This window comes from Streptomyces sp. NPDC008001, from assembly GCF_042958085.1.
Lineage (GTDB): Bacteria > Actinomycetota > Actinomycetes > Streptomycetales > Streptomycetaceae > Streptomyces.
On record NZ_JBIBIZ010000001.1, the window covers coordinates 614,063 to 671,733 of the forward strand.

Sequence of the window (57,671 nt, forward strand, 5' to 3'; positions counted from 1 at the left end):
TTTCCGCACGTTTCCCGCACGCGCTTCCCGCACATTCCCGCTCAACTGCGGCGGGGGGGGGGGGGGGGGGGGGGCCCGCCCCCCCCCCCCCGGGGGCGGGGGGGGGGGGGGGGGGGGGGGCCCCCCCCGGGGGGGGGGGGCCGCCCCCCCCCACGTCCGTTCCCCGAGGTCACGACGGGGCTGGTGCTGCGGTGGGCGAGGAAAAGGACGTGGTTTTTTACGTGCGTGTGACAGCCGGGTAATCCACGGTTCATGGAGGATAAAAAGACCCCTCGAAGGTGGCGTGAACGCGAGGGCGCACTGGCGCGACTTCGACCGTACCGAACCCCCGAAGGGGCCGGCGGGCGGCTACCGAACCTTTGCCGCGGAGCCGCAGTGTTAGGCCGCCCCGCCCGGCCTTCGTTGACCGGCGGACCGGAATCTCACTAGCCTCCCCATTAAATTCACCCTCCATGAAGTTTCCTGAAGGGGAACCCTCCCTTGATGAATGCAGCACCTGCAGCACCGGGCCTGTGCATGGCGAGTCTCGATAGAGCCCTGACGATCCAGCAGGCGAACCAGGAGTTCTTCCGGCAGTTCAACGGATCGTCCGAGGAAATATGCGGCCGCAATTTCCGTGATGTGGTGCACCCGAGCGTCCAGCAGCCGCTGATGCGGCAGTTCTCCCATTTGCTCGAAGGGAAGCACCAGCGATTCGTCACCCCCGTCATCGCCGTGGGGCCCGGTGAGGAGTCCGCCTTCACCGTCCCCCTCACCGCGGTCGCGGTGCGCGGCGGCGCCCTGCCCGACACCTCCGCGATCCTGGTCATGATGCCCTCGGCCCGGGACGCCGAAGGGACGCGCGTCGTCACCAACCGCAAGAAGATCCTCTCCGAGATGGACGCCCGCATCCTCGAGGGCATCGCGGCCGGCGTCTCCACCGTCCCCCTGGCCTCGCGCCTCTACCTGAGCCGGCAGGGCGTCGAGTACCACGTGACCTGCCTGCTGCGGAAGCTGAAGGTGCCCAACCGCGCCGCGCTGGTCTCCCGCGCCTACTCCATGGGCGTGCTCAAGGTCGGCACCTGGCCGCCCGAGGTCGTCGAGGACTTCGTGAAGTGAGCGGGCGCGGGCCCCTCGTGGGCGGCCCGCCCGCCGGCCCCCTTGGTGACAATTCGGCCATAAGGTCCGCGTTCTGACTCAAAGATAGATGGAAATGTTCACTTCCGTTTCTTACTGTCATGTCGACTGGATCTTGCAAGCCGGCTCCCTCCCCAGGGCCGGCCGCCGGCGCGCCGATCGTCCCCCGAGGTCGCGCCAGGCTTCATGAAAGGAACACTGTGGCGGTCATCCCCGAGACACGTCATGAGTCTTCCCGGACCCTGGTCGGCCGCTCCGCCGAACTGAACAGCGTGCTGCGGCAGGCCGGACTGGCCCGCGCCGGGGCCGCGCAGGCCGTGCTGGTCCGGGGCCCGGCCGGAATCGGCAGGAGCAGCCTGCTGACCGCCGTCGCCGACCGGCTGCGCACCGACGGCTTCACCGTCCGCACCGCCGGCGGAGGCACCGCACCCGGCCGGCTCTTCGACGCGCTGGGCCTGCCCGCCGCCCCCGTGCCCGCAGACCCCTCCGGGCCGCCGGCCGACGCGTACGCCGACCGCCGTCGGCTCCACGCCCACCTCCTCCGCCTGCTGGCCGAGGGCCCCCTGGCCATCGTCCTCGACGACGCCCAGCAGTACGACGAAACGTCCCTGCGCTGCCTCGACTTCGCCCTGCGCCGGGTCACCGCACAACCCCTCTTCGTGCTCTTCGCCCAGCGCACGGAGAGCGACGGCCCCGGCACGGCCGTCCTCGCCGAACTCCTGGCCCAGGACCGCTGCACGCTCCTGGAGCCGCAGCCGCTGGGCGAGACCGGCACCGGCCGGCTGATCGACGGCGCGCTGGGCGGACCCGTCGACCCGCTCTTCGCCCGGCGCTGCGCGGAGATCTGCGGAGGCAACCCGCTCCTCCTCGGACGGCTGCTCGCCGGGCTGCGCACGGCCGGGATCCGGCCCGACCGCGGCGGCCTGCGCCGGCTGCGCACCGTCTACGGCGGCATCCTCGCCTCCCTGATACCGGACTTCCTGGCCGTCCAGCCCGGCCCCGTACGGCAAGTGGCCACGGCCCTGGCCGTCCTCGGCCGTGCCGAGCCCGACCTGCTGGGCGCGCTGGCGGGCGTCCCGGGCCGGCGCGTGGAGGCCGCCCTGGCCGTGCTGCGCCGGTTCGAGGCCGTCGCCCCCGGCGGGAGCGGGGCGGTGATGCGCGAGCCCCTCCGCCGGGCCGTCCTGGCCGGCCTGCCGGCCGGTGCCGTGCGCGAGCTGCGCGCCCGGGCCGCCAGGCTGCTCAACGACGCCGGACGGCCGGCGGCCGACGTCGTCGGCCAGCTCCTCTTCCTGGAGCGCATCGACGAACCCTGGATGCTCGCCGTGCTCCGCGACGCCATCGCCGCATCACCCGGCCGGGCCGCCCCCGCCGAGGTGGTCGGCTGCCTGCGACGCGGCCTGACGGCACGTCTGACGCCCGCCGCCCGCAAGGACATCCACCGGGAACTCGCCCGGGCCTGCGCCGCCACGGCACCGGCCGCCGCCCTGTGGCACCTGCACAAGGCCCTCGCCGCCGCCACGGACGTCCGGGAGAAGGCCGCCATCGCCGCGGACTACGGGCTCTCCGCCGTCGGCACGCGCCAGGCCGCCGACGCCGTGCGCACCCTGGGCCGCGTCCTGGACGACCTCGACGCCGGCCTGGGCGCCGCCCCCGGACCCACCGACCGTGAACTGCGCACCACCATCGCCTCGGCCCTCCTCGTCACCGCCGTCAACGACACGGCGGCCATGTCGGTGGCCCGCGAACGGGCCCGCACCTGGACGCTGCCCCGCGGCGACAGCCCCGCCGAACGCCAGCTGCTGGCCGCCACCAGCGTCATGGCGTGCCTGGAGGGCCGGCCGGCCGTGGAAGCGGCCGCGCTCGCCCGCCGGGCGCTCCGCGTCGAAGAGGCGGCGCCCGCCGGCTGGTGGGTCCTCGGACCCACCACCGTCCTCAGCCAGGCCGACGCCCTCGACGAGGCACTGACCGGCCTGGAGCGCTCCTGCGCCGGCGGACCGGCCCGCCAGGACGCGAGGGTACGGGTCCCGGCGCTGGCCGGCCGCTCCCTCATCCTCCACAACGCCGGCGACATCACCGGCGCCCTGCAGCAGGCACGGGCCGCCCTCGCGCTCGCCGAGCGGTCCGCGCCGGGCCGCCCCGCGCCCCTGGCCCACATCGCCCTGGGCAGCGCCCTGCTCTCCGCGGGCCGCACCGCCGAGGCCTGCCTCGTGCTGGACCGCCTCGTGCGCACCGACACCGCCCTCGAACGCCGCCTCTTCGAGTGGCACCACTACCTCTACGTCCGCGGCCGGGCACTGCGCGAACAAGGCGACATGGAAGGCGCTCTGGACGTGTGGCGCAGGTGCGGCCGCAGCCTGGCGGCGGCCGGGGTCGCCAACCCCCTCCTGGCCCCCTGGTGGCTGCCCGCCACCACCAGCCTCGCCCACCTCGGCCGGACCGCCGAGGCCGCCGCCGTCGTCGAGCAGGCCCTGCCGAGCCTGCGGCGCTGGGGCACTCCCCGGGCCCTCGGACTGGGCCTCCTCGCCGCCTCCCGCGTCGCCGAGGGCCGGGCCCGGCTGCGGCTGCTCGGTGACTCGGTGGACGCCCTGGCAGACTCCCCGGCACGGCTGGAGCTGGCCAAGGCCGAATACATGCTCGGCTACGAACTGCTGCGCCACGGCGACGCCGACAGCGCCCGCCGCCACCTGCGGCGCGTCATCGAAAGGGCCACGCACCGCGGGTACCACCTGCTCGCCGCCACCGCCCGCAGGCTGCTGGTCACCGCCGGCGGGCGCATGCCGCAGCTCGCCGCCAGCCCCCTCGACTCCCTCACCGGCAGCGAACGCCGCGTGGCCGCCCTGGCCCACGACGGAGTGAGCAACAAGAAGATCGCCGAGACGCTGTTCATCACGACCCGCACGGTGGAGATGCACCTGACCAACGTCTACCGCAAGCTCGACGTACGGGGCCGCGCCGAGCTCCCCGGCGGCCTCCGCACCTCCGGACTGCTGGCGACGGGCCGGTGACCCGGAGAACGACCGTGCCACCGCTCGACGCCCTCCCCGCACCCGGCGACGGCCCCACCGGACCCTCACCGCTCGCCGGGCGGGAACCCGAAGAGGCCCTGCTCTCCGCCGCGCTGCAGGACCTGCACCGCGGCCGGGCCGCCCTCGCCGGCGTGCACGGCCCGCCCGGCATCGGCCGCAGCGCGCTGCTGGACCGTGTGGCCGTCCTCGCCGGACGGGCCGGCGTCCGCGTCGCCGCCGCCCAGGCATGCCCGGACGAGACCGGCCGCCCCTACCGCCTCGCCGCCCAGCTGCACAGCGCCCTGGCGCACAGCGGCCACGCCGCGGCCCCGCCGCCCTCCGGGACGGCGCCGGACCTCGAACGGGCCGCCCTGTGCCGGGTCTTCCTCTCTGCCGCCCGCACCGAACCGCTGCTCCTCGTCGTCGATGACGTCCAGTGGGCCGACCGGGCGTCCCTGCGCTGGCTGCAGGCCCTCGCCCGCCGCCTCGCAGGCACCTCCCTGATGCTGCTCACCGCCCGCAGCGACGCCGCCCCCGCCGGCCCGGACGACCGCATCGAACCCTGCCCCCTGGACGCCGGGCACGCCGTCGCCGTGCACACCATCGCCCTCGGCCCGTTGCCGGACCCGGCCGTCGGCCGGCTCCTCGCCGAGCCCTGGCACACCCCGGCCGACCCCGTGTTCCACGAGGCGGCGGCACGGGCCGCCGACGGGAATCCCGCTCTGCTGCGCGCGGTGCTCAGCCAGTTCGCCCGCCACGGCCGGCGCCCCACCGGCGAGGACCTGCCCCGGCTGGCCGACTGCGCCGCCGAAGCCGTACGGCAGCGCACCCGGCACACCCTCACCGTGCTGCCGGAGGAGCTCCACGGCGTCCTGCGCGTCATCGCGGCCGCCGGGCCCGACTGCACCCCCACCATGATCACCGCGCTCGCCGGGGTGCACGCTCCGCGCGCCCTCGCCCTGCTCTCCGGAACCGGCCTGCTCGCCCCCGGTGACCGGCCCGCGTTCCGGCACCCGGCGGCGGCCGAGGCCGTCCTCGCCGGCCTGAGCGTCCAGAGCCGCGAGGAACTCCACGCCCGCGCCGCCGCCTTGGCCCACCGGATGGCCGCCCCCGACAGCGCGGTGGCCCGCATGATGCTCAGCGCACGCCCCGCCGGCGCCGCCTGGGCCGTCGGCCTCCTGCGCGGCGAGGCCGCCCGCCACCGCACCGCCGGACGGCCCGCCGACGCCGCCCGGCTGCTCCGGCGCGCCCTGCGCGAACCGGTGCCGCCCGCACAGCGCGTCCAGCTGCTGACCGAACTCGCGGCCGCCGTCCTGCCCTCCGACCCGGAGACGGCCGACCGGCACCTGCGCCAGGCCCTGCTGGCCCCCGCCGGCACCACTGCCGGCCCCGCCTGGGTGCGCGCCGCCGAACTCCTCGTCGCCCGCGGCGACATGGCCGCCGCCCAGCCGCTGATCGCCCGCGCCGCCGGGCGCGCCGCACCGGGAAGCGACGAGGCGAGTGCTCTGTGGGCCCTGTACCGGCTCGCCGAGCAGAGCGAGCCGGAAGCCGCCCACGAACTGGAGGGCCCGCCGGTCCCGCCGCTGCCCCCGCAGCCCTCCGGGGCGGCGGAAGCCGCCGCCGCGGCCTGGCGCACCGCCCTGCACGGCCGCGACATCGGCCTCGCCCGCCGCCTGGCCCGCACCGCACTCGCCCCGGCCGCCCGCCGCACCGTGCCCCTGCTCCTCCAAGCGGCCGCCTGCCACGTGCTCGTGCTCAGCGGCGACTACGAAGAGGCCCGCACCGCCCTCGACGCCGTGCTGCTGCGTGCCCGTCACGAGGACGTCCGCCCGGTGGCGGCGGTGGCCCTGCTCGTCACCGGCCTCGCCGAACTGGGCCGCGGACGCCCCGACGCCGCCTCGGACGCCCTCGACCGGGCCCAGGAGCTCATGCCCGGCCACCACCCCGCCCCGTACCTCACCCCCGGACTCATCGCCCTCGCGGCCCTGGTCCGGCTGGAACAGGGCCACCCGGACGCGGCGGAGCGGCTCCTCACCCCGGCCCACCCGTACGGCACCGCGGCCGGACTGGCCGGGGCCGTCCTGCTCTACGCCCGCGGCCGGGCCCACCTGGTGCGCGGCGACCGGGAGCAGGCCCTGACCGACCTGCTGGAGTGCGGGCGCAGGCTGCTGGCCCGGCAGGTGACCAACCCCGCCTTCCTGCCCTGGCGCCGGGCCGCCGCCTCCGCCTGCGGCACACCCGCCGACGCTCCCGCGGCCGCCGCACTCCTCGCCGAGGAGCAGCGCCTCGTACGCGCCTGGGGTTCCCCCGCCGCCCCGGCCTGTGCCACGGAGGACGGGGGAGGGCCGACCTCGCCCGCCACCCCTGCAGCACCTGCCGGACGGCGCACGGCGGATTCCTCCGCGCGCGACGCCGCCCCTGCCGGTTCCCGTCCCGCCCGACCGCAAGTCCGTGGTGACACACCGTCCGACGCCCGGGCGGCGGACCGGCGGCTCCCTCCCCGTACCGCTGCTGCCCCGGCGCCCCGGCGGGAACTGACCGGAGCCGAACTGCGGGTGGCCGTGCTGGCCGCCGGCGGCCTGCCCAACCGGGCCATCGCGGCCCGGCTGTCCATCACCCCGCGCACCGTCGAACTCCACCTGACCAAGACCTACCGCAAGCTGGGCATCCAGGGCCGGCCCCAACTGGCCGCCGCGCTGGAGCACCGACCGAAAGCGACACCATGACACCTCTTCGCGGCCGGGAACGCGAACTCGACCTGCTCACCGCGGCGATGGAGTCCGCCCGCCGGGGCGACGGCCGCCTGCTGGCGGTGACCGGCGGCCTGGGCAGCGGCAAGACCGCCCTGCTGCGGCAGCTGCCTCCGCTCGCCGAACGCCGCGGCCTGCGCGTCCTCACCGCCGGATGCGCCCCGCAGGAGCAGGACCTCCCCTTCGGCGTGGTCAGCCGGCTCCTCGACCCGCTCCCGGACAGCCGGCCCCTCGACCTCGTCCCCGGCCCCGACCGGTTCACCGAACTCCTCACCTTCGTCACCGAATCCGGCGCGGACCGGCCCCTCTTGATGCTCGTCGACGACCTTCAGTGGGCCGATCCCGCCTCACTGCGCTGGCTCGGCGAGCTGGCCCGGCGCCTGCCGGGCCGGCACGCCACCGTGGTCGTCAGCGTCCGGGAGGGCGAGCCGGGCGCGGACGCACCACCGGTGCAGGCGCTCGTCGAACGCGCCGCCCTCGTCCACCTCGCCCCGCTGCCCCTGGAGACCGCCGCGGCCCTCGCCGCCGACCACCTGGGACACCCCGGCGACCCCGAGCGGATCGCCGCCTGCCACGAGGCCTCGGCGGGCAACCCCCTCTTCCTCACCGCGGCCCTGACCGGCCTCGCCCGGGAGGAGCCGCCGACCGGACACCTCCCTTCCGTACCCGGGCCCCGGATCGTCGCGCTGCACGAGCGCCTCGCCGTCGCCCTGCGCTCCCAGCCGGCACCGGTACGCCGCCTCGCCAGGGCGCTGGCGGTCCTCGACGAGGGAGCGGACCTCGAACTGGCCGGCCGGCTCGCGGAGCTCGACGCCGCGGGCAGCGAGGAAGCCGCCCGTGCCCTGCGCCGCCTCGGCCTGCTGACCGGCGGCCCCGCACCGCGCTTCGCCCATCCGGCCGTGCGCGCGGCCGCCGAGGAGTCGATGACCTCCGCGGAGCACCAGGACATCCACCTGCGCGCCGCGCACCTCCTCCACCACGCCGGCCACCCGGCCGAACGGGCCGCCGCCCAGCTCCTCGCCGTGACCTCGTGCCACGACGGCTGGACCGTCGAGGTGCTGCGGTCCGCCGCCACCGCCGCACGCCGCCGCGGAGCCCTCCGGGAAGCGGCCCGCTACCTGCGCCACGCCCTGCTCGGCAGCTCCTCCTCCGGCGCCGACCGCGCCGCCCTGCTGCTCGACCTGGCCGCCTCGGAGCGCGACGCCGACCCGCAGGCCGCCCTGCGCCACCTCTCCCAGGCACTCCTCCTGCTCCCCACCCCCGCCGGGCGCGCCCTCGCCGCCGCCCGTACCCCGCCCTTCCTCCTCGGCAGCTGCCCCCCGCCGGTCATCGACACCGTCGCCAAGCTGGCCGCCGAACTGGGCGACCCGGACGACCTCACCGGCATCGAACGCCAGGCGGCCCTGCGGCTCGAGGCCCGGCTGCGCCACGTCGCCGTGGCGGGACCGGGCGAACTCGCCGGGTGCACCGAGCGGCTGCGGGCCCTCGGCGACACGCCCCCGATGAGCACCGCCGCCGAACGCGAACTCGTCACCGTGCTGCTGCACGGCGCCACCGTCACCCAGCAGATGACCGCCGCGGAGGTCGCCTCCCACGCCGGCCGCGTCCTCCAGCACGAACCGGCCGCCCCCGGCCACGTCCACACCGCACTCCCTCACCTGTGCGGAGTCCTGGTGGCCGCCGAATCGCTGGAAGCCATCGGCCCCTGGCTGACCATCGCCCGCGAACGCGCCCGCCGGGACGGCGCCCCCGTCCCCCAGGCGGTCATCGCCACCGAACTCGCCCACATCACGCTGGCCCGGGGACGGCTGCAGGAGGCGCGCGCCCACGCCGAGGAGGCCCTCGCCCTCGGCATCACCGAGTGGGCCACGCTGCCCTCCATGGCCGCCCTCGTCATGGTCGCCGTGCACAGCCGGGACGCCAAGCTGGCGCGGCGGCTGCTCGGCCACCGCCGCGAGGCCGCCGACCACGACTACCGCCCCTCGCCGCTCCAGTTGCTGAGGGGCTCCGTCGCCGCGGCCGAGGGCGACCCGGCCACGGCCCTGGAATACGTCCTCGACTGGGGTCGCTCGGCCGAGCGCGCCGAATGGCGCAACCCCGCCCTCGTGCCCTGGCGCACCTGGGCGGCCGCGATGAACCACCGCCTCGGCCGGACCCGGCAGGCCCACGACCTCGCCGACGAGGAGTACGAACGGGCCGTCGCCTGGGGCAGCCCCGTCACCATCGGCCGCACCCTGCGCGTCAGGGGCGCGATCACGGCGGGGGAGCGGGGCATCGAGCTGCTGCGCGAGTCCGCCGAGCTCCTGGGACGGTCCGTGAACACCATGGAAGCGGCACGGACCGAGCTCCTCCTCGGCCGGCGGCTGCTGGCCGCCGGCCGGAACGCCGAGGCCGGGACCCGGCTGCTCCGGGCCCGCGACCAGGCCCTCGCCTGCGGCGTGCCGTGGATCGCCGACCGGGCGTGCCGGGACCTCGCCGACCCGGCCGGGACCCGCAACCCGGTGGCCGTGGCGGCGCTCACCCGGGCCGAACGCAGGGTCGCCGGGCTCGCCGCCCACGGCCTGCCCAACAAGGACATCGCCGAACGGCTCCAGGTGAGCTCACGCGCCGTGGAGAAGCACCTCACCAGCGCCTACCGCAAGCTCCAGGTGTCGGGACGCTCCGAACTGACCGCGTACGCCCCTCTGCTGCCCGGCCCGGCGGACGGCTGAGCGGCACCCGCGACCCGGAACGGCCCGTACCGTACCGAAGCCCCTTCGGTACCCCGGGCAACCGAACCCCCGGCCCGGCATCCACAGGGTTAGTGCCTCCCGCCCGGATCGCGTTGACAGCCTTCACACGGTCTCCATACCGTCCATTCCGCGGTGATCGCGGAGAACCCACCACTCGGCACCCGGGCGCTGCGTGACCGGCCTCGATCACCCGGATGCGCATGCGCTTCCCCTCCCCGATCCCCTCTCCCCGAAGTTCAGGAGAATCAGCGTGGTAGCACACCAGCCCCTGTCGCGCCGTCGCATGCTCGGCCTGGCGGCCTTGGGCGCCGCGGCACTCGCCGGCCAGACCACGATCACCGCCGCTCCCCGGGCGGCGGCCGCCCCCCGCGCCGGCGGCGACAGCGGCACGTTCGTCCCCGCCGTCGTGATCGGCACCGGCTACGGCGCGGCCGTCTCCGCGCTGCGCCTCGGCGAGGCGGGGGTGCCCACGCTGATGCTGGAGATGGGCCAGCTGTGGAACCAGCCCGGCCCGGACGGCAACGTCTTCAGCGGGATGCTCAAGCCCGACAAGCGCTCCAGCTGGTTCAAGACCCGCACCGAGGCCCCGCTCGGCTCCTTCCTCTGGCTCGACCTCGCCAACCGCGACATCGACCCGTACGCGGGCGTCCTGGACCGCGTGAACTTCGACCAGATGTCGGTGTACGTGGGACGCGGTGTCGGCGGCGGCTCGCTCGTCAACGGCGGCATGGCGGTCACGCCCCGGCGCTCGTACTTCGAGGAGGTGCTGCCGCAGGTCGACGCCGCCGAGATGTACGCGAAGTACTTCCCGCGCGCCAACTCCACGCTCCGCGTCAACAACATCGACAAGGGCTGGTTCGAGCAGACCGACTGGTACAAGTTCGCCCGCGTCTCGCGCGAGCAGGCGTCGAACGCCGGCCTGAGCACCACCTTCGTGCCCAACGTCTACGACTGGGACTACATGCGGCGCGAGGCGGACGGCACCGTGCCCAAGTCCGCGCTGGCCGCCGAGGTCATCTACGGCAACAACCACGGCAAGGTCTCCCTCGACAAGAGCTACCTGGCGGCCGCCCTCGGCACCGGCAAGGTCACCATCGAGACCCTCCACCAGGTCAAGACGATCCGTCAGCAGAAGGACGGCACCTACCTGCTGACCGTCGAGCAGAAGAACGCCGACGGAAAGCTGCTGGCGACCAAGGAGATCTCCTGCCGCCACCTCTTCCTCGGCGCCGGCAGCCTCGGGTCCACCGAACTGCTGCTGCGGGCCCGGGAGACGGGCGCCCTGCCGAACCTCAGCTCCGAGATCGGCGGCGGCTGGGGCCCCAACGGCAACATCATGACCGCCCGCGCCAACCACGTGTGGAACCCCACGGGCTCCAAGCAGTCCTCCATCCCCGCGCTCGGCATCGACGACTGGGACAACAAGGACGCCCCCGTCTTCGCCGAGATAGCCCCCATGCCGGCCGGCCTCGAGACCTGGGTCAGCCTCTACCTGGCCATCACCAAGAACCCCGAGCGCGGCACCTTCGTCTACGACGCGGCCAAGGACCGGGCGGACCTGCGCTGGACCCGCGAGCAGAACGCGCCCGCCGTCGCCGCCGCGAAGTCGCTGTTCGACCGCATCAACAAGGCCAACACCACGATCTACCGGTACGACCTCTTCGGCAAGCAGCTCAAGGCCTTCGCCGACGACTTCTGCTACCACCCGCTCGGCGGCTGCGTGCTCGGCAAGGCCACCGACAACTACGGCCGGGTCGCCGGCTACAAGAACCTCTACGTGACGGACGGCTCCCTCATCCCCGGCAGCATCGGCGTCAACCCCTTCGTGACCATCACGGCGCTGGCCGAGCGGAACGTCGAGCGCATCATCCGGCAGGACATCGCCGGGTCATGACGAACTCACCGCCCACCGACGACAACGGCCTCTGGATCCGCAGGTTCCACCCGCGTCCCGGCAGCCGCGTCCGGCTGGTCTGCCTGCCCCACGCGGGCGGCTCCGCCAGCTTCTACTTCCCCCTGTCCCGGGCCATGCCCGAGACCGTGGACGTGCTGTGCGTGCAGTACCCCGGCCGCCAGGACCGCCGCACCGAGCCGCTCGTCGACTCCGTACCGGCCCTCGCGGACAAGGTGTTCGACGCCCTGCTGCCCTGGACCGACCAGCCGCTCGCCCTGTTCGGCCACAGCATGGGCGCGTCCCTCGCCTTCGAGGTCGCCCGGCGCCTGGAGCGGGAGCGGGACATCGTGCCCGCCGCCCTTTTCGCCTCAGGCCGCCGCGCCCCGTCCATGCACCGCGACGAGACCGTCCACCTGCGCGACGACGACGGCCTCGTCGCCGAGATGCGCAGCCTCAGCGGCACCGACGCCCAGCTGCTGGGCGACGAGGACGTGCTGCGCATGATCCTCCCGGCCATCCGGGCCGACTACCGCGCCGCCGAGACCTACGCGTGGGAGCCCGGGCCGCCGCTGCGCTGCCCCGTGACCTCCCTGACCGGCGACGACGACCCGAAGGTGACCGTGGAGGAGGCCGCCGCCTGGGCCGGGCACACCGACGGCCCCTTCACCCTGAAGGTCTTCCCCGGCGGTCACTTCTTCCTGGCCCGCCACCAGGCGGAGATCGTCCGGCTCATGGCCGGACAGCTGGAGGCGCCCGCGCGGGCGTAGGACACCACACGAACATCCCTGCCACAGCCCAGGAGCGCACCGCGCTCCTGGGCTTCGTGGCGTGCGCCGCCGGCCTCGTGCGCCGCCCGCGCCGGGAACCCTTGCGCGGAAGCGGCCGGTCCTGAGGAATTCCCCAGGCGGCAAACCCGTGAATTCCGGGTGTCCGCCGGGCCCGCGCCTTCGGTACAACGTTCTTCAAGCCGCTCCGGGTGCGCTCCGGAGCGCGCAACGGGGGAAGACGACGGCGCATGCCCGGGCAGCGTCCCGGCCCCCGTGCAACGAAGCACAGCGCAAAGGGGAGGTGATTCCGGGAATGAAGCTGGAAACAGTGGCATTCGTCGAGCACCGCAGCATGTCCGCGCAACCCGCTCTGGCAGCCTTCGGGCAGAGCGCGAGCGTGGCCATGGCCGTGCCGGGGGGCTGTTGCTCGTGCGCGGGCTGCTCCTCGTGCTCCTGCGGATCTGTGGTCCGCCCTGCCTGACGCGTAGTCCTGCGTCAGGCCCCATGTGATGCGAAGCCGCGGCCGCCGGGCGGGGGTCATCCCCCGCCCGGTGCGGGCCGCCCGCTCACGACCGACTCGTCGCGCAGCCGCAGGAGCCCCGCATGAAGCTGTTCAAACCGTCGATCATCAACGTGCCCGTGGACGACGTGGCGGCCGGGATCACCTTCTACCAGAAGATGCTCGGCATTCCGCTGGCCCGCAACCTCTCGTACGCGATCGCCTATCACGCACCGGTCTCCAGCGACGGTGTCCTGCTGGTCATCACGAAAAAGCGGTTCGAGGGCGAGCCGGTCACGGTCTATTTCGCCGTCGAGAGCCTCAAGGACGCCCTCGGTGAACTCGCCGCCGAGGGCGGCGAGGTGATCGCCGGACCGTACGACCTGCCGATCCCCAAGAAGATCCGCCCGGAGTTCCGCGAGGAGTTCAAGCACAGCCCGTTCGCGCACGAGGACGCCGGCGACTCCCTCGGCACCGGCGCCTCCGTCCGTGACCCGCAGGGCAACCGGTTCGGGCTGCTGGAGTTCAACGAGTGGGCGCACGCCACCTTCAAGCTCGGCGACTACGCCCGGCCGGTGACCGAGGAGCAGATGAAGGACCAGATGATCGCGCTGGACCGGGAGGTCCCGGAACCGGCGGAGATCTTCGAGGAGTGAGAAGACCTCCGAGGAGCGAGCAGGACGACCGGGACCCGGACAGACGCCGGCAGCACCAGCGGAACGAAAGGAAACCGTCCCATGCCCGAAGTGCCCGCGGGAGAACTGGGCCACGCGGCCATGGCCATCACCTCCTACCGTACGGTCAGCCCCTCCGTCGCCGCCTCCGGGCTGCGCACCCACCAGCTCCGCTACGAGAACCTGGGCGACCCGCGCGTGCCCCGGCCCGCCGAGGAGTTCCTCGCGGCGAGCCGGCTGCGCCGCTGGAACCGCGAGGACGGCCTGTCGGCCTCGGCGTACTTCGCCGACCCGACGGTCACCGCCCTCGCAGAACTGGACCGGGAAGCGGACCCCGGCGACGCCGTCGCACTGCCCGCGAGCGTGCCCGTGGTCATGGAACTGGGCGAGGCCGTGCACCGCCGCCGCAGCGTCCGCACCTTCAGCGGGGACGCCGTCGGACTGCCGGAGCTCGCCACCGTGCTCCGCCACGCCGGAGGCATCACCGCCGAGGGCGACGTCGAGCTGATGCGGGGCGGTACGGCGGTCTACCGCTTCCGCACCGCCCCCAGCGGCGGCGGCCTCTACCCCGTCGAGATCTGGTGCGCGGCGCTGGACGTCGACGGCCTGGAACGCGGCCTGTACCGCTACCGGCCCACCGCCGACGCGCTCGCACCCGCCGGCGGTCCCAACGCCGTCACCCGCGTGCTCGACGCGATGGCCGTCCCCGAGGACCTCATCACCCTCGGCGCCGCCTCCGCCCTCCTGCTGCTCGTCGGCCGCCCGTGGCGCTCCATGCGCAAGTACGGAGCCCGCGGGATGCGCTTCGTCCTGCAGGAAGCCGGCGGCATCGCGCAGAACACCCACCTCACGGCCACCGCCCTGGGCCTGGGCAGCGTCGACTGCGCCAGCTTCTACGACGAGGAGATCAACGCCGCCATCGGCGCCGACGGGACCGCCGCGGCCGTGCTGCACACCATCGTCGTCGGGTGGCAGGGCTGAGCCATGGGCACCGACGCGGTCAAGCCGCTGCTGGTCTACGTGCACATGCCCTTCTGCAGCTCGAAGTGCCACTTCTGCGACTGGGTCACCGAAATCCCCACCTCCGAGCTGCTGCTGAAGGAACACGACACGGCGCGGGAACGGTACGTCGACGCGCTGTGCCGGCAGATCCGGCGGACCGGCAGCGAACTGACGGCCGCCGGCTACCGGCCCGCGATCCACTACTGGGGAGGGGGAACGGCCAGCATCCTGAGCGAGACGGAGATCCTCCGCATCGGCGAGGCGCTGCACTCCGTACTCGACCTCTCGGACCTCCGCGAGGCCACCATCGAGTGCAGCCCGGAGACCGTGACCCCGGCCAAGCTCAGGGCCTTCCGCGAGACCGGCTTCTTCCGCATGAGCAGCGGCGTGCAGTCGTTCGACGACGACCGGCTGCGCCGGCTGGGGCGCGCCCACCGGGCCGACGGCGCCCGGCGCGTCTTCCACCTCGCCGCCGAGGCGGGATTCCGCGACCTCAACATCGACCTGATGTGCGGCTTCCCGGAAGAGGAACTGGGCGAGGTCGAGCGCACCGTACGGGCCGCGCTGGAACTCCCCGTCACCCACGTCTCCTACTACCCCTTCCGTCCCGCCTACGGCACGGTGATGCGCAAGCAACTGCGCCGCGGCGACCACGTCATCCTGCGCGACGAACAGAAGCAGGCCTACCGGCTGGGGGCACGGCTGCTGGAGGAGCACGGCCACCCCGAATACGCCTTCAGCCACTTCGGGCGGCGGCGCTGCCACAGCGACCTGGCGTACTTCCGGCTGGAGATGGACTGGGTGGGGTTCGGGGCGGGCGCCGCCTCGCTCCTCGGGGGCGAGTACGCCGCCTCGCCCCGGGGACGGCTGGCCGCCTTCAACCGCGACCCCTTCGCGAACGCCGAACGCGACCCCGTCGCCTCGGCCTCGGTGGCGCCCCGGCTGATGTACCAGTCGCTCACCACCTTCGAAGGCGCACTCGTGCGCAACTGGGAGGAGCGCGCCCGGCGCCCCTTCGACGAGATCACCGCCATCCCGGCCGTCCGCTCGCTCCTGCGCTTCCTGGAGACGGCCGGCGGCCTGCGCCGGGACGCCGACGGGCTGCGCATGCCCCGGGAACGCATCGCGGACGCCTTCATCGACCTGCAGTTCGCCTCGGCGCCGCAGGAGGGCAAGCGGGCCCGCGGCGCCGCCGCGGTCTACGGCTGAACCGGCACCACCACTCCGGCGCCGTCACCCGCACGACGAACACCAGTCACCCACAACCGTCACGTACCAACGCCACGCACAGGGGGAAGACCACGTGCGCACCTCCAGGAACATGAGGATCAAACGGTCCGTGACCGTCGTCGGGCACAGCCCCGACGTGGTCGAGCTCCGCACCGGCGTGTGGAACGCCCAGTCCTTCGTCATCACCGACCACTCCCGCTCCGGAAAGCTGTTCAGCGTGGTCAAGGGCCTGGACGGGGCGCTCTCCCGCGGCGAGCTGGCCAAGCGGGAGGACATGCCGCGCACCGAGGTCGAGGCCGTCGTCGACCACCTGGACCAGCTCGGTCTCGTCGAGCAGGAGCCCACGACGGCGCTCGACGCCTACCTCGACCACGTCGAGGCGCTCGCCGCCCCCCAGGACCCGCCGCCCGCCGACGGCCCCGTCCACCTGCTCGGCGACTCCGAACCGGCCCGCGCCGTCGCCTCCCACCTCGCCGGCCTCGTCCCCTCCGGGGTGCACCGGGTGCCCGCCGGCGACCCCGCACGTCAGGCGCTGGACCGGCTGGCCGAGGAGGGCGCCGCGGACTCCCTGCGCGTCACGGCGCTGTGCGAGGCCGCCGAGGCGTGGCGCGACGGGCTCGTGGTGTCCGTGGCGGACCAGGTGGACCCGCCCCACTTCCAGGCCCTCAACCGCATGGCCCTGGAAGTGGGCTTCCCCTGGGTGCACGGCGTCGTCGACGGACCCTTCCTGTTCGTCGGCCCCACGTTCGTACCGGGCCGCTCGGCCTGCTATTCCTGCTTCGAGCGGCGCGTCACCATGAACCTGCGGGAGAGCGCCGGCTACCTCGCCTACAAGGACGCCCTCGCCCGCGGCGCCGTCCGGCAGGGCAGGCCCGCCGTCCTGGGCGCCGTCGCCGCCCTGCTCGCCTCCCACACGGCCCTGGAAGTCGTCAACTTCCTGCACACCGGCTCGACGTTCACCATCGAGAAGACCCTGGGCATCTACCTGCCGTCGATGGAGATCGGCTACAGCGAGGTGCTGCCCCTGCCCGGCTGCCCCGAGTGCGGGTCCCTGCCCGAACGCGACGACAGCACCCTGTACTTCGACCCCCGGACGTGGCTCCATGACTGACACGGGCGCCATCCGCACCACCGTCCCGCCCGCCACCCGGGCCGAACGGCTCCGCCGCCGCATGCACAGCCCCCTGTGCGGGCTCCTGCAGTCCATGGGCTACGTGCACGGCGGCCGCACCGACCCCCGCATCCTGTGCGCGGGCGGCGAGATGACCGGCGTGCACGTACCGCGCCACCAGCCGGCCCCGCCCCCCTCCAGCTACCACATCGGCGGCTACGGCCTCCTGCGCTACGAGAGCGAGATCCGCACCCTCGGCGAGACGGCCGAACGGTACGCCGGGTACATGGCGGCCGTCAGCGGCCGCCACCCGGTGGACTTCCGCTCCTACGAGCAGCTCACCGCCGACGGCCGCACCGTCCTGGGGCCGGAGGCCTACCGGTTCTTCACGCCGGAGCAGCTCGCCGCGCCGTCCTTCCCGTTCCGGGCCTTCGACCCGGCCGCGCCCGTCGGCTGGATCAGGACGGCCTCCCTCACCGACGGCAGCGACACCTGGCTCCCGGCCCAGCTGTTCCTGGTGGGCTACGTCGTCCGGGACACCGAAGGCGAGCCCTGGCTCAACGCCGCCGTCACCACCGGCACCGCGGCACACACCACCCACAGCAGGGCACTGCTCGGCGCGCTGCACGAGGCCCTCCAGCTCGACGCCGCGATCGGGCACTGGCACGGCGGCCTGCCCAGCACCAGGATCCGCCCCGACGCCCGCACCCGCCGGCTCGAGAAGATCACCGACCGCTGCCTGCCGGACGGCTTCGGCCGCCCCGAGTACCACTGGCTGCCGGTCCCCGGACTGCCCGTGCCCGGCGTCCACACCGTGGTGTGCCTGCTGCGCGAACCGGGAGGCGGCTTCCCCGCCATCGCCGCCGGGCAGGGCGTGGACGGATCCCTGGAAGCCGCCATGTACAAGGCCCTGCTCGAAGCCGCGGGCGTCAGGGGCCTCGCGGTCATGTCCGCCGTGACCGCGCGGCTGGAACAGGGCGCGGCCCCCGGCCCCACCGGGCAGGCCCCCGCCGGACGGGCGCCGACGTTCGACCTGGAGAGCAACGTCGTCGGCTACGCCCACCCCGGCGGCGCGGCCACGGTCGAGAAGCGCTTCCGCGACCACCGCGAGGCCGCCGCCGGCGAACTTCCCCCGGACGACACCCGGACGCCCCGCGAGCAGGCCGTCGCCATCCTGCGCGCCTTCCGGGAGGCGGGCCGGCGCCTCTACCACGCCGACCTGACCACCCGTGACCTGCGCGCCCTGGGCCTGTACGTGGACCGCGTCTGGTCGCCGGACACCCTGAGCCTGCCGCTGCCCGGCGCCCCGGCCGCGGCACACCCCCGTTTCGAGGACTACGGAGGGTTCCGCAGCAGTGCACCCCACCCCTACCCCTGAGCTCGCGGCCGCCGCAGAGGCCCGCACCTACCTGTGGGCGGCCCTCGCCCTGTGCGGCGCCTCCTGCCTCACCCTCGCCGCACACCTGCGCACCCGGTGGCTCGCCCGGCTCGGCGTGCGCTTCATGCCGGTCCACGTCTGCGTCATGACCGTGCTGGCCGCGGCGGGCATCGCCGCACTCGGCCCCCGCGGCATCGCCACCGGACCGCTGTGGCCCGGCGCCGCCGGGCCGGTCGCCGGCGCGGCCTGCGGCCTGCTGGTCATCCGGTCCGACGCCGCCCTCACCCGGTGGAGCGCCGCCCGGGCGCGCGCGAGGCCCGGCACCGCCGCACGGGGGAGCGCCCGCCGCCCCCAGGAGACCCGCGTGCGCGCCGTACGGCCCGTACGGGCGCCGGGGGCCTCGCCCGGCGACGGCCCGCGCCGCCGGGTGATGGGCATCGCCAAAGGGCGCGGCGGCTACGTGCCCACCGCCGACGACTACCGGGTCGGCCTGGGCTGGCTGCTGGCCGTGGCCGTCCTGGAGGAGCTCGTCTTCCGGGGCGTCCTGCTGCGCATGGCACTGCGCCCCGGGAACGAAGGGCTGCGCGTGGCGGGCATCGTGGGCGTCGTCGCGATGTTCGCGCTGTCGCACATCTTCTTCGGCTGGGCGCAAGTGCTCGCCAAACTGCCGCTGTCGGTGCTCGCCACCGCGGCCACGCTGGTCACCGGCAGCGTCTGGGCGGCCGCCGTGACCCACATGGTCTTCAACGCGTACGTGTGGCGTTGCCAGACCGCGCTGCGCATCGGATACCGGCGCAAGGCGGCCGGCCCGTGACCGCCCACTGGCCGTGGGCGGCGCGGCTGGCCCTGGCCGCCGCCTTCGTCCCCCTCTACTACTGGTGGTGCAAGCGGCTGCTGTTCGCCGCCGCGCGCCGCTGGGCCCACCGCTTCACCAAGGACCGCCGGTACGACCGCAGCGAGATCGGCGGCGTCGTGGAACTGTCCGCGGCCGCCGTCAGCCACGTCCTCGCCGTCACCGTGCTGCTGTGGCTGACCGGCCTGTCCCTGTCCGCCGTCCGCTTGGACGCCCTCGACCCGGTGCTGCTGCTCCTCGGAGTGCTGGTCGGCGTCGGGGAGATGGGCATCGCGTCGTTCCTCTGCCGGCTCGTGATCGAGGCGTCACTGCACCGGCCCGGGCGGCGCGCCGCCCGGGCGACGGCCGGCGGCGGAGCGGCCTCCGGGCCGGCCGCGGCGTCGGCCGCGGCACCGGCCGGCCCGGCCCGGCTCACGGGGCCGCGCGACGTCGGCGGGTGGATCGCGATGAGCCGGGGCGGCTGGCTCCGCCACCACTTCAAGACCGTCGAAGTGCTGCCGCTGCCCCTGGCGGTGACGGTCATGGCGGTCCAGGTCGGCTGCGAGGAGACGGTCTTCCGCGGCGTCCTCTTCGGCTACCTGGGCAGCGCGGGGCTCCCCGCGACGCTCGCCGTCTCCGTCGTGCTCTTCGTGCTCATGCAGTGCTTCTTCATGGGGTCCTGGCGCGCGGCGATGTTCCCGATGGTCGGAGCCCTGGTCATGGGCGTCGCGCACGGCCTGCTGTTCTGGTCGGTGCCCGCCCTGCCGCCGCTGATCGTCGCGCACGTCACGTTCTTCCTGTTCGCAGTCCTCTGAGGGGGGGGGAGCGTCCGCGTCGCAGGCACCGCAGACATCACCACCGCATCCGTAGCCGCAGCCCTGCCCGTAGCCCTATTTCCGTATCCGCATCCACGATTCACCAGGGGGAACGACGTGTTGCACGGCCTGTCCCTGCTGCCCGACTGCAGGCCCGCCCGCCGCGGCGCGGCCGAGTACTTCCATGACGTGCTGAACCTGGCCCGCATCGCCGACTCGGCCGGGCTCAGCCATGTGAAGATCACCGAGCACTACCTCACGCCGTACGGCGGATACTGCCCCAGCCCGCTGGCCTTCCTCTCCGCGGTGGCGGCTCGCACCACCCGCATCAGGCTGCTCACGGGCTGTCTGCTCCCGGTCTTCCACCATCCCGTCCGGCTCGCCGCCGAGACCGCGATGGTGGACGCCCTCAGCGGCGGCCGCCTGGACGTGGGCTTCGCGCGTGCCTACCTCCCGCAGGAGTTCGAGGCGTTCGGCATCCCCATGGACGAGAGCCGTGACCGCTACGAGAAGACCATCGAGGCGGTCGTCCGGCTGTGGACCGGGACGGACGTCACCGAAGACACCCCGTTCTTCTCCTACCGGCGGGCCACCAGCCTCCCGCGCCCCGTGCAGCGGCCCCACCCGCCCGTGTGGGGAGCGGCCGTACGGTCGCGGCAGAGCTTCGCCTGGCTGGGCGAACAGGGCTACCGCCTGCTGGTGACGCCCGCTCTGACCCCGCTCGCCGGCATGCGGGACAACATCGACCTCTACCGGGAGGCGTACCGCGCGCGCCACGGCACGGACGGCCCCGGCCCCTTCGTCGCCGCCAGCCTGCCCCTGCTCGTCGCCGACGACGACCGCACGGCCCGGGCGACGGCCGATCCGCTGCTCGCCGAGTACCTGGACGTGTGGGCCGAGGCCACCGCGCCGTGGCAGACGACCGCGTCCCGTGACTACCCCGGCTACACGGGCATGTCCCGCGCGATCCGGGCGATGACGCCGCAGCGCTTCCGCGAGACGGGCAGCGCGGTCGTGGGCGGGCCGGCGAGCGTGGCCGAGCAGATCGCCGCCGTCACCGAGGCCCTGGCACCCGACTGCCTGCTGTGGCAGACGGACTACGGAGCCGTGCCCGGCGACGTGGCCGAACGCAGCCTGCGGCTGTTCGTGGACAAGGTCCTGCCGTCGCTGCCGTGAGAAGAGCCGGACACGACACGGCCGGTTCGCCGGACACAGCCGACTCACCGGACACAGCCGGTTCGCCGCCCCCTCGACACCCGGAAAGGACACCATGGTTCCCAGGAGACTGCGCGGCGCCCCGCGCCGCCTGCTCGCCGCCGGCGCGGCGGCCTTCACCCTGGCCGCCGGCCTCGCCCTCGCCCCGGCCGCCACCGCGGCCGGGACCGCTCCTTCCACCCCCTGGCACGGGACGCCGGTCTGCCGCGAACTGCGCGTACCCGTACCGGACACGCCGGGGACCGTCGCCGGACGCCTGTGCCGCCCCACAGGACCGGCTCCGGACACCGTGCTCGTCCTGGTGCCGGGGATCACCTACGACCGCCACTACTGGACGGCCCGGCCGGCGCCGGGCGTTCCGTCCGTCCAGGACGCGATGGCCGCCGCCGGCCTGGCCACCGTCGCCGTCGACCGGCCGGGCACCGGCGGCAGCGGCCGCCCCGACGCCTCCGCCGCCACCCTCGGCTCGGAGGCCGATGCCCTCCACGCGGTCGTCGGGGCCCTGCGGACCGGCGCCGGCGGACCGCGCTACCACCGGGTGGTCGCCGTCGGCCACTCCTTCGGATCGGGCGTGGCACTCACCGAATCCGTCCGCCACGCGGACGTCGACGCGCTGGTCCTCACCGGGTACGGGCACGGCGCCGGGCCGCTGCTGGAGGAGTTCGGCCGCAGCCTGCACCCGGCGGCCGGGGACCCCGTCCTGTCGCACGAGCACCCGCCGCCGGGCTACTCCACCACCCGCCCGGGCACCCGCGCCAGGTTCTTCCACAACCCCTCCGACACCTGGCCGGGCACCGTCCTGCGGGACGAGATGACCAAGAGCACCGTGACCTCCGGCGAACTGGCCACCCTCAAAGACGCCTACGATCCCGCCCTCGCCGCACGCGTCCGGGTCCCGGTCCTGCTGGCGCTCGGCGGCCGGGACCAGCTCGTCTGCCACGGCCCCTGGCTCACCTGCGCCTCCGCCGATGAGGTCGCCGGAGTGGAGCGCACCCTCTTCACCGGCACCCGGCTGACCGCCTACCTGCTGGCGGAATCGGGTCACGCCATGGAAGCGGCCGCGAACGCCGGTCAGTGGCACGGATTCCTCGCCGCGTGGCTACGGGCACAGGCGCTGCGCTAGCCGCAGCGCGCACCCACCGGCCGGCTACAGCCCCAGGGCCGCGGCCCTCGCCGTCGCGGCCGTGCGGTTCTTGACGCCCAGCTTGGCCAGCACGTTGCGCACGTGGAACTCCACGGTGCTGCTCGCCAGATGGAGCCGGGCACCAATCTCCCGGTTGCTGCTGCCGGTCCGCAGCAGGCCCAGCACCTCCCGCTCGCGGCGGGTCAGCGGGGACACGGGACGCCCGTCGGCCGCCGCGTCGGGGTTGAATCTCTGGTCGACCACGGTGAGCCCGCAGGCGGCGGCCAGCAGGGCTCCGGCCACCCATCCCGGGTCGGCCGCCGCCGACAGGTAGGCGTCACAGCCGCGCCGCAGCCAGCGCAGGCACCGCGCGTCGTCCGCCGTGTTCCCGAGAAGTGCCCAGCGGATGCCCGGACATCGGTGCTTGGCGTCGTCGACGGCGGCCTCGATGGTCTCGTCGGGCAGCGCGGGACCCAGCACCAGCCAGTCGGGCGGTTCGTCGTGACCGGCCAGCGCAGTCGTCCACCGCCGCGGACCGCCGTCCACGGCCCTGATCCGCAAGGGGGCGAGGAAACACTCACTGCGATACGACCACGGAGCCCACTCGCCGATGAGGAGCCCGGAGCACAACGGGGCCGACCAATGGGAGATCAAATAGTCGATTGATTCTCCGTCGCCGGCGGCCGGTAAGGGTGTCGTCGTGATGTCCTTGGTTCGCAAGGTAAATCCTCCCTGGCGGGCCGTCCGGCCGTCCGGCCGCCGCGAGAGATTTCCTCACGCACTTCTCCCGTGGTTCTCCGCGGCAATGGCGTACGGCGCGGCGCTCGGCCCTGGATGAATCGCCCACCCGGGGAATGGGCGGTGACGGCGTTCGTTCAGGGGGAGCGGTGGCAGCGGTCCTGACCTGGCAGGATGCGGTGTTCTCTGCCGATCGGCGAGTGCGGAGACGGTTTCCGTGATCTCCGGGGAGATCTCCTGAAGAAAATGGGAGTACTGGGTTCCATGGAAACCCGTCGTCCTCTCTGGCGTACTGCGCAAAGGCGTCGGGGAAGGACTCTTCAGGATTTCCCCCGCCTTGCCCCCGTCCGTCTCGCAGCGTAAAGTTCCGCCGCATCCAGTGTCAACGCCACTGGTCCGACGGCAAGTTGGGCCGAACGTTCCGTTTCGGCCCCGCGAAAAAGCATCAGAACACCGGAACACGATGACGGAGGCGCACGTGAACGAGCACGACTCCCTCCCCTTACCACGCCGCCCGTACTACGGCCTGGACGCGCCGCCGGTGGTCGCCGCCTTCGGCGCCGTCGGAGCCCTGGGCGCCGCCTGCGTCGCCATCGGCGCACGGGCCCGGATCGCCCCCCTGGCCTGGGCGGGGCTGGCGCCCCTGCTGGTGGGAGGTTTCACGCTCACCGCCATGACGGCCTCGTCGAAGATCGGAAAGATCAGGCTCTGCGACCGCATCCTCGGCGACCTGCACCTGCGGGGAGACGAAGACGTGCTCGACCTCGGCTGCGGCAGCGGGCAGATGCTGCTCGGGGCGCTCGGCCGGCTGCCCCGGGGCACCGGCACCGGCATCGACCTCTGGCGGTCGCAGGACCAGCGGGGCAGCAACCGCGACACCTGCCTGCGCAACGCCCGGGCCCTGGGCCTGGAGGACCGGCTGACCCTGGAGGACGGTGACATGACCGACCTGCCGTTCCCCGACGCCTCCTTCGACCTGGTCACCGCCTGCCTGGCGATCCACAACATTCCCACGCCCGGCCAGCGCGCCCGGGCGATCCGCGAGGCCGCCCGCGTCCTCAGGCCCTCCGGACGCCTGCTCGTCGTGGACTTCATGAAGACCGAGGAGTACGAGCGCGAGGCCCGCGCCGCCGGCCTCACCGACGTCCGGCGCTCCGGCCTGATACCGCTCATGTACCCGCCGGTCCGCGTCGTCCGGGCGCGCGTCCCGCACAAGGACGAGCAGTAGCGACCGGATCAGCCGGCGCGCCGGTCGTCGACCTCGAGGACCAGGTGCTGCACGCCCGCGGAAGCGAAGGCCGCCGGGTCCCGGCGTATGCCTGCCAGGTGGGCGAGGTCGACGGCGCTCGCCCAGTCGTGCGTCGTGTTGCGCCACGAAGCTCTTGATCCGTCCATGGCGCCAGTAGGCGCATGCCATGCGTATGTGTATGCCATGCGTATGCGTATGCGCGGGTGCAGGGACGGGTGGCGGGGCGTCAGTGCCGGGGAGCGCACAGACGAGAAGCGCGCGGTCACGGTACGGAGCAGCCGGCCGGGCCCGGTCGGCCAGTCGCGCGGACATTCCGGCCGGATCGGGGGAGTCTGGTGCTGTGAGGCGTGTGCGGCGCGCTGTGCCGCTGGTGGGTGACGGGCGGCGGTGCACAGGGACCGGGCGCGAGGAGGATGGTCATGATCGTCGACTGTGCGCACTACCGTGACGGGCGCCGGCAGGACGAGGGCGCGATGCCGCTGGAGCAGGCGGCCGAGCGCTGCCGGCAGGGCGGGTTCGTCTGGCTGGGCATGTTCGAACCGGCCCCCGAGGAGCTGGCCAGAGTGCGCGAGTGCTTCGGGCTGCACGAACTGGCCGTGGAGGACGCACGCGCCTTCCACCTGCGGCCGAAGGCCGAGCAGTACGAGGACGGCACCGAGCTGATCATCCTGCGCACCGCGCGCTACGACGACGAGCGCGAGGAGATCGACACCGGCGAGATCAGCGTCTTCCTCGCCGAACACTTCGTGATCACCGTGCGCCAGGGCATCGCCAGCGAACTGAGCGGCGCCCGCAGCCGGCTCGAACGCCGCCCCGAACTGCTGCGGGCCGGCAGCGCCTCGACGCTGTGGGCCATCCTCGACCAGGTCGTCGACAGCTATGCCCCGGTCGTCGCGGAGCTCGAACACGACATCGAGCAGATCGAGGCCACGGTGTTCTCCGGAGCGGTCGCGCCCACCGAACGGATCTACTCCCTGCGCCGCGAGGCCACGGATTTCTACCGCGCCGTGCACCCCTTGCTCGCCGTGCTCACCCGGCGGCTGCAGCCCGGCAAGTCCCCGGCGGAGCTCCGGCCGTACTTCCGGGACGTGCACGACCACCTGCTGCTGGTCAACGAGGAGGTCGCCGCCCAGCGCGACCTGCTGGCCACCGTCCTCGAAGCGAACATCGCGGTGATCTCCGTCGAACAGAACAAGATCAACCTGCGGCAGAGCGCCACGATGGAGCGGCTCACGATCCTGGCGTCGGTGTTCCTCCCCATGTCCTTCGTGGTCGGCTTCTTCGGGCAGAACTTCGACTGGCTGGTCAGGCACATCAACAGCTTCACGGAGTTCCTCGCCCTCAGCATCGGCGGGCTGCTCGTGCCCTGCCTGCTGCTGTACGTGTGGCTGCGCCGGCGGCGCAACCACATCGCACCACCCGTGCCGGAAGTGAACAACCGCACCGCCTCGCGCGCTCCGGCGGCCCGCAAGGGATGAGGCCGGGCGGGGCCGTTGTCACCACCCCCGCAGGCATCCTCCGCCGGGTCATTCCAGGGACGGGTCCTGGTCCGCCGGGCCTTCGCCGTCGAGGATCCGCCGCCAGGCGGCGGCGAACAGCTCCGGCAGCGTGCCCGGCAGCGGTGCCAGGGCCGTCACCTGCGCCCCGTCGCGGTTCGCCGGCACGGCTCCCAGCAGCGGGGCCTTCCAGCACTCCATGGGCGGCAGCGGCTTCGCGGCGTGCGCCCACGGGCCGGGCAGGAACACGCCCCGGCCGGCGCGCGCCCGCTTGTCCTCGACGACCAGGCCGCGTCCGAGCAGTGCGGCGACGGCCTCGCGGTGCCGGGCCGGGGACCAGCCGTTCCACCGGCGCACGTTCCGGTCGGACGGCACGGCGAGCGTCAGGAGCTGGAGGTAGAGCGCCGCAGCGTCCTCGGCCAGCCCGAGCCGGTCCGCCACCTCGGCCACCAGGCCGGGCGCGCACGCCCGGGGGTCGGACTCGTACCGGCCCGGAGGCAGGTCGCCGGCGGTGATCCGGGCCAGCACCCGGTCGCAGGTGCCGCCCGTCAGCCAGTCCAGGCGCCCCGGCCCGGCAGCCCCGCGGACGACTCCCGCGCGCAGCACCCTGGCCGGGGAGTCCCCGCCAGCCAGCACCTTGCGCATGACCCGGACGACCTCCGGCGCGCCGTCGCGGACCGGGTCCCCGGCGGGCAGGTCGGCGTACGCCCACGGCAGGCCGGTGAAGACGGCGTCGACCACCTCGTCCGCGTCCGGGAAGCCCATGACGTCCCACACCGTGCGCAGATCCCGGTACGCGGGCGGGCAGGGCCAGACGCGCAGGTAGAAGCCGGGCGGCAGCGGAGCCCGCGCCGGGTCGAGGAAGAGGTGGCACAGGTCGGTCGCCGGTATCCGCGTCCCCAGCGCCAGCGCCGCCTGCCAGGTGGGCTCCGGCGGCCTCGGCCGCACGCCCTGCTGCGCGCACCAGGCCTCGGCGGTCCGCGCAGCCACCCGGCGCAGGCCGCCGGGTTCCCACAAATCGGCCGGATCCCCGGGCAGGACGTCGGCGAGCAGGGCTATCCGGTCGGAGTCCCGCAGCCGCCCCAGTTCGTCGCGCGCGTCGTCCACTTCGGCGGTCTTGAGGCCGAGGACGGCACGCTCGTCCTTGTCCAGGAAGGGCACGAAGTACCCGCCCGCCCCGGGGTTGCCGGCCAGGGTGAGGGCGGCCGCGGGCCGGCCCATGCCGCCGGCGTCGCTCAGTCCGGTGACCGCGGCGGGGTCCCAGGGCATCGGGCCGCGCTCGCGGACCAGGGCCACCAGCCGGCGCAGTTGCTCACGCGTGCCCCAGCCGCGGTGGGCGTCCTCGGCGTACAGCAGCTCGCCCGGCAGGTCCGGGGCGTCGTCGCCGGTCCGGGCTTCCAGCAGCCTCCGCCGCTCCTTGACCGGCCAGTACGCGGCGACGGCGGCGCCCCGCTCGTCGCGCACCCCGAACGGGCCCTCCGCGGCGAGCCTGCCGATCCGGAACCGGTAGGCCGGGCCGGCGAACGGGCTCTCCGCCCAGGACTCCAGGAAGTTGAGCAGCACTTCGCGCCGTTCCGGACGGGTGGAGGGGGCGGCAGCGCGCAGCGCCACCGCTCCGATGCGGCCTATGAACCGGGTCCACGTCCCGTCCCCGGCCGGCTTCGGGCCGTCCTCGCCGGGCTCCGGCGTCCACGTGCCGGCGACGAACCGGCCGGTGTGCTCGATGGCGACGAGCGCGTCGTCGTACCAGACGCCCGAGCCGCCGATGAAGCCCTGCAGGGCGGCGGTGATGGCGAACCGGTTCCACTCCTGGGCAATCCAGGCGCCGTTGCCGTCAGTCTTGTGCATGCCCCGATCATGGCCGATGCCACTGACAACCCGGCCCGGCGCCGTACGGAGCGGGCCGCCCGGCCGCCGTCAGCCCCGCGTACCGGCGCCGTGCGTGCCCACCTGCGTCCACAGCTCGGCCGCCATGCCCGCCACCCCGGCCGCCGCGCGGCGGTACAGGCCACCGCCGAAAGTGACTCGGGCGGCGCCCAGTTCGCCCAGCTCGCGGGGCGAGGGCCCGTCCGGCAGGGCGATGGCGTTGACCGGCACGGGAACGGCACGGGTGAGCTCCGGGAGCAGGCCGGCCGGGGCGAGGATGGGGTACACGACGTCGGCGCCCGCCCGGGCGTAGAGGAGGCAGCGGCTGATGGCGGGGGCAGCTTCCGAAGCCGCCTGCTCGCCTTTGAGGAAGGTGTCAACGCGCGCGTTGATCACGAGCCGGTCGCCGGCCGCGGCCCGTACCCGGGACAGCCACTCGGCCTGCTCGGCGGGGTCCTTCAGCCGCCCCGTGACGCGGTCGGTGTCCTCCAGGTTGCAGCCGACGGCGCCCGTTTCCAGCAGCCGCTCCACGAGTTCGGCGGGCGCCAGCCCGTAGCCGTCCTCCAGGTCGGCGGTGACCATCACGCCGTCCGCAGCGACGGCCCGGACGATACGGGCCACCGCGGCGAACATCTCGTCCGCAGGCGCACTGCCGTCGGCGTACCCGAGAACGGCCGACACCCCGGCACTGGGCGTGGCCAGCGCCCGGAACCCGGCCTTGGCGAAGGCACGGGCACTGGCCGCGTCCCAGGGACCGGGCAGGACGAGGGGACCGGAGGAGGCCCGGTCGTGGTGCAGGGAACGAAAGACGGCGGCATCACCGGAGAGCATGGTCATGCCTCCGACCGTAAAGCCGGAACTACCCTGCCAAGTGGTCCACTAGTGCGGCGGTTTCCTGGGCCACTTGCCGGCGGCGGCCGCCGCCGGCCGGACGTCAGGGCGTCAGACGGACCAGCGCTCGCGCATCGTCTTGATCTCGTCGCCCTTGGCGGTGAGGGTGATCTCGTAGACGTTGCCGTAGCAGGCGAAGGGCTGCTTCACGACGTTGTAGTCGTTGCGCAGGCAGCCGTCGATGTGCTTCGACAGCTCGTCGCGGTTCACCTGCTTGAACTGGCCGGAGCCCACGGCCAGCTCGGCCTTGACGTTCGCGGGGATCTTGTAGGCCTTGGACGGTCCCTCGCCGCCGCGGTAGATCCAGTCGTTGGGCGTGCACCTCGGCTTGGCGTCCGTGGCTTCGACGACGCTCGCGTCGCGGTGCAGACCGACCTCGATGATCTTGATACCGGCGGGCGGCGTGGGCGGCTTCCCGCAGTCGTTCTCGCCGCCGTGGTCGCCATGGTCATCTCCCTTGGCAGCCTGCGACGGCTTGGCCGACGCCGAGGCGCCCGCCGAGGCACCGTTCGCGGAGTCCTCGTCGGGCCCGCAGGCGGTGAGACCGCCGCCGAGCGCGGCCATGAGCGCGAGCGTGCCGAAGACATGCCGAATGGATCGCATGTGATTTCCCCCGAATGAAGAACTTGTCGTGATCATGATTGACCGGCGAGAGTTCTACACCAGGGGGAGACGTGATGGCCAATCAGGCGGAAGGGCCCGTGGGTCTCGCCTCGCACCGCCCGTCCCGCTCTGCTCGCCGCGTACGGAGAACGCCGGTCTTCAAGGCCGTGCCGGGCCTCGAAGACCGGCGTCACCGGCCGGTCGGGCCGATGTCACGACCGGCCGGAAGGGTCACTCACTCACATGCCGCAGAACGGCGGGATGATGTTCTTGTGGGACACCCAGCCGCGGGTGCCCTTGGACAGGCCGCCCTTGCTCTTGGACTTGAGCTCGACGTAGTCCCAGCCGCCGGACGAGCGCAGGATGCGGATCGGGTCCCCGAAGTACAGCTGGCCCTTGACCGCGCCCGACGTGCTCGCCTTGGTGCGCAGGCGGGTGCCGTCGGTGTAGATCGCCGCGTTGTCCTCGTGGCACGCCTTGGCGGACACGGTGGCCACGGGGGCGGCGGCCGGGGCGGCCACGGCCGGGGCGGCCAGGGCAGCGGTGGTGCCGATGAGGGCGGCGGTGGTGAGTGCGAGGGATATGCGTCGCACGGATCCTCCGTTGGTTCGTGTGATGCGGCGGATGCCGCGTGATCACCCTAAAAGGCCTCGGAGAACCATCCGGCGGCGATCTTGTCACGCCCCTGTCACAACACCCTGTGAGCCGACCGGGCGGGCGCCGCCGCTACGACGTGAAGCGCAGCGCGCGCACCAGTTCGCCGTCGCCTCACTGCAGATACTCAGGGGCGGTGACCGAGGCGGTTCGGGCGGCATAGATCATAGGCGGGGGCTGGAACCCCGGGAGGGCTCTCGCCCTCCAGCAAGGCGAAACAGACGGTCATGTCCTTCGGGGCAGAAGCAGGAGTGTCCGGAGCGACGTGATGACGCAAGTGAACGGAGGGACGTATCAGTCCCAGGGGTACCATCGCGCCCGCCGCGCCAAGCGGTGGACCATCGTGGTGGCGTCCATAGCCGTGCTGGGCCTGATAACCGCCGGCGTGCTCGACTACTTCAAGATCGGCCCGTTCTCCGACAAGGGGGAGCCAGTCAGCTTCGGCGCGGACCACGTGCCCGGCAGCGGGGGCCAGGCAGGCGGGCCGCAAGGCGCACCGGCCGCGGACTCCAAGGTCCTGATGCCGACCGGGCCCGCCGCCGACTTCAAGAACGCCGACACCCTCGGCGACGGCACGCACATCGCCGTCACCACGCTGGAGGGCAAGAAGTCCGGCTTCACGGGCAAGGTGTGGGTCTGGGCGCCCAAGGAGTACAAGGACCCGAAGTTCAAGGACCACGGATTCCCGGTCCTGATCGCGCTGCCCGGCGGCCCCGGTTTCCCCGACAACTACTGGATGGGCACCAACCTCAAGCTCCAGTCGTCCATCTCCAAGTGGTACGCCGCGGGCAAGAGCAAGCCGTTCCTCCTGGCCATGCCGGTCCTCAATCCCAAGAACAACGGAACGTACTGGGACGGCAGTGACATCCCGGGCCAGCCGAAGATGGGCACCTGGCTGACCGAGGACGTCCCGGACCTGATGAAGGCCAACTTCCGCACGATCAAGTCGCGCGAGGGCTGGGCGTTCATGGGCTCCTCCTCCGGCGGCTTCGCCGGCATGAAGGCCGTCCTGAAGCACCCGGACCAGTTCAAGGCCGCGATCGCCTCCGGCCCGGACTTCTACCCCGACTCCCCGCTGTGGAAGGGCCACCCCAAGGAGCGGGACGAGAACGACCCCAAGCTGCTGGCCAAGGACCTGATCGCCCGCAAGGGCCCCGAGGTCTACATCGCCTTCCAGTACGGCACGAAGGAGGACCCCATCACCATCAACGGGGTCAAGAACTTCGTGAAGGAGTACGGGAAGGGCCCGGTGCACACCATGGTCAAGGAGATACCGGGCGGCAAGCACGACGCCTACACGTACGTCCCGAGCATGGGCGAGGGCCCGATCCAGTTCATCAGCGAGCAGTTGTCGGATCCGGTTCCGGCGTCCTGAACGCGTGCGCTGCGGATCGTGCGGCGCAACGGAAAACCGCCCGCTCCGGAACGGGAGCGGGCGGTTTTCCGTTTTCGGCGGCGGCGCCGTCACGGCCTGACGGCGCACGGGCGCGCGGCGCGGCTCGCGGGGGCTTCGGCGGCATGAGGCGCTGCCTCGGCGGTATGCCTGTGGCGTCTGCTGTGTGCCTTGGAAAAGGGGGATGCCGTGAAGCCCGGTAGCCGGTTGATGACGATGCTGGTGGCGACCGCTCTGTTCTGTCTGGGGGGTGCAGCGCTGGCGGCCCCCGCCCAGGCCGACGACGACATCGGCATTCTGGGCAACGTCGCACACGCGCACGCCGACGGTACCGTCGAGACATCGGTCCTCGGCGTTTCCCTTCCTACGCTCCCCAACCCGCTCACCGGCCTCACCTGACACGGGCGCCTAAACCCGACGGGTGCCCAGGGGCCAGGCCGCCACGGTCTCGTACCGGGGATGCCGCTCCGGGGAGCCCGGGCCCGGCAGCCGGCTGCGCATCAGGTGCAGGTGATCGACGCGCCACCGGCGGCCCCGGAACCCGGCCAGTTCCTCCGCGTACGGGCGGAGGTGCACGTGCCCGGCCGCGCGGGCGAGGGTGAGGTGGGGGCGGAAGGGGCGCGCGCCGTCCATGTGCACTCCGGCCTGCCGGGCTGCGACGGCGGTGGAGCGGGCCAGGCTGCCCAGCGTCTCCAGCGAGCCCGTCGCCCCGACCCACAGGATCCGGTCGTCGAACCGGCCGCCGCCGGCGAACCGCAGTTCGTGCGCCGGATGCCGGTGGGCGGTACCGGCGAGGCACTGGCCCAGCACGGGAAGCAGGGTCTCGTCGACCTCGCCGAGGAAGGCGAGCGTGAAGTGCCACGTGACGGGGTTCGTCCAGCGCAGGCGGCCGCGGCGCTCCGGGAGGGCGGCACGCAGCTGTGCCACTTCGGCCGCCAGTTCGTCGATGGCGGCCTGCGGAGGGATCACTGCCGCGAACAGTCGCATGGGGCCAGTGTGACGCGGCAGGGCCGCCACCGATGTCCACCGGACGAGCAAAGCGCGTTGCGTCATTTTCCTTCCATCGGACGAATCTGGTGAGAATGCCATCCGAACGCGTCGCTGGGCGTGCACGCTGTCCCGCGTGATGGGCTGGGGGAGAACAGGGCACGCAATGATGCTGGCCGCGGCCGTTGTGGTGGCAGTGACCGGGGAGGCCGCAGCGGACGACGGGGGTGTGGATGCCGCAGCAGGCAACACGACGGTGACAACCGTCGTGCACAACCTGCCGAGACTACTGCCGGACCATCCGCCTTCCCATGTCGTCGCGACCCCCCTGGGGGGTGCTGCGCGAGCGGAAGTGACCGACAACGGCCGAGGATGCCTGGACGCTGACGTCCGCGCCCTTGGAGCACACGCGGAGGTGTGGCTGAGATGCCGCCCCACGCCGCCGGCCGCACCCCCCGCACCCGCGCCTCCCGCACCCGCGCCTCCCGCGCCCGCACCCCCTGCCCCCGCCCCGCCGGCTCCCGCGCCTCCCGGCCCCGGGCCGGGCGCTCCTCCTGCCCCGCCCGCGCCCGCTCCGCCCGCACCTCCCGGTCCCGGGGCTCCGGTTCCTGCGCCGCCCGCCCCGGGCGCTCCCCCCGCGGCCCCGCCGGCCCCGGCGCCCGCTCCTCCTGCCCCGGCCCCCGCGCCGCCGGCGCCCGCTCCCGCCCCTCCGGCCGCTCCCGCACCTGCTCCGCCGGCTGTACCTGCCCCGCCGGCAGCCCCGCCGCCCCCGGCCCCAGCCCCTCCGGCCCCTGCACCTCCCGCGCCCGCACCCCCTGCCCCGGCCCCGCCGGCTCCCGCGCCTCCCGCCCCCGCCCCGCCTCCCGCCGCACCACCCGTCCCGGGCGCTCCTCCAGCGGTCCCGCCTCCGCCACCCGCGCCCGCGCCCCCTGCCCCCGCACCTCCAGCCCCACCCGCACTACTTCCTCCGCCCCCCGCCCCCATCGTCAACGCGCCTGCCCCGCCTGCCCCGCCCGCGCCCGCTCCCGCTCCGCCCGCGAATCCGTCCACCAATCCGCCCCGGCCCCCCAGCCCCCCTGGAGCCAGGGGCCGCCACCCCGTCTACCGGAACGCCCTCCCGCAATCGGGTACCCGGCAGAGCGGCAACGTGTCGCTGGTCATGCTCACCCTGCTGCTCGTCACCCCCGCCGTACTGACAGCGGCACTGCTGCGGCCGCGGTCCAGCACGCGGCGCAACCGCTGACAGACCCGCACCGCGCGCGCCCGCACCGAAGCCCTCATCGCCGTCCGTGCGCTCGCGGTCGGTGTGCGCTCGCTGACCGCGCGCTCGCTGATCGCGCTCGGCGGGCCGCTCCCGGCCCTCGGCTCCCGGCATCCAGGCGACCGCTTCCGTCGCCAACACCGCCCGGGGGCGCTCTGCATAATGAGGGGATGCAGTCCCCCGTCCCGAGCGCCGCCCCGGCCCCGCCTCCGGGCCCGGCATGGCCCGATGCCCCGGAGCCGTATCCGGTGCCCGACGCGGCGGCGTACCTGACGGGGGAGTGGAGCATCGAGCGCGCCCTGTTCGATCTGGCGGCGGGCCGCAGCGGTTCGTTCCGCGGCACCGCCGTGTTCCGGGCGGCCGGCGACGGCCGGCTGCTGCACACCGAGGACGGCGAACTGCACTGGGGCGGCACGGTGTCGCCCGCGGGCCGCACCCTCGCGCTGCTGCCCGGAGCGGACGGCACGTGCGAGGTCACGTTCGCCGACGGCCGCTCCTTCCACGACCTGGACCTGCGCACCGGCAGCTGGACCGTCTCCCACCCATGTGCGGCCGACAGCTACGAGGGGGCGTTCACCGCCGTCTCCCGCGAGGAATGGCGGGTGCACTGGCGCACCACAGGCCCGGCCAAGGACCACCTGCAACGTACGGTCTACCGCAGGCGAACCCCCGGACCGTGAGTCCCGCGCCCGCGGGCCACCCACGGATTCAGCCGGGCGCCGTCAGGGCCCGGAGCGCTTTGCCCGTGGGCTCGTCATCGGGCACGTACGCCAGCAGGTGATGACCGGGCTGGTCCACGGCGGCCAGTTTCACGTAGCGCAGTCGCAGGTCGCCCACGCGCGGATGGCGGAAGTGCCGCACCGCCGGGTGGAAGGCCGTGGTTTCCCGCAGCCCGTACCAGCGCGCTGCGTCGGGGTCGGCCGACAACTCCTCGATGATCTCGGCGTACCGCCGGTCCCCGGGACGGCGCGCGGCCTGCGAGCGGAACTGGCCCAGGAGGCTGCGCGCCTCCGGTTCCCACCGGGCGAGGAGGGCGCGGGCCGGCGGCCAGCGGAAGACCAGCCACAGCAGGTTGCGCTGTTTCGGGGGCAGCCGGGCCGGGTCCGTGAGCAGCGCCGCGTAGGCCGTGTTCCAGGCCAGCAGATCCCAGTGCGGGTCGATGACCACGGCGGGGTGGGGGTCCATGGCCTCCAGCAGCGACAGCAGGTTCCGCGAAACCCAGCGCGGCGTCCGGCCGGACGCCGGGGCGTGCTCGTCGAGGAACGACAGGACGTGCGCGGTCTCGTCCTCGTCCAGCAGCAGGGCGCGTGCCACGGACCTCAGCACCTGCTCCGAAGTGCGCACCCGCCCTTGCTCCAGCCACGCGTACCAGGAGCCGCTGATCCCGGCCAAGTGGGCCACCTCCGCGCGGCGCAGCCCCGGCGTGCGTCTGCGGGGCGCGGCCGGCAGGCCCACGTCGGCGGGGGTCAGGCGCTCCCGGCGCGAGCGCAGAAAGGCCCCGAGCTCCTGGCGCGGCGTGCCCGGCGGGGTGCCCGCGGCTGCGCTCCCGTCACTCATCGCCCGCCCCCCTTCCCGCAGCTCCGGCCGTCTCCGGACAGGCTGTCAGCGATGGTAATCGCTTGAAGCGATCACGCCCGGCCCCCGGGTGGTGGGCTTGGTGGGCACGGAGGAAGAAAGGAGCAACGCCCTCGTGAATCCGCCCGCCCCGCCCAAGGCATCACCGCCCAAGGCATCACCCCCCACGGCATCACCGTCCACGTCACCACCCACGCTCACGCCGCCGCCCACGGCAGCGAACGCAGCGGCGCTGCCGTCCCGTTCGCTCCGGCTGCTCGGCGCGGCCGGTTTCGTCAGCAACTTCGACCGCTTCTGCATCGCCCCCCTGCTGATGCTGATCAGCGCGCAGCTCGGTGCGCCGCTGTCCACCGTGGCCCTCGCTGCCGGTGGCTACGCCCTCTGCTACGGCTTGATGCAGCCGGTCTGGGGTCTGCTGAGCGACCGGCTGGGCCGCGTACGGGTGATGCGGCTGTCGCTCGCCGGTGCGGCAGTGGCCGCGTTCGGCTCGGCGGCAGCGCCCGACGTCACGACTCTCATCGCTGCCCGGGCGGTCGCCGGGGCCTTCTTCGCGGCCTCCATCGCGGCCTCCCTCACCTACGTCGGTGACACCGTGCTCGCCGGGATGCGCCAGCGCTCCCTCAGCGGGCTGATGACCGCCTTCGCCCTCGGGACGGCCGTGGCCACGGCCGTCGCCGGAGCGCTGGCCCTCCGCTCCGGCTGGCGACCGGTCTTCGCGCTGCCGGGGCTGTTCGCGGCCTGCCTCGCCGTGGCCCTGCGCAGGCTTCCCGAGCCGGAACGGGAGCCCGCGGGCCCGCTGCTGGCCCCCCTCATGACCGTGCTGCGCTCGCGCTGGCAGTGGTTCGTGATGGGCGTGGCGATGCTGGAAGGTGCCGTCCTGCTGGGCTTCCTGACCTACCTGGCCCCGGCCCTGGAAGCCCACGGCGCGAAGCCCGATCTCGCCGGGGCGGTGTCCGCGCTCTACGGCGCCGGCTCCATCGCCGCCGCCCAGGTGGTCAAGCGCCTCGCCGGCCGCATGGGGCCGGTGCGCCTGATCCTGGTGGGCGGTGCCCAGATGGTGGCGGGTTACCTGCTCGCCGCGTCCGGTCAGTCCGTGCCGTCCCTCGCCGTGACCGCTCTGCTGCTCGGGGGCGGCTGGTCGTTCCTGCACTCCACGCTGCAGTCCTGGGCGACCGGCCTGACCCCGTCCGCCCGGGCCACGGGGGTGGCGATGTTCGGGGTCGCCCTGTACGCCGGCAGCGCTCTGTCCGGCAGCCTGGCGGCCGGGGCGGCCGAACACCACCACTACCGCCTGCTGTTCCTGACAGCCGCCGTCCTGGCAGTCCCCCTGACCGCGGCGGCGGCCGTCGGGCGGGCGCGGTACGGGCCTTCAGCCCCGTGACGTCCCCGTCCCGCTGAGCGCGGATCAGCACGGCCCTCCCCGGCGTCTACCGTCCCCGCTCGCCCGTGACAGGACTGTGACCAGGGGTGTGGGTCACGTTACTGCCGATATGGGCCGTTGATGATCGACTCGGTCCATGCGTACCGCTCTCTGCACGTTTTCCACCGTCCTGGCCGGCGTCCTGCTGCTCACCGCATGCGGAGACCAGAAGGCAGGCGCCCGCAGTGACGGAGCGGCGCGGGCGCAGGCGTCCGGTTCCCCGGGCCTCCCCGGCGCGTCCTCCTGCGGGCCCGAGCCGTCCGGCACGACCTCCGCCCCCGGCGCTTCGGCCCTGCCCGGTGGTGCTTCCGGCGCGGAGAAGGACGGAGTCAGGGTCACGCGCGTGAGCGCGGGCGGGGTCAGTCCCTGCGCCGAGTTCGAGGTCACCAACCACGGCAACGAGCCCCTCACTTACACGATCCTGTTCGACTTCCTGTCGGCCGCAGGGGAGGTGCTGGCGAACACGAAGGAGGCAGTGCCGTCCGTCGAGCCCGGCCGGACCGTGAAGCGCACCGTCACCATGAGCGGACTCCCCTCCGGCGCGCGGGGCGCGACGCACGTGCGGGTCGCCCGGGTCAGGAGCGTCCCCTCCGCCGAAGCGCCTGCCACAGAGGCCTCCTGCCCGCCCTCGGGGGTGCGCGTGTCCGCGGACGACGGCGACGCCGCCATGGGACTCCGCGTCGTGAGCCTCCATCTCGAGAACTGCGGCACGCAAACCCACCGGCTCAACGGCTATCCGCGGCTCCAACTCCTCGACGAGGCACGTAAATCCGTCGACAGCGTCCGGATCCTCCGTGGCGGCAGTGAGATCGCCACCGGCACCGGAGCCGACGGAACGCCTCAGCCGCTGGTGCTGGAGCCCGGCGAGCGCGCCTACGCCGGTCTGGTGTGGCGCAACACGGTCGAGGCCGGCGAACCGGTGAACGTGCCGTACGTCAGGGTGTGGGCAGAGCCCGGCGCGGCTCCGGTGACGGTGACCCCGGAGCTGGACCTGGGCACGACGGGCAAGCTCGGCGTCGGCCCCTGGAAGAAGGACACCGGAACGAAGGTTGCCCAGTAGCTGCCCTGTGAGCGATATCCGGCCGTACCTTGCGCGCACGGTGCGCGCGAGAAACGCATGCCTGACCACGCACCCGGAGTCGTTTTCCACGCCCTTTTCCCCGGCGGGGGAATTCGCCGCCGGGGAAAAGGAGTCCGTCTTCTCGTCAGTGCCGGAGAGCGTTCCGCGCGTGCTCGCCGGCCTGCTTCGCGTCCGCCTTGGCCTGCTCGGCCTTGCCCCGGGCCCGCTTGGCGTCGTTGCCGGTGACGGAACCCGTGGTTTCCTTGGCCTTGCCCTTGATCTTCTCGGCGGCGTTCTCCGCCTTCTTCTCGGCGCTCATCGATGCCTCCAGAGATGCGCTAGGCGTTCGGACACTCACGCGCCTTCCTCTTATGGGCTCCGGTAAACACGTTTCGTCAGGCGGCGAGCCGGCGTTCGAGCGGAGTGCGGTAGCAGGGGGTGACGCGGGTGCCGGCGAGGAAGGCGGTCAGACGCGCGGCTTCGTGCTCCACGGCACTGCGGGCCTCGCGCCCCGGGTCCGTGAGGAGGTGGTGGTTGATGCGGCCGTCCGGACGCTGGGCCCAGGCGCCGATGATGCGACCGTTCCACCAGACGGTGGGTCCGATGTTGCCGTTGCGGTCGAAGAGGGCCTTGGTGTGGTCGGGGTCGAGGTACCAGTTGCGGTTGCGCCATCCCATGGCCGTGGGGTCGAGGCCGGGCAGGAGGGACGCCGAGGGCTCGGGGGCGGCGGCCTCGTTCCCGCAGAGTCCGGCCAGGTCCTCCGGCAGGAGGTAGCCGGTGCCCTCGTCGAGCTCGACGGCCTGGGCGCCGGTCGCGGCGAGGGCCTTGCGGGTGTCCGTGAGGGTCCAGCCGGTCCACCACTTGAGGTCGTCGGTGGTGACAGGGCCGAAGGCAGCCAGGTAGTGGCGCGCCAGCTCCGTCTTCGCCGCGGCGGAGGGCACGTGAGGCAGCGGCCGGGCCGGAGCCCAGCGGAACTGTGCGGAGGTCCAGGATCCCGCCGGGCGGGAGCGGCGTATGCGCCCCTCGGCCGCCAGCACGCCCAGGACCGGAGAGCTGACCCGCTGCCGGGACTCGTACGGCTTGCCGGGAAAGGTGACGAGCTGCTCCCGGAGGTCGGGGACGGCGGTCGCCAGCTCGGCCGCGGTCGCCTCGCCGCGTGCCCCCAGAACCTTGAGCGTGGCCGCCTCCACGGCGGCGTAGCGGCGCTCGTCCCAGCCGAGGGCCTCGGACAGCCTGCTCATCGCGTCCGCGCGGTGCCGGTGGGCGTCCTTGACGGTCGCCGCGTGCACGGCCGGTGCCAGTGACGCGGGGACGACGAACATCGTGCGGCGCATGCACCGGATCCGGGCCAGCGCCGGGCCGGCGGCCCGTCCACCGGCCGGGGCGTCGTACAGCGCGGCGTCGATGGCGCCGACCGTCGGCGTGCGCAGACGAGCGGCCACGGAGAGGAAGACGGTCGCCGGATCCGTGGCGTGCAGGCCGACGAGGGCCGCGGCCACCTCGGGGGCGGTCGCCGCCCTCGTCGAGGGGGAGAGCAGGTGCCGGCCGGCGAGACGGGCGCGGCGCTGGGCGGCTGTGATGCGGGGCAGGGCGGTCACGGGTTGAGCTCCGGGGACGGCGGGGGCGAGGCGGCGGGTGTGTCAGCGGGCGTGGAGGCAGAAGGGCTGGCCGGAAGGGTCGAGGAGGACGGTCCAGTGCTTACTGCCGGGCCGGTGGTGTTCTTGCCGGGCATGGCGTTCTCCTCCGAGGGGGTGCTTCCGGTTCGGGGTGACCGTATGCGCGATGTAGGGCGCGTCATGTCCTAGAGCTCACGATCATGCGGATGTCATCGGCCGCCCACAGCACGAACCGTTCGATCGGCCTCACCTCGTGCCCCGGCGCGGGCCGGAAGCGGAAGCGCTTGAGCAGTACGGCCAGGATCAGCAAGGCCTCCACCATGGCCAGGGCTGCACCCTCGCAACTGCGCGGCCCCAGCCCGAACGGCACGTAGGCCGGCCTCGGCCGCTTGGCCGTCTCCTCGGGAGTGAACCGCTCGGGCACGAAACGCTCCGGCTCGGGCCAGTGCTCGGGGTTCATGTGGACGGCCCAGAAGGGATAGAAGACCGTCGCCCCGGCAGGGATCTCGTAGCCGCCCAGAGTGAGGGGCTCGGTGGTCTCCCGCGCGCCGTACGGGCCGGGCGTATAGAGCCGCATCGCTTCCTTGAGGACCATCTCCAGGTACGTCAGCCGCCGCAGGTCGGCGTACGCGGGTGCCGTACGGTCGCCGAGTACGCCGTCCAGCTCGTCGGCGACACGGTCGGCCACCGCCGGATGCCTGCCCAGCAGGTGCAGGGTCCACGACACGGCCACGCCCGTCGTGTGGTGGGCCGCCAGCATCGTCATCATCACGGTGTCGCGGATCCGGGCGGGCCGCTCACCGGCGTCGACGAGCGCTCCGATCAGATCGCTCCTGTCCGCCGGGCCGATCCTGTCCGCCGGGCCGCTTCCGCCCGCGCGGCTGCCGGAGGGGCCGCCGGAGCGGCGGGCTGCGATCACCTGGTCGACCGTCCCCCGCAGGAATGCCAGTGCCCGCTCGGCGCCCTTGGCCCGTTCCTCCCTCTCGGCCCGTTCCTCCTCCTCGTCCGCGCCGGGGTCCGGCACCTCGTAGAGCCGCCCCAGGTGCTCGGTGAGCACCTCCTCGAAGGCGGTGACGACGCTGTCCGGATCCGCGACCTCGCCGCCCAGCGCGTAGGCGCAGATCATCCGCAGCGACAGGGTGGTGAGATCCTTCTGCAACTCCACCGGGCCGCGTTCCGCCCGCGCCGCCCAGTCGTCCGCGAGCGCTGTCACCAGCGTGGTGAACCGGCCGAAATGCCGTTCGTGGGAGGGGCGTCCGGCCAGCACCGACAGCAGCAGCCGCCGCCACGGGCCGTGCTCGTCGGCCGGCATCACCTGCAAGTTGCCCGCCTCGCACAACGGCTCCAAGAACGCGAACAGCCGCTCCGGCCGCTTGTCGAGGTGCGCCGTGGCCTCCAGCAGTACGGGGTCGGCGACCGACACGGCCGTCTCGGCGCCCGGCAGCTGGAACCGCACGACGGGCCCGTACTCGGCGTGCAGTTGCCGTTGGTAGTGGTGCAGTCCTCCGGCCGCCACGACCGCACCGACCCCGCCGTCCGCCCGGGGTTCGGGTCCGGGAATGTCCATGGCCGATCCTCCTCACCGAGAGCATCCGCCTCGCAGCGCACCACTTACCGGCCGCTGAACGCAACCGTGAGCGGGCCACCTCCCCCCGAACGCCTGCCCTCGATGACAGCGTGCGGGGATGCCCGGCCGCCGCCGCTTGAACCTCACGCGGCGTCAGGTTGCATGGTTGTTCCATGACTGCTTTCACCAGCTGGAAGGTGGGCCCGCTCGCCGAGGCCAGCGGGCTGACCGTGCGCACCCTGCATCACTGGGACACCATCGGCCTGCTCAGCCCCTCGCAGCGCAGCGCGGGCGGGCACCGGGAGTACACCGAGGACGACCTCATCCGCCTCTATCAGGTGCTGGCGCTCCGCAGCCTGGGGCTGAGCCTGGAGACCATTGCCGTCTGCCTCGATGCGGGAGTCGACCCGGCCCGGCTGGTCCGGGACCACTTGGCCGGCGTCGAGGCGTCCATCGCCGCCCTCGACACCCTGCGGGACCGGCTCGTGCGGCTCGGCGGCGAGCTGGCGACCGGCCGGGCCCCGACGTCCACGGACCTGCTGGAAGCGCTGCGGGCGATCGGCGGCACCGGCCCCGAGCGCGAGCAGACACTGCGCCGTCACCTGGACGAGGACCAGGTGGAGGTCTTGCGGACCCGTGCCGCCGATCTGGGTCCCGCGATGCACTACCTGCTCGAAGTCGAGTGGCCGGAGCTGTACCGCCGGGCCGAGCGGCTCCGCGCGGCCGGAACCCCGCCCACGGACCGGAAGGTCCGCCGGCTGGTGGCCCGCATGGACGAGCTGAGCGCGTTGTTCACCGGAGGCGACGAAGGGATCTCCGCCGGCGTGCGCGACGCCTGGGAGGACGATCCGGCCGCCATGTCCGGCGATCCCGCCGCCCCGGCGGATGACTGGCGCGACCTGGCCGCGTACCTCGACCACGCCCGCCGCAGCACCGCCTGACCGTCCCGCCCGTACCCCCTGTCCTTTCCACCTCCTCGAAGGAGCCCGGCCATGAGCCGCCGAACCCGTATGCGCATCGCCCTGGCCTCGACGTTCCCCACTCTCCTGACCGTTCCGGTCTGCATCCTCCTGGCCGCGCTCGGCGTCGTGCCGTGGGGTCTTCTCCTCGCACTGCCGGTCGCACTCGCGGTGCACGCCGCCATCACGTTCTTCCGCCTCGGCGCGAAGCTGACCGAGCTGCCGGACACCGGGGGTTCCGGCCACGCGTCGACGGCCGGGTGAATCCTTCCGTCAGGCCTCGACGGAGCCGGTGGCCGCCGCAACGGGCTCAGCGTCGCCGGCCGTGAAGCGCACGGGCAGGCGGGTGATGCCGCGGATCAGGCCGGGCCGCCACGGTATGTCCGCCGGGTCGGCGTCCAGGGCCAGGTCCGGGAAGCGGTCGAGCAGGGCGCTGAAGGCGACCGTGGCCTCCAGCCGTGCGAGGGGCGCCCCCAGGCAGTGGTGGATGCCGTGGCCGAAGGCGGCGTGCCCGCCGCCGCTCGTCCGGGGGCGGCGGATGTCGAAGCGGTCCGGCTCCGGGAAGCGGTGCGGGTCGCGTGAGGCGGAGGCCAGCAGGACGAGGACGGACTCGCCGGCCGGGATGGTCGTCCCGTCGATCTCCAGCGGTTCGGCGGTCCAGCGGTACGCCGCGGAGGTCACCGGCCCCTCGTACCGCAGCATCTCCTCGATCGCCCCGGGCAGCAGGGACCGGTCGGCCTGCAGCGCCGCGAACTGCTCGGGGTGGCTGAGCAGCGCGTGCGTCCCGTTGGCCAGGAGGTTGACGGTCGTCTCGTGTCCGGCGACGAGCAGGACGAAGGCCATGCCGAGCAGTTCGTCCTGCGGCAGTCGCCGGCCCGTGGAGTCCTCGGCGCGGACCAGCGCGCTGAGCAGGTCGTCGCCGGGGGAGCGGAGCTTGGCCTCCAGCAGCTGGAGGAGGTAGCCGGTCATGGCGGCGGCCGCGGCGGTGGCGGACTCGACGGTGGGGGCGAAGACCATGCGGTCGGACCACGTGTGGAAGGAATCGTGGTCTTCTCGCGGCACGCCCAGGAGCTCGCCGATGACGGCGATGGGCAGCGGCCGCGCGAACGACGTGACCAGGTCGGCACGGCCCAGGGGCGCGACGGCGTCGAGCAGCTCGTGGGCGATCTGCTCGATGCGGGGCCGCAGGGCCTCGATGCGGCGGGAGGTGAACTCCCGCGCCACGATGCCCCGGAGACGGGTGTGGTCCGGCGGGTCGGTCTGCAGCATGTTGCGGCCGATGGCGTGGCCGCCGTCACCGGACCAGCGGGCGGAGTGGCGTACGTCGTTGCTCAGCCGCGGATCGGTGAGCGCGGCGCGCACGGCGTCGTACCCGACGACGACCCAGACGTCTCCGGCCCCCTCGGTGGGGACGCGGTGCACGGAGCTCTTCTCCCGCATGTGGGCGAGGACGGGGTACGGATCGGCTGCGAAGTCGGTGCCGGCCGGGGCGAGGCCGTCGAAGAGGGGCATGGTGGTCACGGTCGTCATCCCTTCTAAGCGGGGAGAGCTCCCCGCTTACGGATCACGACCGTAACAGCTAACCGGGGAGTGGTCCACGCTTAACTTGCTAGGCTGCAGCCTCGTAAGCGAGCAAGCAGCCGAGTGAGCAAGCGGGCAAGCGAGCAAGCGGGCAGAACGGCGAACGCGGGAGCGGTGAGACCAGTGACGGGCAGTGGCACGGGGCGGGAGAACGGCGGCGCACCCCTGCGCCGGGACGCCCGGCGCAACCGCGAGCTCCTCCTCGCCGCCGCTCGGGAGATCTACGCCGAACAGGGCCTGGGCGCCCCCCTGGACGAGATCGCCCGCCGCGCGGGCGTCGGCAACGCCACGCTCTACCGGCGCTTTCCCACCCGGGGCGCACTCGTCGAGGCGGTCTTCGGAGAGGGGCTGAGCGACACCCTCCGCCGCGGTGACGAGGCGCGGAAGGCCGGAGACCCCTGGGAGGGCCTGGTCCGCTACCTGGAGTACATCTTCGAGGGCCTGGCGGCGGACCGGGGTGCCAACGACCTGATGACGACCGGCATCCCGGACATCCCGACGCTGGACGCCCTCAAGACCCACCACCACGAGACGGTGACCCTCCTGCTGTCGCGCGCCCGCGACCAGGGCGTCGTACGCGACGACGTGACCGTCGAGGACCTGCTCTTCGCCCTGGCCGCGCTGGGACGCGTGGTGCCGGCATCGGCCGCCGTGGCCCCCGGGGCCTGGCGCCGCCAGCTCCACCTGCTCCTCGCGGGCCTGCGCACGGAGCCCGCGACGCACCCTTTGCCGGCCGCCCCCCTCACCGACCGTCAGCTGACGGCCGCCCTCAACGCACTGGCGAGCCCCGCCACGCAAGCCTGACGAGGCAGCGTGACGGGGCGGGTGTGACGAAGGGGGCTGACGGGTCTCGCGTGCGCGATCGTCGTCAGAAGGCCGAGTGAGCGAACCAGTGGGCGAGCAGGTCCTGGTCGCCCAGGAGCCGGAAGGTGTCGCCGGTGCGGTCCAGGCGGCCGTAGAGGAGCAGGAGCAGGTCCGCGGCCGACCCCTGGACTGTGGCGTCCGCCGGGTTCGCGGATTCGGCGTCGTCGGCCACCAGCCCGAAGCCGTCGGGGCGCAGGCGGATCAGCCAGGTCTCGTCGCCGTCCGTGCAGGTGAAACGGAGGGTCCGGCCGGGGCCGCGCAGTTCGGCGGTCCGCGGCGCGAAGAAGGAGGCGAACGGCAGGTTGGTGAGGAACTCGTCGACGCCGTCCACCGCCAGTACGCGGTCGATGTGCGGTACGCGCCCCAGCGCGAGCTCCGCGTCGGCCCGGTGCACGAGCGTCTCGAAGAGCATGCGGCGGATCCAGAACCGGGCGTGCTGGTCGAGCCCCCAGGCCCACATCGGCGCGTCCGGGTCGGTGGCCGCGAACGCCTTCGCCGACTCCGCGGCGCTCCGCGCCAGCCAGTCCGGGTAGTCCTCGGGCCGCTCCGGCAGCTGCAGGTCCACCTCCCGGCTCGTGGGCGGCTGCTGGATGCGCTGCCGCAGCAGCACGGTGAACCAGCGGTGCACGCTGCCCGTGTGCCGGGTCAGGTCGGCCAGGTTCCAGTCCGGGCAGGACGGCACGGGGGTGGCGAGGTCGGATCCCTCGACCGTGTCGGCGAATCGTGCGGTCTCCGCCGCGACGGCCGCGATGTGGTCGGCTGGCTTCATGTCTGACGTCCTTCTGGTAGCGGTGCCCCGGTGCCCGGGTCGGCGGGGACGGGGGAAACAGGCGGGCGGGCGGCGGCCGGGCCGGTCGGACCCGGGCCCGGATCCGGATCCAGGCCGGGATCCAAGCCCAGGCCCGGACCCGGTCAGGCCAGCGGCTTGTCGAGTACGGCCTTGGAGTGGCTGAACGTGTCGATGGAGTACTCGCCGTGGTACCGCCCCATGCCGCTCTCGCCCACACCGCCGAACGGCAGCTCGGGCACGGCCAGGTGGGAGACGGGCAGACCGAAGGCCAGCGCGCCGGACGAGGTCTCGTCGGCCAGCCGCTGCTTGGTCCGCGGCGAGTCGGTGAAGGCGTACAGGGCGAGCGGCTTGTCGCGCTCGTTGACGAAGGCGATCGCCGCGTCCAGGTCGGGCACGCCGATCACCGGCAGGATCGGCCCGAAGATCTCCTCCTGCATCACCGGGGCCTCCGGGGAGACGTCCGCGAGCACGGTCGGGGCGAGGTAGCGGCTCGCCCGGTCGTGCGTCCCGCCGGTGACGGTGCGGCCCTCGCCCAGGAGCCGCGCCAGCCGGTCGAAGTGCCGCTCGTTGACGATCCGCCCGTACTCCTCGTGGGCCGACGGGTCCGGGCCGTACTGCTCCCGGACGGCTGCGGCCAGGTGCTCTTCGAGGGCGGTGGCGGTGTCGCCGATGGCGAGCACGTAGTCCGGTGCGACGCACGTCTGACCGGCGTTGAGGAACTTGCCGCGGACGATCCGCCGGGCCGTGGCCGCCAGGTCGGCTCCGGGCTCGACGAGCACGGGGCTCTTGCCGCCGAGCTCCAGGGTCACGGGGGTCAGGTTCCGGGCGGCGGCGGCCATCACGATGCGTCCGACCGCGCCGTTGCCGGTGTAGAAGATGTGGTCGAAGCGCTGTTCCAGCAGTGCGGTGGTCTCCGCGACGGCGCCCTCCACGACCGCGACGGCCTGCGGGTCGAGGTAGCGCGGCAGCAGCCGGGCCAGGGCCGCCGACGTGGCCGGTGCCAGCTCGCTGGGCTTGACCACGGCCGCGTTTCCGGCGGCCAGCGCACCCACCAGCGGGGCCAGGGCGAGCTGCAGCGGATAGTTCCACGGCGCGATGACCAGCACCACGCCGAGCGGGTCACGGACCACCCGCGCCTCGGCCGGCCGGAAGGCCTCCGGCACGGAGACCGGCCGGGGAGCCAGCCACTCCGCCAGGTGCGCGACGGTGTGGTCCAGCTCGTTGAGGGTGAAGCCGATCTCGGTGCGGTACGCCTCCTGCGGGCCCTTGCCCAGGTCGGCGCGGAGGGCGGCGAGGAACACGTCGGTCTGCTCGGTGAGCAGCGTGCGCAGTGCGTGCAGCTGGCCGAGCCGCCAGGCGAGCGGCTTGGTGCGACCGGTGGCGAAGCCGGCCCGCAGCCGGGTCACGGTGGCGGCCGGATCCGCGGCGGGTGCGGCATCTGCTTCGGCACCGGCTTCGGTAGCGGCACCGGCTTCGGCTGCGGCATCGGCTATGGCAGCGGCCGCGTCTGCGGCGTCCGCTTCGGTGGCCGGCGCGGAGCCCGTCGCGGAGACCAGGGCCCGGGCCAGGTCCGCTGACGAGGCCGGGTTCTGGCCGGTGTAGAGGTTGCGGTCGACGACGATGTGCGGCGTGAAGGGATCCGCGGCGACGAAGTCGGCGCCGAGCCCGGTGAGGCGGTCCTGGAGCAGCCAGGGCGCCCGGTCGGCGAAGCCCGCCGCGGCCTCCTCGGCGTTGCTGAAGGCAGTCATCCGGTACCCGGCGAACGGCCAGCCGCCGTCCTCCCGGCGGGCGGCGAGCAGTGCGGCGGGCGCGTGGCAGAGCACGGCGACCGGCTTGCCCGCGTCGAGCGTGCGGGTGAGGATCCGGCCGGAGGCGGGGTTGCGGGAGAGGTCCTCCATCGGGCCGTGGCCGCCGGGGTAGAAGACCAGGTCGTAGTCGTCCGGGTCGATCTCTTCCAGGACCGCCGGGGCGCCGAGCTCCGCCTTCATGGCGTCGAGGTACGCGGCGATGCGGTCGGCCCGCTCCTGCCCACCGCCGGCCTCGGGGCTCAGGCTGACCGGATCCACCGGGGCGGCGGCCCCGCCGGGCGTCGCGATGGTGACCCGGTAGCCCGCCTCACGGAAGATCCGGTGCGGTTCTGCGAGCTCCTCGGCCCAGAATCCGGTCGGGTGCGGGGTGCCGTCGGCCAGGGTCCAGTGGCCGGCACCGGTGACGACGAAGAGGGCGGAAGTCATGACGAGAGCTCCAGAGGACGGGCGGCAGCGCTTAAGCACCTAGATGATTCATGTGCTCAAGTAATACGGTGAAGGTAAACCTCAATGATTGAGGTTGTCAATTACAACGAAGTCCGCCCGGCGCGTGCGCGCGCCGGGCGGACCCCAGGGGATGCTTCAGGTGAGCTGCGCGGCGCCGGTGGTGGCGCAGTTCTTGATGGCGTCCCAGATGCCTTCGCCCAGCTCGGCGAAGAGCTTCTCCGGGTTGTTCTGCAGCCAGGAGACGATGTCGTCCCACTTGCCGATGGAGAACTGCTGGTCGAACGTGAAGTGGACCAGGTGGACGTCCAGCAGATAGGCGTCGCAGTCCGCCTTCAGGTGCAGGCTGACGCCGTGGGCGTCGACCGAGAGGTCGAAGCCACCCCCCGCGTGGATGCCGACCAGGTTCCCGGCGGGGACGGGGATGCCGCCGAGGACCACCCCCCGCGGAATGGTGACGTCGAAGCCCAGCTTGACGTCGGCCTTGGCGCGGAATCCGGAGCTGCTGAGCGTGCAGCTCATGTCGCCGTGGAGGATGTCGAGCAGGTCGGCGGCGAGGGTGAAGGCGAAGCCTTCGTTGCCGAGCAGCGCCTCGATCTCGGCCGAGAGCCCGAGGAGGTCGAGCTTTCCGGAGAGGTAGAAGATCTTCTTCGGGAGCTTCCCGCTCCTGATGCCCCGGGTGTCGAGCAGGTACTGCGGGCCCTTGGCGCCGCTCGCGTCCGAGAGGGTGAAGACATCGGCCAGCTTGAGCGGCTGGGCGATGGTGCTGGACGCGTAGAGGCCGTCGTCGCTGACGTTGACCTCGAAGCGCCAGTTGTTCCCGGAGAAGTCGATGTCGCCCTTGGCGTAGAAGCCTTGCTTCCATTCCTCGTGGGTGACCGGGTTGGTCCAGCCTCCGGAGGCGGTCACGACACAGATCGCGAGCTTGTGGAGCACGATCTGCCGGAGGAAGGCGAGCCAGTCCGGCGGCGTGACGAGGACGGCGAGCATGTCCCAGATCGAAATGCCGGCGTCCTGGTGGACGGTCCCCAGGTCGAAGCGGAAGACGGTGACGAAGGGTTCCGGCTCGAAGCCGCCCTCGATGTCGAGGTCCAGAGCGGCCTCACCGATGTCCACCGAGCCGCCCGCGCCCAGGGTGAGGCCGGACCCCGTCCCGTAGCCGATCTGCATGTAGAAGTCGCGGACGGTGAATCCTTCGACGCCGAAGGCGTTCTTCCAGGCGGGGCGGTCATCGCCGGGGGGCGCCCCGGTGAGCCCGGCGAGGCGGCTCGCCGTTTCGCGGACCAGCTCGTAAGGGGTGGTGTCGCGGGCGAGGCCGAGGGTGGCGTCGTGGACGAGGCGCCCGTCGGCACCCGGAACGGGGTCGGCGGTGAGCAGGGTGTGCCCGGGAGCCCGCAGGGCGTACGCGAGCTGGTGCGGCTCCGGCCGGCCCGCGACGGCGCCTTCCGCCTCAGAACCGGCGGGCTTGAGGACCAGGAAGAGGTGGAACTCGGTGCCCTTGAGCGCCCCTCCGGCCACGAACTGGAGCAGCGTCGCGGGAGCGGACCCGACGGCCGGGACGGAGAAGTTCCACGAGGTCCGGAGGGACACCTCCCGCTTCGCCGGGCGGAACGCCAGGGTGATGCCGCCGAAGCCCTCCCGCGTCTTCTGGTCCGCGATGGACGCGGTGAACTCGGATTCCTGGACCGGGGTGGTGAGCCGGGCCGTCAGGTGGATTCCGCCGGCGTCCTGGAACAGTACGTGCAGGGGCTCCAGCGGGCCGGTCAGCCCGAGTTCGGTGAAGAAGGTGAGGCCCTTGTCCAGCGTCGCGGGCAGGGTGTCGGGCGGCGTGGCCCCGGCGTCGACGGCCACTCCGTCGGCCGAGCTGACGGCGAGCCCGGACTTGGCGAAGGTCATGCCATTGAGGAAGCCGAGCACTGACGCCCAGCCGGGCACGTCGCCCGGCGACCAGACCCAGTCCTGCTGCCAGAAGGCGGCGGCGAACAGGGTGCCGCCTTCCGGTTTCTTCGCGGCCTTGCCCACGAAGGTCAGCTGCGCGTCACCGAAGCGGGCCGTGGTGCTGACCGCCAGCTCGTAACCGTTGGCCCTCGTCGATTGCCCCGCCTGCATGTCCCCGACGCGTACGGTCACGGCGGGGTGGAGGAGGGAGACCTGCGGCAGGTTCTCGGGGAGCGGCACGTCGGCGCGGCAGGCGAGGGCCTGCAGGAGTGCGGTGAGGTCGAGGTCGGGGAACGCTCCGTCGAGCTCGAAGGCGCCGGGGATGCTCCACTTCGCGGAGAACGCGACGGGGGCGCCGCCCCCGTTGCCGGACTCGGCGGGGCCGAGTTCGGCTTTGGCCGACAGGACACCGGTGGTGCGCGAGCCAGTGGTCCGCGAGTCGGTGGTCCGTAAGCCGGGAGTCCGTGCGTCGGCGGTCCGTGGCCCGCCGACCCCGTCCCCGGCTGCGATGCCCTTCCACTGCTCCGCCTCGCCACCGCTGCGGGTCAGCACCAGCCCGGCCTCGGTCAGCCGGATGCGGGCGGCGCCCACCTCGATGCCCCACTGGGAGGAGACGGACGCCTCGACCTCGTACACGCCCTTCTTCGGCGTCGCGGTGCCGGAGAACTTCTTCAGCGTCAGGTCCGGTGTGCCGGTGAGGTCGGCGTGCGGCAGGAAGTGCTGGAGGACGTCCTGGAGCCGGGCGGGGGTGCTCTCGTCGAGGGTGAGCCGGAAGGTGCCCGGAGGTATCTCCGCGGTGGCGTGGAGGCTGATGCTGCCCGCGACGGTGAAGTCGCCGTGCCCGGTGACGGTCGCCTTGCGGGACTCCTTGAGCGGGTCGGCGACGGTCAGGCCGGCGCCCACGGAAGTGAGGGTGAGGTCGTCGCCCGCGATCGGCCAGACGGTGCCGGGCAGGGTCTCGACGGAGGCGGTGACCTGGGTCAGTGCCGCCGGCAGCCCGCCCTGACCCAGCCGGGACGGATCGATGGTGGCGGTCAGGGCGGTGAGGCGGACGTGGTCGCCGAGCGCGAAGCCCTCCTGGTCGACGAGCCGGTGGACCGCGGCGCCGGTGCCCTTCCAGGCGGCGAGGTCGGCCGGGGCGACCTGTCCGGGCAGCCGGTCCGCGCTGAGCACGAGTGCCCCGCCACCGGCCGGTGGCGGGGCGCTGATCGTCGCCCCGGCACCCTGCCCCAGGGTCAGCTCCGCGGCCAGCCGCAGCCCGTACGTGAGCGGCGAGCCGTTCACCGGGCAGGCGCCGTTCGCCTCGCTGCCGTTCGCCTCGTTGCCGCGCGATCCGGCCCAGAGGAAGAAGGACGCGGAGAACTCCCCGTCCGTCCGGGGCACCGAGCGCAGGTCCATGACGGTCTGTACGGGTTCGCCGGGCCGGCGTACGACGGAACCCGTCAGCGACAGGGCGCCGGGCCGGGGCCGGACCAGCGCGGCGAGGGCGCCGAGCGGTGCCGGGTCCGTCACCGCGGCGGCGTGGAAGGTCAGCCCCGGGTCGAGTGCGGGGTATCCGCCGCGGGCGGGCCGGGCCACCGAGGTGAGCAGGAGCGCGGGCGGCGCGGGGAAGGCCAGGGCTGCCAGGTCGCTGCCGTCGGTAGCGGGGAAGGACGTGGCGAAGGTCCAGTCCCCGGGGACGACGAGCGGGACGTAGAGCGTGGGGTCGTGGTCGACGGGGTCGATCCCGAACTCGATTCCGTGGACCGGCAGATCGTCCAGACCGAGCTCGCCGCCGTCGAGCGTGCCGTGGACGACCACCGCGTCGTCGCTGTCCTCGCGCTGCACCTCGGTTACGGTGAGGGTGCCGCCCAGCCAGGTGTTGGTCAGTGCGGTGGCGAGGCCGGTTCCGAGGTCGGTGCCGGGGAGGGCGAGGGTGCCGTCCTGGGTGTGCCGGGTGATCAGGGCGCGGAGTTCTTCGATCGTCATGCGGTCAGTCCCCGAGCTTGGTGCGGATGACCGTGCGGGCGTTGGTGGTGAGGGCATCGGCGATCTTGGTCCGGTTCGAGTCCGCCGTGTCCTGCAGCCCCTTGATGATCTTCTGTTTGACCTCGTCCTTGTTCAGCACTTCCTGGATGACCTTGTCCCAGGGGCTGGGCTCCTCCAGGTGGATCGTGACCTGCAGGTCCTGCGGCGCGACGGCGAGGGCGAGGGAGTCCAGGCCGATGGTGAGCTCGTCGGCGTCGCGGCCGGTGAAGGACAGACCGGCCGTCACCGAGGGCTTGGTGACGGTGACGGTGACGCTGCCCTTGATGGTGTCGTCGTCGTCCGGCGCCGTGTCGTCGTCCTGCGCCGTGGCGCCGCTCTCGGTGCCGGGAAACGCGATGACGCCCGTGCCGGTGACGGTGAGCGGGGGCGGGGGCACCTTCGCGTCCCCGGTGATGCGGCCGAACCGCAGGGTCGTCCCGATGCCGCCCTCGGTGAGCCGGGCGTCCTCGACGGGGACGAGGACGTTGGAGATGCCGGTCGCCTTGACGCCCTCGAAGGAGATCTTGGCCTGTGCGACGCCGATCTTGTACGTACCGAGGTCCATGTCCCCGAGGGCGTACGGTTCGAGCACCGGGTCCGTCGCCCCCAGGACGACGGCCGGGGGGTAGAAGCCGGACCCGGTGTCGTTCACGGAGGCCCGCAGCCGGTCGAAGAGGTAGACCTCCAGCGGCCCGTACTTCGCCGGGAAGCCGCTGTCGTACGACGGCAGGCTGCCCGCCGGCACCGCGCCGAGGACGCCGTCGAGCGCCTTGGCCAGCTGGGTGGTGACCGTGGCCGAGAACTGGTCGCGGAAGGACTGGTCGTCCAGGGCGCCGACGAGCTTCGCGGTGAGCGCCTGGCGGGCCCCCTCGCTGTTGAAGGCGTCGGCCGCCGCGTCCTTCCAGCCCTCCAGGGTGTCCTCGTCGATGGTGCTTCCCTCGACCGTCAGGGAATCCCTGTCGAGCCGGAACGCCGGCCGGGAGACGACCTTGATCTGCTCCACGGTCAGCAGCGGTGTGCGGTCCGCGCCGGTGCCGGCGGTCTCGGCGCGGAGCACGACGTCGAAGGCCAGGTCCGTGGCCGTCAGCCGGAACTGCCCGTGGCCCTCGATCTGCTGGCGCGGCCACTCCACTCCCTCCAGGCCCTTCACCACGACCTTCGTCGGCGGCTTCAGGTCACCGCCGCTCGCGGGGGAGTCGATCACGACGACGCGCTGGACCAGGCTGTACGTCCCCGTGACCGTGATCTGCTTCTCCCACCCGTGCGTGTCGTACGCGGCGGTGGTGACCCGGACCGTGCCCCGGTACCCGTCCTTGGTGGGCGTGAGGTCGCGCAGTTCGCCGACCGAGGCGTTCGCCAGGCCCGTGACCGTGACGGTGGACAGGGACAGCCCGGGGTAGGGCTGGTCGGCGTCGCGCTGGCTGGTGAAGGCGTCCAGGTTGTCCGGGAGCCCGGGCACGCCCTGGGCCTTCGCGATGTCGAAGGCGCCGCCCACGAAAACCCACCACGAGTCGCTGATGGTGTCGCCGATCGTCGTGCCCTCGTCGCCGCCCAGCTGACCTATGTCCCAGGTGTCGACCGTCAGGGGGTTCAGCGAACGGCCGTCGGACGTGCGGACGTCCTTGAGGACGGTGGGCAGCCAGTAAGGGCTGTCCGGGTTGTTGATGCGCTTGTACATGGTGGCGTAGACGAAGTCGAGCAGCTTGGTGGCCACGGGCCTCTCCTTCCGGGTGGGGGGCTTGGTGTTCTCGCTCTTGGCACGGCCGCCGGGCTGCTCAGACCCCGCGGTCCACGACGTGCAGGGCCAGGTCCTCCAGTGCGTAGCGGTACCGTCCGGCCGGGAACGGGCGCAGCAGCTCGACGGCCTCCAGCGCCTGGGCGCGTGCGTCGGCGTACGCGCGCGAGAACCCGGAGCCGCCGCGGACCTCGGCGAGCGTGCGCTCCAGTGCGCCGGGGTCGGTCACCTCGCCGCGCATGATGCGGCTGACCGCGTGGTCCGGTCCCCAGTCCTGCATGACGTAGATCAGGGGCAGGGACGCGCGGCGGCGCAGCAGGTCCATGCCGCGCGGCTTGCCGGACCCGGACTCGTCCTGGGCCAGGTCGAAGAGGTCGTCCATGACCTGCAGGGAGCGCCCGAGCCGCCGTCCGTAGAACCCGGCCCGCCGGGCGTCGCCGGTGTGCCCGTCGGCCAGCGCGACCCCGGCCTCGGCCGCCAGGCCGAACAGTGCGGCGGTCTTGCGGTCCGCGGTGCGCCAGTAGGTGCCGGCCAGACGCACCGGGTCCTCGGAGAGGTCCGTGCGCAGTTCGTCGAGCTCGCCGCAGCCGATCTGGAACGCCGTGTCGAGGACGAGCTCGATCAGCCCCATGTCGCTGTCCCGGTCGATCGTGCCCACGAAGCCACGGATGGCCTGGACGAACTGCAGGTCGCCGACGAGCACCGCGGTCTCGGTGCCGCGTGCGGCGTTGACCGAGGGCAGGCCGCGACGGAGCGCGGCGCCGTCCACGATGTCGTCGTGGATCAGCGTCGCGACGTGCAGCATCTCCAGTGAGACGGCACCCTGGAGCACCTTGTCCGGCAGCGGCGCGGAGCCGTGCACCATGCGGGCGGCCAGCAGCAGGACGGCCGGACGCAGCCGCTTGCCGTGCCGGTAGAGGGCGCGTTCGCCGTCGGTGAGGTACTCCTGCTGCGGGGCCAGGGCCTGCTCCAGGAACGTCTCGAAGCGCGGCAGATCGGCGGCCAGCAGGTCCGTCCACACGGCGCCGAGGACGTCCTCGGCGGGGGTGGTGGTGTCGAGGCTGAGCACGGATCAGGACCGCCCGTCCTGCGGGTGGGCGTATCCGGTCATGCCGGTGAGCGCGGCGTGCCGGACGGTCTCGGCGACCGCGTCGCTCAGCAGGTGGCGCACGAACCGCATGGAGGTGAGCCGTTCCCGGGCCACGTCCGCGGCCGTTCCCTGCCAGCCCGCGTCGTCGATCTGCAGGGTGAGGTCCGGGAGTTCCACGCTCGCGTCCACCGGTGTGCCGTCCGGTGCCAGGCGGGTGGTGATGCGGACGCCTTCCAGGCGTGCCCCGCACTCGCCCGTGTGCAGGGTGTCGGTCGCGCGGGGGCTCTGTTCCGCGTGGTCGTGGTAGGCGGCGGCGCCCACCTGCTGGACGATGGCGCGGTCCTCGTCGGACAGCGCGATCCAGCCCGGCTGATGCTCCGGCTCGTTCTCCCGGAGGGCCGGGGCCGCCTCTCCCGCCCCGATGCCGAGAGCGGCCAGGCCGTCGTAGCGGGCCATCTCCTCGGCGGAGACCGCCGGGAGCTCTCCGGAGTGCTGGTCGATGGCCGCGTAGACGGCGTCCTGGTTCATCGGGGTGGTCTGCTGGTCGTTGTTACCGGTCTGATGGACCGCCTTGGAGAACCTCTCGGTGGCCTTGGCCGCGTCGCGGAAGCGGCTCGCCTTGCCCGGATCGGTGTGCTCGATCACCTTGGCCGCGGTGTTGAGCGTGGAGACGACCGTGGTGCGCTGCCGCCAGGCGTGCAGGTTGTACGCGACGTCCGTCTGCGGGTCCTGCCAGTCGTTGACCGGCGGCTGGGCGTCGAGGGACGCGTCCGGGTCCGTAGCGCCGTAGGTGTGCTCCGACATGCGCTGGGTGGTGCCCTTCTCGGCCCACTTCGTCCGCAGGTTCCGGGACGTCTGGGAGTCGTCGTTGAAGACGTCGTAGTAGCTCTCGTTGTGCGTGCCGTACTCGATGAGTACCTGGCGGCCCTGCTCGGTCTTCATCAGCTTGGTGCGGTGGGCGTCGGCGCGATCGGTCCATCGCTTGACCGTCCGGGGATCCGGGTGGCCGGGCCCCGACGGCCGGGCGCCGGCGGGCAGCGTGGGCCGCACGGCCTCTTCCGAAAGTGGGCGCAGGTTGCCGGCGGTGTCGATCTCCCGGATCTCGTCGGGGCGGGCGTCGAGGGCGTAGCGGCCGGTGAGGACGAGCGCCGGGATGTGCCGGGTGACGTGCCGAACACCGCCGCGGGTCTCGTCGGCGATCGTCTCCGGCCGGCCCTCGGTGCGTAACCGGAGTGCGCCGAGGCGGAAACTCAGGGCACCGGTCGGGTAGTCGAGGGTGTCCGGCATCTCCACGCCGCGGGCGAGGGGGTAACCGGGGGTGTCGGCCAGGTGGGGCGTGTCGGCCGCACCGCCGGGCTGGGCGTCACCGGGCTGCGGGGGCTTGGGCGTACTCAACGGGTCTCCTGCGGTGGTCGGTCGGAAGGGCGCGGTGGGTGGGTGCTGTGCGGGTGCGGCGGCCGGGGCGGACTGGGGCCCGGGGCGCGAGGCGGGTCAGGAGACGGTGAACGTCCCGCTGACCATGAGCATCCCGTTGTGGGAGCCCAGCTCCGGTGACGTCAGCTTCACGGACACGGTCTGGTCCTGGACGGTGATGTCGGTGCCGATGGGCTTCTTGAGCGGGATGTCGGCGGACTTCTTGCCTTCGAGCTTGTCCTTGACGACCTTGGGGGCCGCGAGGGCCAGCAGGTTGGCGGGCGCGGCGAGCAGCAGGGCTGCGGGGGTCTTCGGATCCAGCTTGACGCTGTTCAGGACGATCTTCTCCAGCGTCGCGGAGAGGGCCGTGTCCGACAGTCCTGTGGCCTTGAAGGTGACGTTGGGGACGGGCGGGTCGAGGACGACCTCGAAGTCGACGACAGCGTTCACGTGTGCAGACTCCTGGGTGGTGGGACGACGGAACGGGGCTCAGGGCTACAAGGCCCCTCAGGGCTCAGGACTCCTGAGAGGCCTTGAACAGCGCACATCCCTTGCCGGGGGCGACGGAGAAGAGATCCAGTCCCACGGACCAGGGGATGTCGAAGTCGGCCGAGATCGAGGTGGGGTCGTTCTCGTCGACCTTGACGTTGCTCGCCTGACGGAACCTGGCTTTCCACCACACCGAGCCGACGCCGGTCAGGGTCCTGTCGTCGTCGGCCAGCTGCGTGTCGCGCCACTGGTCGAGGGCGCCCTGCAGGAGGCGGGCCATGAGGTCCCGGCCGAGGAGGACGAACACCTGCTTGTCCGAGGGCCAGTCGGCGGGTGCGGCGGCGTCGGAACCCGTGGCGGCGGTGGCCGCGGTGGCGGCTCGTTGGACGTTCGCGGCGGCCGTGAGGACCAGATGGGTCCCGGTGACCGCCAGGAGCGAGGGGGTGAGGGCGACCTGCTGCCCGAAGAGGTCCTGGACGGGCGGCTTCACGCCGTTGACCAGGGTCTTGGCCTGGTCCAGGAGGGTCGGCACGATCACCTTGTCGACCATGATCCGCGTGACCTTGTCGGGGATTGCGGACAGCCACACCCCGAGCGGCACGACGGTGATGCCACCGCCGTCCACCGTGATCTGCACCGCGACTTTGACCTCGCTGACGCCCTGGAGGGGAGGCGAGTCGTCGATGGTGCACGTCACCTGCAGCTGCGGGGCGTGAATCTGGAGGACGCCCGTGTCCGGCAGGTCCGTGACGCCCTGCGCCTTGATCATCTTGCTCCAGAGATCGGCGTCGGGCTTCTCCAGGGCGAGCTCGGGCGGTTCCAGGAAGTCCCAGCCGAAGGTGTACGTGATGCCGTCGGTGGTCGTGGGGCCTTCGGTGCCCTGGAACACCGGGCGGTGCTGACTGTGAAGGCTTTTCAGCCCCGAGTTGAGCGCGTCGGCGTGCATTCCGAGGGCGAAGTCATATGGCGTATCGGTCACGCAATTGATCCAAGGGGTTACCCGGCAGTGGGAACAATCGGTTACCGGACATTGTCGGGACGGGTGCCGGAGATAATGAACAAGCCATATGCGAAACGGGGGCCGTGCTGATTCTTCTCGTATAAATGCGCAGCACGGAGCGGCAAGGGGACGATGTGGCCGGAGATACCGAATTCCTGTCGGCACCGGTGGTGTGACCGGCCGGAAACCCGTCCGGCGGCCGCATAAGGGAATGGCGCTTTGTCGCCGGTGCCGGGCCCGGCGGGAACCCGGGCCCGGCACCGCACTCCGCGGCTCGCTCCTACCGCTTGGTGACCGTCACGTCGCCCTGGACCGCGATCGCGTCACCGAAGCGCACGAGCGTCAGGTCCGCCGGTGTCACGTCGAGGTGGACGGGGTCGACGTCGATGGGGATGGCCGGGAACGTGCCCACCTCGAACTCGATGCCGCGCAACGCGTTCCGGACGACGTCGCCGAACGTCGACGAGAGGGAGTTGACGACCCAGGAGAAGATCATGCTCACGATGTCGCCGCGCGTGGGCTCGAGCTTGAGGTCGAAGGAGCTCACGTCCACGGCCGTGGCCTTGAGCGTGGTCCCCGACATCGCCAGGGTGAGCGTGACCGTGGGGTCGGGCTCCAGGCGCAGGTCGTAGAACGCGTCCGTCGACGTGCCCCAGATCCACTTGATGCCGGCGCTCCCGCTCCCGGACACGGCGGCGTGGACGCGTACGGCCGGCTCGTCCGCCCACACCACCTCGCACCGGACGTTGTGCACGGCGATCGTCGCGTCGTAGTACGCGCTGCTGCCCGCGAAGTCCTTGTGGTCGCCGGCGGGAAAGGTCTTCCCTTCCAGGTACGCCGTGGCCACTTGCGCGATCCGCTCGACCGCGTCCTGCCCGAGCAGGGCGAAGAACGGGCGCTGGGGCCAGCTGTCGGGGAAGGGGGGCTTCGGGATGCCGTGCTCCAGCAGGTTCAGGGCGGCCATGGCCCGCTGCGGCTGGATGACGGGGACGGGCGTCGACAGCGACAGACCCGGGATCTGCGGCGCGGGGAGC

At 73.1% G+C, this 57,671-nt stretch carries 46 protein-coding genes and 1 pseudogene (1 of these 47 cut by a window edge); 25 read left to right on the forward strand and 22 right to left on the reverse strand.

Annotated features, from left to right (window positions below; genetic code table 11):
* Positions 1–483 precede the first annotated feature (483 nt).
* The 15 genes from ACFZCD_RS02275 (at position 484) to ACFZCD_RS02345 (ending at position 22,143) form a co-directional block, all read left to right on the forward strand.
* Positions 484–1,098: a LuxR C-terminal-related transcriptional regulator gene (locus ACFZCD_RS02275; RefSeq protein ID WP_391826966.1), complete on the forward strand. Its 615-nt coding sequence runs from the start codon at positions 484–486 to the stop codon at positions 1,096–1,098.
* 218 nt (positions 1,099–1,316) lie between these two features.
* On the forward strand, positions 1,317–4,121 hold the full coding sequence (locus tag ACFZCD_RS02280) for an AAA family ATPase (RefSeq protein ID WP_391826968.1): 2,805 nt from the start codon (positions 1,317–1,319) through the stop codon (positions 4,119–4,121).
* Between the two features lie 14 nt (positions 4,122–4,135).
* The gene (locus tag ACFZCD_RS02285; protein WP_391826970.1) at positions 4,136–6,847 is read left to right on the forward strand and encodes an AAA family ATPase; all 2,712 of its coding nucleotides are present in this window, start codon (positions 4,136–4,138) and stop codon (positions 6,845–6,847) included.
* Positions 6,844–9,582, forward strand: coding sequence for an AAA family ATPase (locus ACFZCD_RS02290; protein WP_391826972.1), 2,739 nt, complete (start codon positions 6,844–6,846; stop codon positions 9,580–9,582). The genes ACFZCD_RS02285 and ACFZCD_RS02290 overlap by 4 nt, the downstream gene beginning before the upstream one ends.
* Before the next feature lie 304 nt (positions 9,583–9,886).
* Positions 9,887–11,497 (forward strand): GMC oxidoreductase, encoded by a 1,611-nt coding sequence (locus ACFZCD_RS02295; RefSeq protein WP_391827922.1) that lies wholly within the window; start codon positions 9,887–9,889, stop codon positions 11,495–11,497.
* Positions 11,494–12,264 (forward strand): thioesterase II family protein, encoded by a 771-nt coding sequence (locus tag ACFZCD_RS02300; protein WP_391826974.1) that lies wholly within the window; start codon positions 11,494–11,496, stop codon positions 12,262–12,264. The genes ACFZCD_RS02295 and ACFZCD_RS02300 overlap by 4 nt, the downstream gene beginning before the upstream one ends.
* Positions 12,265–12,867: 603 nt before the next feature.
* On the forward strand, positions 12,868–13,419 hold the full coding sequence (locus tag ACFZCD_RS02305) for a VOC family protein (protein ID WP_391826975.1): 552 nt from the start codon (positions 12,868–12,870) through the stop codon (positions 13,417–13,419).
* 81 nt (positions 13,420–13,500) lie between these two features.
* Positions 13,501–14,418: a SagB family peptide dehydrogenase gene (locus ACFZCD_RS02310; protein ID WP_391826977.1), complete on the forward strand. Its 918-nt coding sequence runs from the start codon at positions 13,501–13,503 to the stop codon at positions 14,416–14,418.
* A 3-nt stretch (positions 14,419–14,421) separates the two neighbouring features.
* Entirely contained in the window at positions 14,422–15,648 is a 1,227-nt protein-coding gene (locus ACFZCD_RS02315; protein WP_391826979.1) for a coproporphyrinogen-III oxidase family protein, read from the forward strand.
* A gap of 94 nt (positions 15,649–15,742) precedes the next feature.
* Positions 15,743–16,780 carry a TOMM precursor leader peptide-binding protein gene (locus ACFZCD_RS02320; protein ID WP_391826981.1) on the forward strand — a complete coding sequence of 346 codons (1,038 nt, stop codon included), beginning with the start codon at positions 15,743–15,745 and terminating at the stop codon, positions 16,778–16,780.
* On the forward strand, positions 16,773–18,158 hold the full coding sequence (locus ACFZCD_RS02325) for a YcaO-like family protein (protein ID WP_391826983.1): 1,386 nt from the start codon (positions 16,773–16,775) through the stop codon (positions 18,156–18,158). Before ACFZCD_RS02320 ends, ACFZCD_RS02325 begins: the two co-directional genes overlap by 8 nt.
* A complete protein-coding gene (locus tag ACFZCD_RS02330) occupies positions 18,136–18,972 on the forward strand; it encodes a CPBP family intramembrane glutamic endopeptidase (RefSeq protein WP_391826985.1) in 837 nt (278 codons plus the stop codon). The genes ACFZCD_RS02325 and ACFZCD_RS02330 overlap by 23 nt, the downstream gene beginning before the upstream one ends.
* Positions 18,969–19,805: a type II CAAX prenyl endopeptidase Rce1 family protein gene (locus ACFZCD_RS02335; RefSeq protein WP_391826987.1), complete on the forward strand. Its 837-nt coding sequence runs from the start codon at positions 18,969–18,971 to the stop codon at positions 19,803–19,805. The genes ACFZCD_RS02330 and ACFZCD_RS02335 overlap by 4 nt, the downstream gene beginning before the upstream one ends.
* Before the next feature lie 117 nt (positions 19,806–19,922).
* Positions 19,923–20,981 (forward strand): LLM class flavin-dependent oxidoreductase, encoded by a 1,059-nt coding sequence (locus ACFZCD_RS02340; RefSeq protein WP_391826989.1) that lies wholly within the window; start codon positions 19,923–19,925, stop codon positions 20,979–20,981.
* Between the two features lie 94 nt (positions 20,982–21,075).
* On the forward strand, positions 21,076–22,143 hold the full coding sequence (locus tag ACFZCD_RS02345; RefSeq protein WP_391826991.1) for an alpha/beta hydrolase: 1,068 nt from the start codon (positions 21,076–21,078) through the stop codon (positions 22,141–22,143).
* A gap of 24 nt (positions 22,144–22,167) precedes the next feature.
* Here the strand turns inward: ACFZCD_RS02345 and ACFZCD_RS02350 are convergent, their stop codons facing one another.
* Entirely contained in the window at positions 22,168–22,704 is a 537-nt protein-coding gene (locus tag ACFZCD_RS02350; protein ID WP_391826993.1) for a LuxR C-terminal-related transcriptional regulator, read from the reverse strand.
* Positions 22,705–23,359: 655 nt separating this feature from the next.
* On the opposite strand from ACFZCD_RS02350, the gene ACFZCD_RS02355 reads away from it, so the two are divergent.
* Entirely contained in the window at positions 23,360–24,109 is a 750-nt protein-coding gene (locus ACFZCD_RS02355) for a class I SAM-dependent methyltransferase (protein WP_391826995.1), read from the forward strand.
* 8 nt (positions 24,110–24,117) lie between these two features.
* Here ACFZCD_RS02355 and ACFZCD_RS02360 read toward each other — a convergent pair whose 3' ends face one another.
* Positions 24,118–24,276, reverse strand: a complete 159-nt coding sequence (locus ACFZCD_RS02360) for a hypothetical protein (protein ID WP_391826997.1) — start codon at positions 24,274–24,276, stop codon at positions 24,118–24,120.
* A gap of 273 nt (positions 24,277–24,549) precedes the next feature.
* Here ACFZCD_RS02360 and ACFZCD_RS02365 point away from each other — a divergent pair, with 273 nt between their 5' ends.
* Complete coding sequence (locus ACFZCD_RS02365) at positions 24,550–25,608, forward strand: magnesium and cobalt transport protein CorA (RefSeq protein WP_391826999.1); 1,059 nt, start codon at positions 24,550–24,552, stop codon at positions 25,606–25,608.
* Positions 25,609–25,656: 48 nt separating this feature from the next.
* Here ACFZCD_RS02365 and ACFZCD_RS02370 read toward each other — a convergent pair whose 3' ends face one another.
* From ACFZCD_RS02370 to ACFZCD_RS02385, 4 genes are all read right to left on the reverse strand, one after another.
* Positions 25,657–27,474 carry a hypothetical protein gene (locus ACFZCD_RS02370; protein ID WP_391827001.1) on the reverse strand — a complete coding sequence of 606 codons (1,818 nt, stop codon included), beginning with the start codon at positions 27,472–27,474 and terminating at the stop codon, positions 25,657–25,659.
* A 69-nt stretch (positions 27,475–27,543) separates the two neighbouring features.
* Positions 27,544–28,329 (reverse strand): isocitrate lyase/phosphoenolpyruvate mutase family protein, encoded by a 786-nt coding sequence (locus tag ACFZCD_RS02375; protein ID WP_391827003.1) that lies wholly within the window; start codon positions 28,327–28,329, stop codon positions 27,544–27,546.
* Between the two features lie 105 nt (positions 28,330–28,434).
* Positions 28,435–28,986, reverse strand: coding sequence for a hypothetical protein (locus ACFZCD_RS02380; protein WP_391827005.1), 552 nt, complete (start codon positions 28,984–28,986; stop codon positions 28,435–28,437).
* A 239-nt stretch (positions 28,987–29,225) separates the two neighbouring features.
* Positions 29,226–29,579 (reverse strand): SH3 domain-containing protein, encoded by a 354-nt coding sequence (locus ACFZCD_RS02385; RefSeq protein ID WP_391827007.1) that lies wholly within the window; start codon positions 29,577–29,579, stop codon positions 29,226–29,228.
* Between the two features lie 329 nt (positions 29,580–29,908).
* On the opposite strand from ACFZCD_RS02385, the gene ACFZCD_RS02390 reads away from it, so the two are divergent.
* Both ACFZCD_RS02390 and ACFZCD_RS02395 read left to right on the forward strand, forming a co-directional pair.
* Complete coding sequence (locus tag ACFZCD_RS02390; RefSeq protein WP_391827009.1) at positions 29,909–31,015, forward strand: alpha/beta hydrolase; 1,107 nt, start codon at positions 29,909–29,911, stop codon at positions 31,013–31,015.
* A gap of 189 nt (positions 31,016–31,204) precedes the next feature.
* Entirely contained in the window at positions 31,205–31,432 is a 228-nt protein-coding gene (locus ACFZCD_RS02395; RefSeq protein ID WP_391827011.1) for a hypothetical protein, read from the forward strand.
* 9 nt (positions 31,433–31,441) lie between these two features.
* Here ACFZCD_RS02395 and thpR read toward each other — a convergent pair whose 3' ends face one another.
* Entirely contained in the window at positions 31,442–32,020 is a 579-nt protein-coding gene (gene thpR / locus ACFZCD_RS02400; RefSeq protein WP_391827012.1) for an RNA 2',3'-cyclic phosphodiesterase, read from the reverse strand.
* 1,431 nt (positions 32,021–33,451) lie between these two features.
* Here thpR and ACFZCD_RS02405 point away from each other — a divergent pair.
* Positions 33,452–33,961, forward strand: a complete 510-nt coding sequence (locus ACFZCD_RS02405) for a DUF6314 family protein (protein ID WP_391827013.1) — start codon at positions 33,452–33,454, stop codon at positions 33,959–33,961.
* 28 nt (positions 33,962–33,989) lie between these two features.
* Here the strand turns inward: ACFZCD_RS02405 and ACFZCD_RS02410 are convergent, their stop codons facing one another.
* Positions 33,990–34,838 (reverse strand): helix-turn-helix transcriptional regulator, encoded by an 849-nt coding sequence (locus ACFZCD_RS02410; RefSeq protein ID WP_391827014.1) that lies wholly within the window; start codon positions 34,836–34,838, stop codon positions 33,990–33,992.
* Between the two features lie 133 nt (positions 34,839–34,971).
* Here ACFZCD_RS02410 and ACFZCD_RS02415 point away from each other — a divergent pair, with 133 nt between their 5' ends.
* Positions 34,972–36,237: an MFS transporter gene (locus ACFZCD_RS02415; protein WP_391827016.1), complete on the forward strand. Its 1,266-nt coding sequence runs from the start codon at positions 34,972–34,974 to the stop codon at positions 36,235–36,237.
* A 136-nt stretch (positions 36,238–36,373) separates the two neighbouring features.
* The gene (locus ACFZCD_RS02420; protein ID WP_391827018.1) at positions 36,374–37,336 is read left to right on the forward strand and encodes a DUF4232 domain-containing protein; all 963 of its coding nucleotides are present in this window, start codon (positions 36,374–36,376) and stop codon (positions 37,334–37,336) included.
* 145 nt (positions 37,337–37,481) lie between these two features.
* On the opposite strand, the gene ACFZCD_RS02425 is transcribed toward ACFZCD_RS02420, so the two are convergent.
* From ACFZCD_RS02425 to ACFZCD_RS02435, 3 genes are all read right to left on the reverse strand, one after another.
* A complete protein-coding gene (locus tag ACFZCD_RS02425; protein ID WP_391827020.1) occupies positions 37,482–37,655 on the reverse strand; it encodes a CsbD family protein in 174 nt (57 codons plus the stop codon).
* A gap of 76 nt (positions 37,656–37,731) precedes the next feature.
* Positions 37,732–38,934 carry a winged helix DNA-binding domain-containing protein gene (locus ACFZCD_RS02430; RefSeq protein ID WP_391827022.1) on the reverse strand — a complete coding sequence of 401 codons (1,203 nt, stop codon included), beginning with the start codon at positions 38,932–38,934 and terminating at the stop codon, positions 37,732–37,734.
* A gap of 196 nt (positions 38,935–39,130) precedes the next feature.
* The gene (locus ACFZCD_RS02435) at positions 39,131–40,519 is read right to left on the reverse strand and encodes a cytochrome P450 (protein ID WP_391827024.1); all 1,389 of its coding nucleotides are present in this window, start codon (positions 40,517–40,519) and stop codon (positions 39,131–39,133) included.
* Positions 40,520–40,692: 173 nt separating this feature from the next.
* Between ACFZCD_RS02435 and ACFZCD_RS02440 the strand changes: the two genes are divergently transcribed.
* Both ACFZCD_RS02440 and ACFZCD_RS02445 read left to right on the forward strand, forming a co-directional pair.
* A complete protein-coding gene (locus ACFZCD_RS02440; RefSeq protein ID WP_391827026.1) occupies positions 40,693–41,460 on the forward strand; it encodes a MerR family transcriptional regulator in 768 nt (255 codons plus the stop codon).
* A 51-nt stretch (positions 41,461–41,511) separates the two neighbouring features.
* Positions 41,512–41,742 (forward strand): hypothetical protein, encoded by a 231-nt coding sequence (locus ACFZCD_RS02445; protein ID WP_391827028.1) that lies wholly within the window; start codon positions 41,512–41,514, stop codon positions 41,740–41,742.
* A gap of 9 nt (positions 41,743–41,751) precedes the next feature.
* On the opposite strand, the gene ACFZCD_RS02450 is transcribed toward ACFZCD_RS02445, so the two are convergent.
* Complete coding sequence (locus tag ACFZCD_RS02450; RefSeq protein ID WP_391827030.1) at positions 41,752–43,008, reverse strand: cytochrome P450; 1,257 nt, start codon at positions 43,006–43,008, stop codon at positions 41,752–41,754.
* A 174-nt stretch (positions 43,009–43,182) separates the two neighbouring features.
* On the opposite strand from ACFZCD_RS02450, the gene ACFZCD_RS02455 reads away from it, so the two are divergent.
* Positions 43,183–43,863, forward strand: a complete 681-nt coding sequence (locus tag ACFZCD_RS02455) for a TetR/AcrR family transcriptional regulator (RefSeq protein WP_391827032.1) — start codon at positions 43,183–43,185, stop codon at positions 43,861–43,863.
* Positions 43,864–43,927: 64 nt separating this feature from the next.
* On the opposite strand, the gene ACFZCD_RS02460 is transcribed toward ACFZCD_RS02455, so the two are convergent.
* From ACFZCD_RS02460 to ACFZCD_RS02505, 10 genes and pseudogenes are all read right to left on the reverse strand, one after another.
* Positions 43,928–44,692: a maleylpyruvate isomerase family mycothiol-dependent enzyme gene (locus ACFZCD_RS02460; RefSeq protein ID WP_391827034.1), complete on the reverse strand. Its 765-nt coding sequence runs from the start codon at positions 44,690–44,692 to the stop codon at positions 43,928–43,930.
* Positions 44,693–44,835: 143 nt separating this feature from the next.
* The gene (locus ACFZCD_RS02465; protein ID WP_391827924.1) at positions 44,836–46,119 is read right to left on the reverse strand and encodes an aldehyde dehydrogenase family protein; all 1,284 of its coding nucleotides are present in this window, start codon (positions 46,117–46,119) and stop codon (positions 44,836–44,838) included.
* A gap of 132 nt (positions 46,120–46,251) precedes the next feature.
* A pseudogene (locus ACFZCD_RS02470) lies at positions 46,252–46,947 on the reverse strand (type 1 glutamine amidotransferase domain-containing protein); the annotation flags it as partial.
* Positions 46,948–47,103: 156 nt separating this feature from the next.
* Complete coding sequence (locus ACFZCD_RS02475; protein ID WP_391827036.1) at positions 47,104–50,871, reverse strand: hypothetical protein; 3,768 nt, start codon at positions 50,869–50,871, stop codon at positions 47,104–47,106.
* Between the two features lie 4 nt (positions 50,872–50,875).
* Positions 50,876–52,624, reverse strand: a complete 1,749-nt coding sequence (locus ACFZCD_RS02480) for a hypothetical protein (protein WP_391827038.1) — start codon at positions 52,622–52,624, stop codon at positions 50,876–50,878.
* 61 nt (positions 52,625–52,685) lie between these two features.
* The gene (locus ACFZCD_RS02485; RefSeq protein WP_391827040.1) at positions 52,686–53,714 is read right to left on the reverse strand and encodes a polyprenyl synthetase family protein; all 1,029 of its coding nucleotides are present in this window, start codon (positions 53,712–53,714) and stop codon (positions 52,686–52,688) included.
* Between the two features lie 3 nt (positions 53,715–53,717).
* On the reverse strand, positions 53,718–55,130 hold the full coding sequence (locus ACFZCD_RS02490) for a hypothetical protein (RefSeq protein ID WP_391827042.1): 1,413 nt from the start codon (positions 55,128–55,130) through the stop codon (positions 53,718–53,720).
* A gap of 96 nt (positions 55,131–55,226) precedes the next feature.
* Complete coding sequence (locus ACFZCD_RS02495; RefSeq protein ID WP_391827044.1) at positions 55,227–55,598, reverse strand: hypothetical protein; 372 nt, start codon at positions 55,596–55,598, stop codon at positions 55,227–55,229.
* Positions 55,599–55,662: 64 nt separating this feature from the next.
* Complete coding sequence (locus ACFZCD_RS02500; protein WP_391827046.1) at positions 55,663–56,616, reverse strand: hypothetical protein; 954 nt, start codon at positions 56,614–56,616, stop codon at positions 55,663–55,665.
* A 301-nt stretch (positions 56,617–56,917) separates the two neighbouring features.
* A protein-coding gene (locus ACFZCD_RS02505; protein ID WP_391827048.1) for a hypothetical protein crosses the window boundary here: on the reverse strand, positions 56,918–57,671 show its 3' portion. 539 nt of this gene lie beyond the right edge of the window; the window shows 754 of its 1,293 coding nt (coding positions 540–1,293); the start codon falls outside the window, past its right edge — the gene reads right to left on this strand; it ends in the stop codon at positions 56,918–56,920.

Bases quoted from the DNA above. Each gene is read 5' to 3' on its own strand.
- ACFZCD_RS02450 (WP_391827030.1), bottom strand. From the start codon at position 43,008: ATGACGACCGTGACCACCATGCCCCTCTTCGACGGCCTCGCCCCGGCC.
- ACFZCD_RS02345 (WP_391826991.1), top strand. From the start codon at position 21,076: ATGGTTCCCAGGAGACTGCGCGGCGCCCCGCGCCGCCTGCTCGCCGCC.
- ACFZCD_RS02310 (WP_391826977.1), top strand. From the start codon at position 13,501: ATGCCCGAAGTGCCCGCGGGAGAACTGGGCCACGCGGCCATGGCCATC.
- ACFZCD_RS02315 (WP_391826979.1), top strand. From the start codon at position 14,422: ATGGGCACCGACGCGGTCAAGCCGCTGCTGGTCTACGTGCACATGCCC.
- thpR (WP_391827012.1), bottom strand. From the start codon at position 32,020: ATGCGACTGTTCGCGGCAGTGATCCCTCCGCAGGCCGCCATCGACGAA.
- ACFZCD_RS02425 (WP_391827020.1), bottom strand. From the start codon at position 37,655: ATGAGCGCCGAGAAGAAGGCGGAGAACGCCGCCGAGAAGATCAAGGGC.
- ACFZCD_RS02440 (WP_391827026.1), top strand. From the start codon at position 40,693: ATGACTGCTTTCACCAGCTGGAAGGTGGGCCCGCTCGCCGAGGCCAGC.
- ACFZCD_RS02325 (WP_391826983.1), top strand. From the start codon at position 16,773: ATGACTGACACGGGCGCCATCCGCACCACCGTCCCGCCCGCCACCCGG.
- ACFZCD_RS02370 (WP_391827001.1), bottom strand. From the start codon at position 27,474: ATGCACAAGACTGACGGCAACGGCGCCTGGATTGCCCAGGAGTGGAAC.
- ACFZCD_RS02290 (WP_391826972.1), top strand. From the start codon at position 6,844: ATGACACCTCTTCGCGGCCGGGAACGCGAACTCGACCTGCTCACCGCG.
- ACFZCD_RS02475 (WP_391827036.1), bottom strand. From the start codon at position 50,871: ATGACGATCGAAGAACTCCGCGCCCTGATCACCCGGCACACCCAGGAC.
- ACFZCD_RS02275 (WP_391826966.1), top strand. From the start codon at position 484: ATGAATGCAGCACCTGCAGCACCGGGCCTGTGCATGGCGAGTCTCGAT.
- ACFZCD_RS02375 (WP_391827003.1), bottom strand. From the start codon at position 28,329: ATGACCATGCTCTCCGGTGATGCCGCCGTCTTTCGTTCCCTGCACCAC.
- ACFZCD_RS02300 (WP_391826974.1), top strand. From the start codon at position 11,494: ATGACGAACTCACCGCCCACCGACGACAACGGCCTCTGGATCCGCAGG.
- ACFZCD_RS02410 (WP_391827014.1), bottom strand. From the start codon at position 34,838: ATGAGTGACGGGAGCGCAGCCGCGGGCACCCCGCCGGGCACGCCGCGC.
- ACFZCD_RS02390 (WP_391827009.1), top strand. From the start codon at position 29,909: ATGACGCAAGTGAACGGAGGGACGTATCAGTCCCAGGGGTACCATCGC.
- ACFZCD_RS02405 (WP_391827013.1), top strand. From the start codon at position 33,452: ATGCAGTCCCCCGTCCCGAGCGCCGCCCCGGCCCCGCCTCCGGGCCCG.
- ACFZCD_RS02380 (WP_391827005.1), bottom strand. From the start codon at position 28,986: ATGCGATCCATTCGGCATGTCTTCGGCACGCTCGCGCTCATGGCCGCG.
- ACFZCD_RS02295 (WP_391827922.1), top strand. From the start codon at position 9,887: ATGCTCGGCCTGGCGGCCTTGGGCGCCGCGGCACTCGCCGGCCAGACC.
- ACFZCD_RS02460 (WP_391827034.1), bottom strand. From the start codon at position 44,692: ATGAAGCCAGCCGACCACATCGCGGCCGTCGCGGCGGAGACCGCACGA.
- ACFZCD_RS02445 (WP_391827028.1), top strand. From the start codon at position 41,512: ATGAGCCGCCGAACCCGTATGCGCATCGCCCTGGCCTCGACGTTCCCC.
- ACFZCD_RS02360 (WP_391826997.1), bottom strand. From the start codon at position 24,276: ATGGACGGATCAAGAGCTTCGTGGCGCAACACGACGCACGACTGGGCG.
- ACFZCD_RS02305 (WP_391826975.1), top strand. From the start codon at position 12,868: ATGAAGCTGTTCAAACCGTCGATCATCAACGTGCCCGTGGACGACGTG.
- ACFZCD_RS02365 (WP_391826999.1), top strand. From the start codon at position 24,550: ATGATCGTCGACTGTGCGCACTACCGTGACGGGCGCCGGCAGGACGAG.
- ACFZCD_RS02420 (WP_391827018.1), top strand. From the start codon at position 36,374: ATGCGTACCGCTCTCTGCACGTTTTCCACCGTCCTGGCCGGCGTCCTG.
- ACFZCD_RS02435 (WP_391827024.1), bottom strand. From the start codon at position 40,519: ATGGACATTCCCGGACCCGAACCCCGGGCGGACGGCGGGGTCGGTGCG.